This is a genomic window from Brachybacterium sp. NPDC056505 (assembly GCF_042794925.1).
In the GTDB taxonomy this organism is placed as follows: domain Bacteria; phylum Actinomycetota; class Actinomycetes; order Actinomycetales; family Dermabacteraceae; genus Brachybacterium; species Brachybacterium kimchii.
In genome coordinates, this window is record NZ_JBHTSV010000028.1 from 1 (window position 1) to 49,320 (window position 49,320).

A 49,320-nucleotide genomic window follows, 5' to 3' on the forward strand; every position below is an offset into this window, starting at 1 on the left:
GGACCATTCAGTGGTGTGAATGGTCCGCAGACCCGCCCAAATGCTCGAAGACGGGCGGCGCCAGCCTCGTCGGGCCGCGCCGCTGACGACATCGGGCGGCGCCGCCCCAGCGGGCAGCGCCGCCCTCATCGGACCCCCGCCCTCGGGCTCAGCCCTGCCGGGCCTTCAGGCGCGGGTTCCTCTTGTTGATCACGAAGGTGCGCCCGCGTCGGCGGACGACCTGCGATCCCGGCTGGCTCTTCAGCGCGCGCAGGGAGTTGCGGACCTTCATCGGGTGGCCTCCTGGGTGGATGCGCCGGCGCTCTGCGTGCCGGCGGTCTTCGTACCGTAGCGGCGACGGAACTTCTCGACGCGTCCGGCGGTGTCGACCACGCGGGCGCTGCCCGTGTAGAAGGGGTGCGAGGCGGACGAGATCTCCACGTCGATGACGGGGTACTCGCGGCCGTCGTCCCACAGCACGGTCCTGTCCGAGGTGACGGTCGAGCGGGTGAGGAACGAGTGCCCGGCGCCGGCGTCGCGGAACACGACGTGGTGGTAGTCGGGGTGGATGCCCTTCTTCATGAAGGCCTCCTTCGAGGTGTCGGGGGTGGGATGCTGTGCGGAGCCGATGGTCGTCGGCGGATCGGCCGACGACCTGGGCTCACCAGCTGGACTTGGTGATGCCGGGCAGCTCGCCGCGGTGCGCGGCGGCCCGGAAGCGGACGCGCGAGAGTCCGAAGCGGCGCAGATGGCCGCGCGGTCGCCCGTCGATCGCGTCGCGGTTGCGCAGGCGCGTCGGGCTTGCGTCGCGGGGGAGCGCCTGCAGGGCACGCTGGGCCTCGGCGCGCTCCGCGGGGGAGGCGGCCGAGTCCTTGAGCGCGCGCTTGAGAGCGGCCCGACGCTCGGCGTACTTCGCGACGACCGTGCGTCGGCGCTCGTCGGCCGCGATCTTCGAGGTCTTCGCCATCAGCGCTCCTCCCGGAACTCGACGACCTCGCGCACGCGCGGATCGAACTTGCGCATGCTGAGGCGATCGGGGGTGTTCCGCCTGTTCTTGGTGGTCATGTAGGTGAAACCTGTGCCGGCCGTGGAACGCATCTTCACGGTCTGGCGGACGTCGTTGCGACGACTCATGGGTGCCCTCCTGCGGGGTCGTGGTGGATGGATCGATGGGCGCAGGGCCGACGACGCTGCGCGGGATGGTGAGGACCGGTGATCGAGGAGCGGGGACGCGAGGGGTGCTGCGAGACGCGGCGCTCGACTCGGCGGAGGCAGGGCCGCCTGCATGAGATCGCGTGCCCCGGTTCCTTCCGTGCCCCGTACGACGCCTGGCCGCCCCGTCTCGATGTCAGAGGTGCTCGCACCTCACATCGACGACGGTGTGCCGCCCGTCGGCCGTCGGCTGTCGGCCCGTCGGCACGCCCGACCGCCCGACCGTCGAACGCAGATCCGCCGGCCCCTCGGCCCCTCGGCCTCAGACCTTCTCGCCCCGGGCGAGCAGCTCCTGGACCACCGCGTCGATGCCGCGCCGGTCGATGATCTTGATGCCCTTGGCCGAGAGCGTGAGGCGCACGGTGCGGCCGAGCGACGGGGCGAAGTACTTCTTGTGCTGGATGTTCGGGCTGAAGCGGCGAGGCGTGCGGCGGTGGGAGTGGGAGACGTTCCGTCCCATCCGCGGCTCGGCGCCGGTGACTTGACAACGCTGGGTCATGATGGAGGAGACTAACTACTGATAATCATTCTCGTCAAGAAGTGAGGTCGCGACGGATGTCCGCGAACGATGCCGCGAACGGCGGCCCCGATGCCCGAGGGCCGCTGCGCCCCCTGCCCGACGCCGGCTCCCTGCCCGTCAGCCTGATCTCCGCCATCGACCCGGTGCTGCGGGACGTGCTGGTCACGAGCCTGCTGCTCGAGCGCCCCGGCATGCTGGCCCTGCGCTACGAGGTCGACGCGGAGCACGGTGCGCTGCGCCGCGTGCTCGGTGACGCCGAGCGCGTGATCGACGATTCCCTCGTCGAGCTCGACCACCCGTGCGTCTCGTGCGCCATGCGCGAGGACGCGATCCCGCTGCTCGGGCGGCTGGCCGCCGAGAGCCGCTGGAACGGGCTGCTGCTCGCCCCGCCGATCAGCGCCGACCCCGAGGTCGTCGTGCGCACGATCCTGCCGGGGCGGCAGGGCTGGCACCTGGGGTCGTCGGCCGCCGTCGTCGACATGCGCACCGCCGTGCACGACCTCCTCGAGGACGACACCCTGGCCGAGCGCGGCCTGCAGTGGGCCGACGGCGACGAGCGCGCCGTGGGTGAGGCCCTCGCCGCCCAGATCGAGTACGCCGACCTGCTGGTCCTCGATGGAGCCGACGGCGCCGCCCGCGAGCTCATCGAGCACCTCCGGGCGCCCGAGCAGCAGGTCTCCGCCTCGATGCACACGCTCCACCCGAAGACCCTGCTGCTGGGCCGCCACTCCCGCGCCCGCGCCGAGGCGCGCCGCGATCCCCGCCGCGTCGAGCCCTACGGCGGTCCCACCACGCACGGCACCTGGACCCTGGACCTCAGATCCGAGCGGCCGTTCCACCCCGAGCGCCTGCTCGAGCACATCGAGGAGCTCGGCGCCGGCAGGCTCCGCGGCCGCGGCCGCTTCTGGGTCCCCGACCGCCCCGGCACCATCTGCCAGTGGGACGGCGCAGGCGGCCAGGTCTCCATCGGCGCGATCGCCGACGCCGGCCGCGAGCTGCCCACCACGCGGCTCGTCGTCACGGGCGTCGGGGCGGCCGACGCCGAGCGCGTGCGCCGCGCCTTCGGCCGCATCCTGCTGACCCCCGAGGAGTGGGCCGACGGGCTCGCCCCGTGGCTGGGTGCCGAGGACCGCCTCGCCCCGTGGCTCGGGGAGCGCGAGGCCGCGGCCTGAGGAGGGCAGGGCGGGGCGCGCGGGCCTCGCCCCGCGGGCGCCCGCACCATGGAACACTGGCATCTGTAGAACGGTTCACCGAGAGGACTCCCGACGATGCCTGCCCTGCTCGAACCCACACCCGACGGCTTCCTCCGAGGGGGCGAGCCGCACCAGATCGTCTCCGGCGCGATCCACTACTTCCGCGTGCATCCGGACCAGTGGCGCGACCGCCTGCGCCGCCTCGTCGCGATGGGCTGCGACACCGTGGAGACCTACGTGGCCTGGAACATCCACCAGCCCGCGCCCGAGACCGTCACCTTCGAGGGGATAGCCGACCTCGGCCGCTTCCTCGACACCGCCGCGGAGGAGGGGCTGGATGCGATCGTGCGCCCGGGCCCGTTCATCTGCGCCGAGTGGGAGAACGGCGGCTTCCCCGGCTGGGTGCTGCGCGAGCAGGGCGTGCGCCTGCGCACCCGCGAGGAGGCCTATCTGCGGCTGGTCGACGACTGGTTCGACCAGCTGATCCCCGTGATCGCGCAGCGCCAGGCGTGCCGCGGCGGCAACGTCGTCATGGTCCAGGTCGAGAACGAGTACGGCTCCTATGGCGACGACACCCTCTACCTCGCGCACCTGCGCGAAGGCCTCCGCGCCCGCGGTATCGAGGAGCTGCTGGTGACGTCCGACGGACCCGCGCGGATGTGGCTGACCGCCGGGACGATCGACGGCGCGCTGCCCACCGTCAACTTCGGCTCCCGCACGCGGGACGTCCTCGAGATGGCGGCGCGCGAGCTGCCGGCACAGCCCCTGATGTGCATGGAGTTCTGGAACGGCTGGTTCGACCACTGGGGCGAGGGGCACCACAGCAGGGACGCGGGCAGCGCCGCCGCAGAGCTCGAGGACATGCTCGCGGCCGGCATGAGCGTGAACTTCTACATGGCGCTGGGCGGCACGAACTTCGGGCTCACCGCGGGGGCGAACCACGACGGCGTCCTGCAGCCCACGACCACGAGCTACGACTACGACGCCCCGATCGCCGAGGACGGCCGTCTCACCGAGAAGTTCCACGCCTTCCGCGAGGTCATCGGCCGACACCGGGACCTGCCCCCGCTCACCGAACAGCTGGCCGAGCTGGGCCTCGACGCGGAGCCGGCCGCGCTGGGCGCTCGCGAGGCGCAGATCGAGCGCGTGGTGCCGCTGCGCGCCACCGAGCGCTTCACCCGCACCGCTCCCACCCACGTCGTGCCGCCCGCCTTCGAGGACCTCGGCCTCGAGCGCGGGATCCTCCGGTATTCACGGGACGTCGAGATCGAGGCCTCCGACCGCGCCGACGGCACCCGGACCCTTGCGCCCCTGAAGCTCTTCGGCCTCGCTGACCGCGCGTGGGTCTACGTCGACGGGATCGCCGTCGGCTCCGTGGGCATCGGCGCCCGGGGCGCGGTCGACGGGACCCTGGCCGGGGAGACCGATCCCGCCGTCGTCGAGCTCGCTCCCTTCATGGACCGTCTGCTGCCCGAGGGCGGGCATCGCACGGTGCGCGTGGAGATCCTCGTGGAGAACCTGGGGCGCGTGAACTTCGGCCCCTACCTGGGCGGACGCAAAGGCATCCTGCGCGGCGTCTGGGACCGCGTGCGCTTCCTGGGCGACTGGGAGGCCGACCCCTGGCCGCTCGTGGAGATGGGGGAGGAGCTCGCCGGCATCGTCGCGAAGGCGGAGCCCATTGCGCAGTCCGCCGCGCGACCTCCGTCGGACGCGCCCGCCGATGACCTGCCCGTCCTGGTCGCCGCCTCCTTCGAGGCCGAGCGCAGTGCCGACGCGCACCTGGACCTCTCCGCTGCCGGCCATGGCGTCGCCTACGTCAACGGGCACTGCGTGGGCCGGTACTGGAGCGTCGGACCCCAGCAGTCGCTGTACGTCCCCGCGCCCTGGGTGCGCAAGGGCCGCAACGAGGTGCTGCTGCTGGACCTCGACGCGATCCCCGCCCGGCTCGCCCTCGCCGATCGCCCGGTCTTCGACTGAGCGCACGTCCACCGGCCTACCCCGGCGCGCTCATCGCGCCGACATCACCGACGGAGGAACGGATGCCTGACACGAGCTCGACTGGCGGCGCCCCTGATCAGCGCCAGAACATCCTGCTGATCGTCTCGGACGACCACGGGTACGGCGATCTGGGTCTGCGCGGCAGCGACCCGGATGTCTCCACACCGCACCTCGACGCCCTCGCGGCCTCGGGGCGGCTGTACGACAACGCGTACGTCACCGCACCGATCTGCAGCCCGTCGCGCGCGGGCCTCATCGCCGGCCAGTACCAGGAGCGCTGGGGCGCGCACTGGTTCACGGACTCCGCGATGCCCCCGCAGGCCGTGCCGTCCCTCGCCGAGCTGCTGGGGGAGCGCGGGTACCGCACGGGCTACTTCGGCAAGATTCACTACGGCCAGGACAAGCCCGGCGATCGCGCCTGCCCGCCCCACCACGGCTTCGACACCTCCTTCTACGGCGTCGCCGCGCTCTCGATGGGCCGCCTGCACTACCTCCACCACTCGCGTGCGCACAAGGAGGGCTACGGCGAGGCCGCCAAGCGCCACGGGGTCTCCCCGATGTGGGTGGGCGAGGGCAAGGAGACCTGGGAGGTCGATTGCGAGCGCCACCTCACCGAGGAGTTCGTCCAGCGCGCGATCGACTTCGTGGGCCGCGGCAGTGCGGCCACGCCGAGGGCCGACGGTCGGACCGGGGCCTACAGTGCGACCGGGGCCGACGGCGGGGCCGGGGTCGACGATGCGACCTGGTCCGACGCGGGCGCGGGGCTGGACGATGCCTCCGCCGGCAGCCCCTTCTTCGCGATGGTCGCCTTCAACGCGGTCCACAACTTCACCTGGCAGCTGCCGCAGCACGAGCTCGACGCCCGCGGCCTGCCCTCCCATCCCGACTTCGACGCGGAGACCAACGACTACCTCGACTGGTACGACGGGGCGGTCGAGCCGAACCTCGAGAACGGCCGCGCCTACTACCTGGCCCAGCTCGAGATCATGGACCGTGAGATCGGGCGCCTGATGGCGCACCTCGAGGAGACCGGGCAGCGCGAGAACACCGTGGTGGTCTACATGACCGACAACGGCGGCTCGCACTGCAACTACGGGCGCAACACCCCGCTCGAGGGCAGCAAGTACACCCTCTACGAGGGCGGCGTGCGGACTCCGCTGATCATCTCCTGGCCCTGTGCGACCGAACCCGGTTCCGTGTCGAAGGCGCTGGTCAGCTCGCTCGACCTGATGCCGACGTTCATCGGCGCCAGCGGCGTCCCCCTGGGCGCCGAGGACGTGTGCGACGGGATCGACTTTCGCGACTCGATGCGCGACCCCGAGGCGCCGGTGCACGACGTCCTGCACTTCGACACCGGCTTCCAGTGGGCCGTGCGCACGCGCGACTGGAAGCTGCGGTTCGTGGACCCGGAGTCCCGGGCTCGGGCGAGCATCCTCCAGGTCGAGCACACGGACATCGGCAGCGGCATGCAGCTGAGCCCTGCGACCGACGACCTCGCGGGCCTCGACGAGACCCGGGACGTCTCGGCCGAGCACCCCGAGGCGCTCGGGCACCTGCAGCAGCTGCACGCGGCCTGGCGCGAGGAGATGGAGGCCTCGGCCGCCCACCTCGCCTGAGCGCGGAACGGCCGGTCCGTCGGACGAATGCATCGCCCGACGGCCCGGCCGTCGGCCTCAGCCGGTCACTTGGTCTTGGGGTCCTTGGTGACCGGGACGTCGGCGGGGAGGACCTCGGCGTACTCCTCGAGGATCTTCTTGCCGCCGCCCTCCTCCCAGGTCTTCAGGGCCTTCTTGAAGTCGTCGATGGTCTTGCGGCCCTGGATGACGTCGTCGCGCACGTCGGTCAGGCGCGTGGTGATCTCCGTGCCCTTGGACGATGCCGTGTCGGAGTACAGGCCCTTGATCGGGGACTGCGCAGCGTTCTCGAGCAGTTTCTTCTCCTGCTCGTAGATGTACTCGGAGTCGTCGGCGATGGGGTTGTAGATGACGCCCTCGCCCGAGGCCATGATCTGGATGGCGCTCTGCAGGCCCGGCACGTTGGTCTCGCCGTCGTCGGTGAGCACGTAGTTGCCGTCCTTGACCTCGTACTCCTCACCCTTGCGGCCCCAGTGCGTGACCATGTACTCCTCGGTGCCGAAGGGGGCGGAGAGGTAGTTGATGACGTCCAGCAGCTCGCGGATCTTCTTCTCGTCGTCGGTCTTCTTCAGCGGCGTGAATCCCACGGTCCCGTAGCCCATGTCGTAGACCGGGGTGCGGTCCTTGTCCGCGGCGAAGGGGATGAGGATGTCCGCCAGCAGGTCCTTGTTGTAGCTGCGGTACTCGGAGGCGCCGCGCGGTCCCACGGAGACGATCGCGCCGATGGTGCCGTTGGCGAAGTACTGGGAGGACTCGGCAAGGTTCAGGTCCGGGTATAAGACGCCTGCCTTGAAGACCTTCTGCGCGTACTCGAGGGTCTCGAGGTACTCGTCGGTCTGGTACTGCGCGGTGAGGGTGCGGTCCTTGTTCACGCGGTACCCGGTGGGCACGCCGAACCATTCGCCGAACATGTGGAAGGCGTTGGGCAGGAAGGGCTCGAGCGCCCAGCGCTTGCCCTTGATCGAGACGTCCTTGCACTTCTCGAGGAACTCGTCGGCGTCGTTGAACGAGAAGCCGTCGACGTCGTCCCACACGTCGGGGTTGCCGAGGTAGACCTGCCCGAAGGGGGTCGAGGGGATCGGGGCGCCCCAGATCTTGCCGTTGACCACGGCGGTGCGCCACGAGCTCGGCGTGAGCGCGGCGAGGTTGCCCCACTCGAGGACCTTGTCGCCCGAGAGGTACTCGGTGAGGTCGGTGAACTGCGACTCGAGCATCGGGCCGATGTTCGGGATGCCCTGGTTCGGCGGCACCCACATGAGATCGGGCAGGTCGCCGGAGGCGAGGATCGTCGCGAACTTGTCCGGGTAGGAGTCGATGACGACCTGCATGTCCAGGGTGCCGCCGAGCTGCGAGTTCAGGTTCTTCCAGAACGGGTTGGACTTCATCGGCGGCGGGGGCGTCTGGAAGGTCTGCGTGAGCGCCGTGATGGTGCCCGAGGTGATCGGCTTCTTGTCCGTGGTCTTCAGGAGCTTCTCGGGGGCCTTCAGGAAGACGTTGTGCAGGCCCTTCTCGTTGCCCTTCAGGTCCGGCGTGAGGCCGTCGAGGGTCTTGTAGGTCGGAAGCTCGACCTCGGCCGACTTCTTCGCACCGCCGGATCGGCTGGAGCTCGCGGTGCAGGCGCCCGCGCCGACGGCGACCGCAGCGGCGCCTCCGGCGGCGAGGAGCTGACGACGTCCGATCTCGAAGCTCATGGTGTGTCCTTTCATCAGGGCCGCAGCGAAGCCGCTGCGGAGCAGGAGGGGAGAGGGAGAGAGGCGCGGGTGCGCCGGCGTGAGCGCTGCTCAGCCCTTGATGGCGCCGGTGATGACGCCCTTGGAGAAGTACTTCTGGAGGAACGGGTACACGACCACGATCGGCGCGAGCGCCACGACGACGACGGCCATCTTGATCGACTGCGGGGGAGGGGCCTGCGAGACGCCGAGGGTGTCGGCGGTCATCGAGGAGCCCTGGATGACGTAGCTGCGCAGGATCATCTGGATCGGCCACAGCGACTGGTCGTTGATGTACAGCAGGGCGTTGAAGAACGAGTTCCAGAAGCCCACCGCGTAGAACAGGCCGATCACGGCGATCACGGCCTTGGACAGGGGCAGCACGATCCGCAGCAGGATGGTGAAGTCGCTCGCGCCGTCGATCTTCGCCGACTCCAGCAGCTCCTTGGGGATGCCCATGAAGAAGGAGCGCATGACGATGAAGTTGAAGCCCGCGAACAGCCCGGGCAGGATCAGCGACCAGATCGTGTTCAGCAGGTGCAGCTCCTTGACCATGAGGTACATCGGGATCAGGCCGGGGCTGAAGAACAGGGTCACGATGATCGCCATCAGCATCGGCTTGCCGAAGAGCACCGGGCGGCTGAGCGCGTAGGCCATCGTGATGGTCACGAACAGCGCGAGCAGGGTGCCCACCACGGTGATGAACGCGCTCACGCCGATCGCCCGGAAGACCAGCGGGCTCTTGAAGATCGTGCGGTAGGCCTCGAGGGTCGGATCGGTCGGGAACAGCACGTACCCGCCGGCGTCGCGGATCTGGTCGCTCGAGGCGAACGAGGTCGAGACGACCACGAGCATCGGCACCACAATCGAGATCGTCACGATCGCGATCAGCAGGCCCTTGAGAACGGTGAGCCCGGGGGTCGGCTTCTCCATCCAGGCGGCCCGCTCGCTGCGCCCGAAGGCGCGGGCCCAGATCCGCTCGTGCAGGGAGCGGTCGTCGGACGCGGCCCCGGCGGCGGATCGGTGGGCCGCGGAGCCGGCCGACGGGGCCGCGGCGTCGTTCTCGTCGACCTCGGGGGCCGGCATGGTCATGTGCTCGCTCATCGCGCGCTCCCTCGGTAGATGCCGTCCTCGCCGAGCATGTGGGCGAACTTGTTGGCCAGCAGGACGAGGATCGTGCCGACCACTCCCTTGGCGAGACCGGCGGCCGCACCCATCGACCAGTCGCCGCCGATCACGCCCGTGTAGTAGGCGTAGGTGTCCAGGACCTCCGAGGCATCGGCGCCCACGGCGTCGCGCTGGAGGATGAACTGCTCGAAGCCGACGGTGAGGATCGAGCCCAGGTTCAGGATCAGCAGCAGCACGATCACGGGGCGCATGCCCGGCAGCGTGATGTGCCAGGCGCGGCGGAAGCGCCCCGCGCCGTCGGCCGCGGCCGATTCGTAGAGCGAGGCGTCGATGCTCGCGAGCGCCGCGAGGAAGATGATCATGCCCCAGCCGGCGTCCTTCCAGATGTTCTCGAGAGCGATCAGCAGCGGGAACGTGCTGGGGTTGGTCATGAACGGGATCGCGTCCATGCCGTGGGTCAGCAGGAACTTGTTGATGAAGCCCGCACCGCCCAGCATCTGTTGGAAGAGGGCGATCACCAGCACCCACGAGAGGAAGTGGGGGAGGTAGACGATGGACTGGAACGCCTTGCGCAGGCGCGGGGTGACCATCGAGTCCACGACGAGCGCGAGCACGATCGGCACCGGGAAGAACAGCACCAGCTGGACGACCGCGAGGATCAGCGTGTTCTTCAGGGCGAGGAAGAAGCGGCTGTCGTCGAACAGGTCGATGAAGTTCTGCATCGCCATGTACGGCGCCTCGGTGATCTTGAGGTACGGCTGGTAGTCCTGGAAGGCGATCACGTTGCCGAGGATCGGGATGTAGAAGAACAGCAGCAGGCACAGTGCCCCGGGGACCATCAGGACGAGCATCTGCCAGTCGCGGCGCAGGCGCACCCCGAACGCGTCCTTGGGCTTCCGCGGAGTGCGCCCCCTCCTGCTGCGACGGCTCTTCTCACCGCTGCGGCTCGAGCTGCTCCCGCCCTGCGCCTGCAGGGCGATCGCCTCCTCCTCCGCGGCTGCGGCCGGCATCGTCTGGATCATGGATCTCCTCGCAGTTCATGCGGCGGCCGGTCGGCCTCCCTGCCAGGCCTCGCTGCTTGACAGGCTGTGCATGACCGTAAATGATCTTGGTCGCTGTGTAAATCCATTCACCGAATCGTGATCATCCGAGACGACTGAGGGATCCTTCCGCCTGCAAGAACGCCGCAGGCCATAGGGTCCTCGTGCGGTCCGATGACCGACAGGGGATGGGAGGACGCGCGAGCGTCGACCCCCGGACCGGGCGGCGACCCCCACCATCGCGAAGGAGAGTGGTCCCCATGGAGGACCTGCGGATCGGCATCATCGGCTTCGGGGCGCGCGGCGGCCTCTCGCGGCATGCGCACAGGCCGGGGGAGGGCTCGCGGGTCACGGTCGTCGCCGACCCCTCGGAGCGGGGCAGAGAGGACGCCCGCACTCGCTTCGGCGAGGAGGTCGCCTATGTTGCGTCGGTCGACGAGCTGCTGGCCGAGCACGAGGTCGACGCGGTGATGGTCCTGGCCCCCGACTTCGCCCATGCCGGGATCGCCCTGCAGACCCTCGGCGCCGGCATCCCCACCTTCACCGAGAAGCCGATGGCGATCCGCGTCGAGGACACCGACGCCATGCTGCGGCTCGCGATGGAGAAGCGCACCCGCCTGTTCGTCGGGCACAACATGCGCCACATGCCCGTGATCCGCCAGCTCAAGGCGATCGTCGACTCCGGGCGGATCGGGCGCGTGCGAGCCATCTGGTGCCGCCACTTCGTGGGCGCCGGCGGCGACTTCTACTTCAAGGACTGGCACGCCGAGCGGGAGCGGGCCACCAGCCTGCTGCTGCAGAAGGGCGCCCACGACATCGACGTCATCCACTGGCTCGCCGGCGGCTACACCCGTCGTGTCTCCGGCATCGGCGACCTCGCCGTCTACGGCGACATCAGCGACCGCCGCGACAACTCCGACCGGCGCATGTGGGACTGGTTCGACGCCGAGACCTGGCCGCCCACGGAGCAGAAGGACCTCAACCCCACGATCGACGTCGAGGACATCTCGATGCTCAACATGAGGCTCGACAACGGCGTGCTCGCCTCCTACGAGCAGTGCCACTTCACGCCCGACTACTGGCGGAACTACACGGTGATCGGCGACGCCGGCCGCATCGAGAACATGGGCGACGGCGGCGGCGACCAGATCCACATCTGGGAATCCCGCAAGGGCGGACCCGGCAGTCCCGACGACGTCGAGGTCATCGACCGCGGGGACGGCGGGCACGGCGGCGCCGACCCGAACCTCGTGGGCGAGTTCCTGCGCTTCGTGCGCGAGGGCGGCGCGACCGACGTCTCCGTGATCGCCGCGCGCGAGGCCGTCGCCACCGGCGTCTACGGCGCGGAGTCCATCCGCCACGGCGGGGTTCCGTACGACATCCCGGAGGTGCCCGCCGAGGTGCGCGAGTACTTCGACGGTGGCCAGGCCTGAGACCTGAAAGCTGACCTCTGGCCTCAGCCGACGACGCCGAGGGCGGTGAGGGCCTCGCGGACGTCGGCGTCCGCGCTCGCCGCGGCGTGCAGCGGCCAGGCGGCCGCGACGAACCCGTCGGGCCGCACCAGCAGCAGCCGGTCGGGTCGGGCGCTGCCCGTGGGATCGGCAGGGAGCGTGAAGGGACCCTCGATCCAGTCCGGCACGGCGGCCGGGCGCTCGGCGCGGGCGCCGTGGACGAGCAGCCGCCAGCTCATCGCGCGCAGGTGTTCGGCGTTGTGGGGCGTCGGGGGCAGGCGCAAGCCCACGATCCGGTCGCGCGCCCACCGCGGGAGGGTGCCGCCCTTGGTCGTCGCGTGGTACCGGATGCGGTACTGGCCGAGCCACCCCGCGATCCGCGGTCCCTGTGAGGAGGCGAGCAGGCGCGGCGCGAGCACACCGGCGAGGTCCCGCAGCCTGCGCCGCGCGAACGCGTGCACCGGGCCGGTGCGCGCGATGAGCCCGAAGGCGGTGTCCGTCGCGCGGATGAGGGTGAGCGCGACGGGTCGCCGCTCCGCCTCGTAGCGCTCGATCGCGTCCGACGCCAGATGCCCTTCGGTGATGTCCGCTAGCAGGTGGGCGAGGCCGTGGGCGTCCTGCAGTCCGGTGTTCATGCCCTGGCCGCCCACGGGCGAGTGCACGTGCGCGGCGTCCCCCGCCAGTAGCACGGGACCGACCCGGAAGCGCTCGGCCACGCGATGGTGCACGCGGTAGGAGGAGAACCAGTCCACGTGCGAATACGTGATGCCGAGGTCCTCCTGCGCCCCGGCCAGCGCATCCTGTGCGGAGGGGTGCGCCGCCCCGTGCAGCCAGATCAGACGGGCGTGGCCGCCGGGGCCCATGGGGAAGACGACCGCGAAATGGCGCTCGCCGAAGCGCGCCGAGAGCGCCGACTCGGGTACCCCCTCCACTCCGCGCAGGTCCGCGACGCAGAAGGTCGCGTCGTCCGTGACGCCCTCAAAGGCGAGGCCCAGCTGATGGCGCACGGGCGAGCTCGCCCCGTCGGCCCCGATCAGCCAGCGCGCACGGATCCGATGCGGCCCTGTCGGCCCGTCCACGATCGCCTCGACGCCGTCGGGTGCGTCGGCACCGCCGACGAGGAACGAGCGCAGTTCGTGCCCGTACCGGACCGGGCACCCCTCCTCCTCGAGCGCCGCGGAGAGGAGGTGCTCGGTGCGGGACTGCTCGTAGACATGGACACCGGGGAACGGCGTCCGCCCCTCCTGGAGAGGCGCGACGTCGATGCGCACGGGTGAGGCCGCATCGCCGATCCGGATCCCGGTGGCGAGGGTGTCGGCGGAGAGCACGGGCTCGGAGAGTCCGAGCTGGTCGAGGATCTCGAGGCTGCGCGCCTGCACGACGAGTGCCCGCGACTCCCGCGTGGGCCCGTCCTTCGCGTCGACGACGAGGGTGCGCAGTCCGCGGCGGTGGGCGACGAGACCCGCCATCAGGCCGGTCGGGCCGGCGCCGACGACGAGGACGTCGTACGGGCTGGTGTGGGTCTGCGGTGACATGGCGGGCGCCTCCTCGAGCCGGACCCGGGTCCGAGCACCAGCCTAGTTCCGCCCGTGCACGGGCTGCCGCCCGGCGATCACCTCGAGCAGGCGCGCGGCCTCGTCGCGACCGGCGTCGCGACCGGGCCCGAACCACCTGCGGGTGTCGGCCGGCGGCTCCTCGCCCGTGAGGATCTCGCGGACGGCACCGGTGGTGACCTTGTTCAGGTGCGTGGACACGTTGATCTTCGTCATCCCGGCGGCGACGGCGTCGCGGATCCCCTGATCGCTCACGCCCGAGGAGCCGTGCAGCACGAGCGGCGCCTCGACCCGCTCGGCGATCGCCGTGATCAGGTCGAGGTCCAGGGCCGCGTCGCGCGTGGTCATGGCGTGCGAGGAGCCGACGGCCACCGCGAGCAGGTCCACGCCCGTGTCCGCGACGAACTGCGCGGCGTCGCCCGGGTCCGTGCGGGCCGACGGGTCGTGCACGCCGTCCTTGCCGCCCACCTCACCGAGCTCGGCTTCGACGCTCACCCCGCGCGCGTGCGCCTTCCGGGCGACCTCCTGGGTGCGCGCGCGGTTCTCGGCGTCCGGCAGCTTCGAGCCGTCGTACATGATCGAGGTGAAGCCCAGCGCGAGCGCCTCGTCCACGAGGTCGAGGTCGTCGGCGTGGTCGAGGTGGACGACGACGTCCTGGGCGCAGCGCCGGCCGATCTCGAGGGTCGCGAGCGCGATCGGGGCGAGCGCGCCGTGGTACGTCGCGGCGTTCTGACTGATCTGCATGACGATCGGCAGGCCGGTCCGCTCCGCCGCGGCGGAGAACGCCTCGGCGTTCTCGATGTGGACGACGTTGAAGGCGGCGAGGCCGCGGTGCGCGGCGCGGGCGTGCTCGGCCAGGGGCGCGAGGGCGCTGAGTGTCATGGCTGCTCCAGGGGGTGAGAGGGAGGCGTGGGAGCCGTGGAGGCCGTGGGCGCCGTGGGGCCCGGGACGGCCGGAACGGTCGATGCGGAGGGGACCTGTTCGACGGCGATCGCGCCGCGCAGCTCCTGCGCGAGTGCCCGGTCGATCTCACCGGCGACGGGCCGCGTCACGGCGCTCGCGCTGACGGCGACGGCGCTGCGCAGCAGGTCGGGGAGCGCATCACCACGGGAAAGGGCGCGGGAGGCGGCGGCGACGGAGGCGTCACCCGCGCCCGTGGGATTGCCGCTGAGTGGACGCGGCGGTGTCGCGCGAAGGGCCGCATCGGCCGTGACGGCGAGCATGCCCTCGGGCCCCAGCGAGCACAGCACTGCGCCCGCGCCCCGCGCGATGAGCGAGCGGCAGGCGTCGATCGGTTCGTCGATCCCGGTGGCCGCGCGCACTTCGCCGAGATTCGGCTTGAGCACCGAGGCGCCCGCGCGGGCGGCATCCAGCAGGGCCGGTCCCGAGGTGTCGACGACGACCGGCAGGCCCGCCCCGCGCAGCTCGGCGACCAGGGTGTTCACGTCCTCGCCGGTCATGCCCGGAGCGAGGGACCCGCTGATCACGACGACGTCGGCGCTCTGCGCGCGTTCGCGGACGCCCGCGAGGACGCGGTCGCGCTCGTCGGGGGAGAGCAGCGGGCCGGGCTCGTAGAAGCCGGTCGCTCCCTCGGGGTCGACGACGGTCACGGTCCGGCGGGTCGCCCCCGCGACGCGCGTCCATGCCTGCTCGACGACGCCGTGCTGGGCGGCGCCGTGGCCGTCGAGCAGCCCCACGAGTTCCTCGCCGGAGGCCCCGCCGACAGGGCCGACGAGCACCGAGCTCTCGCCGAGCGCGGCGAGCACGCGGGCGACGTTCACGCCCTTCCCTCCGGCGACGGTCCGCACCCGTTGCACGCGCTGCTCGCCGTGCACGGGGAGGGGGCCGGCGACCTCGTAGGTGACGTCGAGCGCGGGGTTCGGGGTGAGGACCAGGATCATGACGCGCGCACCATCCCCGCCAGCCCGGCGCCCTGGCAGCCGGCCCACATGCCCAGCGACGAGGGGAGCACCGGGGGAGTGGGCACGACGCCCAGGCGTCCGGAGATCGACGCCTCGAGGGTGTCCAGCACGATCGGTCCCCCTTCGGCCAGACCGCCGCCGATGACGACGGGCAGCGTGCCCACGCTCGAGATGATCGTCGCGAGCGCCTGGCCCAGGGTGTCGAGGGCGCTGAACAGGATCTTCTCGGCGTCCGCATCGCCCGCGCGGGCGCGATCCACGACGGCGCGGGCGGCGGGGCGCCCGCCGTCGGTGGTGACGAGGGAGTGGGCGTCGGGGTCGAGCTGCTCGGCGAAGCGGCGGCCGATGGCGGAGGCCGAGGCGACCTCCTCGAGGCGCATCATCCGCCCCGTGAACGGCTCCTCGACGCGCACCTGTCCGATCTCGCCGGTGAAGCGGTCGCCGAAGACGGCGCCGTCGTGCACGACGGCCGCGGCGATCCCGGTGCCGATCGGGACGAAGATGAGGTCGGCGAGCGGCGGGGCTCCCGCGCCGCCGGCGGCGGGGCGCTGGGTGAACAGGCGTCCCGCGCCCCAGGCCGCCTCGGCCATCCCGCCGGCGCGCACGTCGTGCGCGAGGGCGAGCGGGGCGTCGAGGTGCTCGCGCAGCAGCTGCCCGAGCGCGAGCTCCTTCCATCCCAGGTTGACGGCGAGCTCGACGACCTCGCGCTCCTCGTCGATGATCCCCGGCACCGCGACGCCCACGGGGGTGTCGGCATCGAGGTGGGCCAGCCCGCGCAGCCGCGCCGTCTGCTCGGCGATCATCGCGGCCAGCTCGGCCGGCTCGTGCGGCGTGGGCAGCGAGTAGGGGACGCTGAGGGCGCCGTCGGCCGCGACGGCGCCGATCTTCGTGCGGGTGCCGCCGACGTCGACCCCGATCGCGGGGCGCGCCGGGGCAGAGGGCATCGTGCTCGTCATCGGTGCTCTCAGCCCAGGTGGACGGCGCGGGTGAGGTGGCGCGGGGCGTCGGGGTCCAGGCCCTTCGCCTCGGCGCGGCGCACGGCCCACAGGTGGACGGCGACGAGCTGGGCCAGCGGATCCAGGTCGGAGGCGACGAAGGCGGATCCGGCCTGCTCGGTCTGCGCCGCCAGCCCCTCCGGCGCGGGCCCGAACTGGTAGGTGATGCGGCCGGGCTGGGCGATCGCGATCGGCCCGTGCCGGTACTCCATCGCGTAGTAGGACTCGGTCCAGGACTGCGAGGCCTCGCGCATCTTCAGGCCGGCCTCGTCCGCGAGGCCCTTGGTCCAACCGGTGCCCAGGAAGGTGATCTGGTCGGCCTCGATCCAGGACGGCTCGATCTCGCGTCCCAGCACGGTCCCCGCGTCGGCGATCGCGCCGCGGAGGTCCTCGCCCAGGGAGGCGCGCAGCAGGGCGAGGGCACTGGTGGCGAAGCGCGTCTGGACCACGGACGTCTCGTCGGCGAAGTCGAGGACGATCTCGGCGTCGGAGTGCTCGCTCGCGGGGCCCTCCGCGACCGCCGTGAGGAGGACGCTCGGGGTGCCCGAGACGTTCTTCAGCACGTCGATGATCTCGGTGGTGGTGCCGCTGCGGGAGAGCGCGATGACGCGGTCGTAGCTGCGGGCGGGGGAGACCTCGGTCGGGGTGATGGCGTCGGTGACGCCCTGGCCTGCGGCCTCGCGGAGCTTCGCATAGGCGATCGCCATGAACCACGAGGTCCCGGCGCCCACGATGAGCACGCGCTCGCCGGGCGTCGGCAGCAGGTCGCGCACCTCGGGCAGCAGGTCGATCGCCTGCTGCCAGGACTCGGGCTGGGTGCGGAGCTCGTTCTCGGTCGCGCTGGTCATCGCGTCTCCTTCGTGCGGGGCGGGTGCTCGTCAGGTCGGTGTGCTCTGGGCGGACGCGATGGTGGGCGACGAATGCCATGCATCGCTGAATGATTGTTTGTGAGCATATCGAATCAGAACGCTCAATGTCACGCAGAGTGTGGAGCGAGGTGCAGGACGGCCGCCGGGCCGCACTCGCGCCGTCACACCCCACTCAGCACACCCTTCCGGCGGACTCGCCCCCGATCGCCCGCCCGGGTCGCTTACCCTCGATGGAGCGATCCCAGACCGCACACCCACCGCAGAACGCAGCACGAGGAGGCGCCCGGTGCCCAGCGACGCAGTGCCGAGCACCCCCGCGGGGGGCGGCTCCGAGGCTTCCGCCGATACCTCCTCGACGACCCCCGCCCGCGGCCGGCGCCAGCGCCTGGACCGCATCCTCGACCTGGTCATCGAACGCGGGCACGTGCGCGTGGACGAGCTCGCGAGCGATCTCGGCACCTCGCCCGCGACCGTGCGCCGCGACCTCGACAGCCTCGCCGAGCAGCAGCTGGTGATCCGCAGCCATGGCGGGGCCTCCGCGCATCCCGACGCGAGCGCCCTGCCCATGCGCTACCGCTCCACCCGTCACGCCGATGCGAAGGACGCGATCGCCCGCGCCGCCGTGGACATGCTGGTCCCCGGCACCGTGGTGGGCCTGAACGGCGGCACCACCACGACCGCCCTCGCGCACGAGCTCGCCTCGCGCGACGCCATCCGCGAAGCCTCCCGCCCCACGACCCTGGTCACGAACGCCCTGAACATCGCCCAGGAGCTCGCGGTGCGCCGGCACCTGCAGCTCGTGGTCACCGGCGGCATCGTGCGCGGCGGGAGCTTCGAGCTGGTGGGCGGCTGGGCGGAGCACATGCTCGAGCAGATCCGCATCGACCTGCTGTTCCTCGGCGTCGACGGGATCAGCGCGCGCGACGGCGCCCGCACCCATGACGAGGCCGAGGCGCTGATCTCCGCGCGGCTCGCCGAGCGCGCGGAGAAGGTCGTCGTCCTCGCCGATTCCTCGAAGATCGGGGCCGGCGCCTTCGCCCGGATCCGCGCCACGGAGGGTCTCGACGCCGTCGTGACCGACCCGGACGCCGATGCCGATGCCGTCGCAGCCCTGCGCGAAGCGGGCGTCGAGGTCGTGCTCGCTGGGGGGAGCGGCCGATGAGCGCCGCCGGCCGCCCTGTGACGCTCGCCGACGTCGCGAAGAAGGCAGGAGTGTCCGTCGCGACCGCGTCGTTCGTGCTCTCGGGGCGCGGGGGCGCGCGTTCCTCCGGGTCCCCGGAGACCAAGGCGAAGGTGCGGGGTGCGGCCGAGGAGCTCGGCTACGTCCCCAACCGCAATGCCCGTTCCCTGCGCACCGGCCGCAGCGGAGGCATCGTCCTGGCCCTGGGCACTGTCGAGGATCCGTGGGGTCTGAGCCTCGCCGGCGCGGTGCGCGACCGCGCCCTGCCCGAGGATCTCTCGACCCTGATCCTGGGCGATGAGCGCTGGTTCGAGTTCCTCTCCGGCTCTGCTTTCGACTGCTCCTTCGTCACCAGCATCGACTTCACGCCCGAAGGTCCGGAGCAGGTGCGACACCTCGCGCGCGGGCAGGGTGGGATCGTCGCCTTCAGCGAGCGCATCCAGCCCGAGCGCTTCGATGTCATCTCCTCCTCGGCCCAGCCGGCGGTGCACGCCGCCTACCGGCGGCTGCGCGCACGGCACGACGCCGTCCTCTTCATGAGCGGGAGGGCGATCGACCCCGAGCGACGGCCGTACTTCCCCTCGCGCGCGCACGCCTTCCTCGACGCCGCGGTCGAGGCCGGCGACGGGCCCGGCCTCGACCTCGTGCACGCCAGCGGCGTCGATCGACAGCAGAGCTTCGAGTACTCCCAGCGGTGGCTCGAGGGGCCGGCCCGGCCGACGGCCGTCATCTGCTCGACGGGCTACCAGGCGATGGCGCTGCAGGTCGCCGCCATGCACGCGGGCATCTCGGTCCCCGACGACCTCGAGATCATCTCCATCGGCGACGTCCCCGCCGACGCCCAGATGCTGGGCCCGATCAGCTACTACGGCGTCCAGGACGTGTTCGCGCGCATGGCCGACATCATCGTCGGGCGCGCGCTCGACCGCGAGGGCGCCCCTGGACAGCTGCACCGGTTCGACTGGGAGTTCTTCCCGGGCGGCACCACGGTCGACGGGACCGACGGCGCGGCCGGCAGTCGGGCGGGTGGCGCGACCGGCGGCGGCGCCGGCAACGAGGCTGACGGCGCCTGACCCCTGGGACGGGGCTGCTGCCGAACTCCCGTGCGAAGGGTCCGCCGGCCACACCTGCGGCCTCTACGCTGGACGTCATGCCCACCACCTCCGGCTCCACGACGTCGTCGGCCCTCGCCTCCCAGCTCTCCCCTTCCCTCAGCACCTGGTCCCTGCCGGGGCTCGCGCTCACCGACGTGCGGGTGCTCGCGCCCTTGGACCACACGGACCCGTCGGGCCCGCGCATCGAGGTCTTCGCGCGAGTCGCCACCGCCCCCGGCGGCGAGGACCGTCCCCTGCTCGTCTACCTGCAGGGAGGCCCCGGTTCCGAGGCACCGCGCCCCAGCGCGCATCCGGGCAACCCGCCGTGGCTCTCCCGCGCGCTCCAGGACTATCGCGTGGTCATGCTCGACCAGCGCGGCACCGGTCGCTCGACCCCCGTCGGCCTCGACACCGCGCTGCCGGAAGGCGCGATCGACGTCGTCGCGCCCCCGGGAGCGGACCACCCGGCCCTTGCGACCCTGCGCGAGGCGAGCCCCACCCAGCAGGCCGACTACCTCTCCCACTTCCGGGCCGACGCGATCGCCCGCGACGCGGAGCTGGTCCGCGAGGCCCTCGGTGCCAGCACGTGGAGCCTGCTCGGCCAGTCCTTCGGCGGGTTCACGGCCCTGCGCTACCTCAGTGCGCACGCGTCGTCGCTGGATGCGGTGATGTTCACCGGGGGCCTTCCCAAGATCGGCCCAGATCTGGACGTGGTCTACGAGACCACCTGGCAGGGCATGATCCGCCGCAGCGAGGCCCACTACGCACGCTTCCCGGGCGACCGCGACCGCATGCGCCGCCTCGCCGAGCTGGCCGCTGCAGGCCGGCTTGTCCTCGGCGATGGCGAGCTGGTGGGTATGGAGCGGCTGCGGCGCCTCGGCCACCTGCTCGGCGCCTCGGGCGGCTCCGAGAAGCTGCACTACCTGCTCGAGAATGAGCCCGACAGCCCCGTGCTGCGCCACGACCTCGCCGCCGCGCTGCCGTTCAGCGGCCGCAACCCGATCTACGCGGTCCTCCACGAGTCCTGCTGGGCCGACGGCGTGGCCATGGACTGGGCGGCCGAGCGCACCATGCCCGAGGTGGTGCGCGCCGACGCGACCCTGCTCGCGGGCGAGCACATGCACCGCGAGGCGATCAGCGAGGATCCCGAGCTGGCTCCCTGGGCGCAGGCCGCCGACCTGCTGGCCGCGCGCGAGTGGCCCTCCCTCTACGACCCCGAGGCGCTGCGCGCGGCCGACGTGCCCGTCGCCGCGGCCGTCTACTACGACGACGCCTACGTCCCCCGGGAGTTCTCCCTCGCCACGGCCTCTCTGCTGCCGGATGCGACCTGCTGGGTCACCAGCGAGTACCAGCACAACGGCCTGCGGGCGAGCGGCGAGGGCGTGCTCGATCACCTGATCGGGATCGTGCAGGGCACTCGCGTGGCGTGATGCCGGCGGGGTGCGCCTGCTCCGCGCGTGCCCGTCAGCCGCCCATCACCGGCAGCAGCAGGTGCGAGGGATGCTCGCCGCCGGTGTGGATGACGTGGCGGCCCTGGTTCGCCCCGACGTACTCGCGGATGCCCGGCATCATCGTGCCCAGCAGGTTCCGGGAGCTGATCACGAGGCGCAGCTGCTGGCCTGTGCGGAAGGACAGCCCGATGGGCAGCAGGTCGATGGCGACCTCGACCACCTCGCCCGCCGCGAGGTGCTGCGGGCGATCGAAGGTGTGGACGGGGTTCTCCGGGTTCGACAGCGCGTCGTCCTCGTGGCGCAGGGACACGCGAAGGCGTCCGTCGGACCCGCGGTAGCGCAGGATGCTCGCGCCGCGCTCGGTGACGTCCTGGGCGATGGCCGAATGGTTCGGCACGGTGAACTCCGCCAGCGGCGTCCCCTGCGCGTCGAGCTTCTGGACCAGCACGAACAGGTCCATGTCCTGGGCGCCGTCGGTCTCGACGAACAGATGGGCCGAAGGGTGCCCGACGAGCTCGGTGTCCTGCTCGAAGGGCAGCAGGAAGGAGACCTGGTCGGGGTTCGCGTCCACGGCGTAGGAGGCGCTCGCCTCCTCTGCGGGGGTCTCGGGCGTCAGCCGGCGGGTGCGGGCGTCGAGGTAGAACGGGGTCGAGGCGCTGCCGACGGGCGGGAAGGACTCGGCGGGGATGCCGGTGCGGTCACCGCCCTCGAGGTCGAGCACCGAGTACCGCACCCTGGGCGTCGACTCCCAGTCGTTGTCCTCGCCGCGCAGGAAACGGTCGAAGAAGCGGCGCAGGTCCTCGACGTTCTCGCGCGCGTAGTAGTCGGGCCACTCCTGGGAGGCGTGGATCCGCAGCCACTTCTGCGTCGAGGCCATGCGGTGCCAGGCGCGGAAGGTGCCGGCGGTGTGCAGGGTGTTCGAGTAGCTCGCGACGACGTACGCGGGCACCTCGATCCGCGAGAAGTCGGGGATCTTCTCCTCCCACAGCGCGTCCATGAGGGGGTGCGCCTCCGCCTCGGCCAGCACGTCCTCCTTGCGGCCGCGACCGAAGAAGCTGCCGTGCTGCAGCTGGCCGGCGAAGCCGGTGTCGGGCATGCCGCCGCGCAGGACCAGATCCCGGTAGACGTCGCTCACGCCCTCCCAGGGGTTGATCGCGGCCAGGTGCGGGGGCTGCTCGGCGGCGGTGAACCACTGCGAGACGGCGAGGTAGGAGGTGCCGCTCATGCCGACCTTGCCGGTGCACCAGGGCTGCTCGGCGAGCCATTCGATCACGTCGTAGCAGTCGCGACCCTCCTGGCGGTCCCACAGCACGCTGTCGCCCTCGGAGTCGATGACGCCGCGCGGATCCGGATGGCAGATCGCGTAGCCGCGCGCGCACCAGTACGCCGGATCGGGGCCCTCGAACTTCTCCAGTCCCGAGACGATGCCGTCGTCCAGGCCGACCATCGCGAACACGCCGCGCACGCTGTCGGAGGTGCCCTGGCCCTTGCCGTACGGGCTCCAAGCCACGATCACCGGCACCTGCTCCGCACCGGTCGGGCGGAACACGTCCACGTGGATCACGGTGCCGTCGCGCAGAGTGACGGGGGTGTCCTTCTCGAGGACCACGTCCACCGGCAGTTCGGCGAACCCGGGCGCGGCGCGGTGGCCGGCCGGGAGCGTGCGGGTGCCCGGATCGAACGGGGTGAGCACGCCGGTCCTGCCCTCCGGCAGCGCGGACGAGGGGGTGAAGATCTTCTGGACGTCGCTCATGGCGGCTCCTCTCGACGGGTCCTCGGCTCCGGTGCGAGGACGCGGCGAGCGTATGCCCGTCCCGCCAATAACTCAACAGGCGTTGAGAAGGGTGTGTCGCCCGCGATAGGTTCGAGGCATGACGACGGGGAACGACACGGAGCGGCCCCCGGGCGCGGACCGGCCGACGGGAAGGGCCGGACGTCGGCCGGGCGCGGCGAGCACGCGCGGGCTGGTGCTCGAGGCCGCCCGCGCCCGCTTCGCGGCCGATGGCTTCGCGTCCACCACGATCCGCGGGGTCGCGGGCGATGCCGGAGTGGACCCCTCGCAGGTCATGCAGTTCTTCGGGTCGAAGGAAGGGCTGTTCGCGGCGGTCATGGAGCTCCCGGACTCCGCGCTCGCGCAGTTCTCGACCGCCTTCGAGGGGCCGGATGCGGGGCTCGGGGAGCGAGTGGTGCGCGCCTTCCTCGCCGCCTGGGAGGGATCCGCGCAGGTCTCCGAGCCGCTGATGGCGATGCTGCGCGGTGCGATCGCCCATGAGGGCGCGCGCGCACAGCTGAGGGACTTCATCCAGGCCCGGCTGCTCGAGGGGGTGCGCGGACGCGCGAAGGGGGAGGGGTCCGACCTCGCGGTGCGCGCGGGTCTGGTCTCCGCGATGCTCGTGGGAGTGGTGATGGGACGGCGCGTGATCGGAGTGCCCGCGCTCGCCGAGGCCGACACGGAGCAGGTCGTCGAGGTGCTCGCCCCCGCGGTGCAGGAGATCCTCGCGGGGACGTAGCGCCGACGCGGCGTCGACGCCCCGTCGCGCTCAGCTCTCCGCGCGGATGCCCTTGGCCAGGCCCTGCACCCTGAATTGCTGCACGTGATACGGCCAGTCCGGTCCCGTGCGCCACTGCGAGACGGTGAGGTGGAGGTCGTCGAGGGTCGAGCCGGGCACGATGTACCCGCCGTAGAGCTGCGCCACGCGCTCATCGTCCTCGTGTCCCCAGTTGCAGCCCCACAGCAGGGTCTCCGAGAACGGTTCTTCGCGCAGACCGGTCACGGATGTCGCGGCGAGGAGGTCGATCCGGTAGAGCCCTGCGTTGAAGAAGGTGAGCACGAAGCGGTCCTCGACCGTGCGCAGGCACATCTCGCCCACGGAGCCGCCGACCACGGGCTCCGGGTCCGCGCCCCACTCCCAGGTCGTCTTCGCCTCGTCGGTCGGCCCGAAGGTCTCGTACGCCGAGGCGTCGAGGATCTTCGCGTCCTTCACCCGCTGCAGGATCGCGCCCTTGTCGCGCTGGAAGCCCGTGGTCAGCAGGTACACCCAGTCGCTGGACGGGTCCTTGCACCAGGTCGCCTGCTGGGAGAGGCCTCCCAGGTGGTCGCCGGGGAACATCTCCGCGCCGCGCTCCCAGGTCTCCCCGGAGTCCTGGGAGGACCAGATCTCCGTGCGCACCACGTTCCCGAAACCGGCGTTGGCCAGCACCCACAGGTGCATGGTGTCGCCCAGGGTGATCACGTCCCCGGGCAGGTACGTGCTGATCTCGCCGCCGTGGTCGTAGTCGATGAGCTGCTCGGCGCGCTCCCCACCCACCGCGCCCGTCCAGTGCAGGCCGCCCACGGCGGGTCGGCGCCGGTCCTTCGCGTACAGGGCGACGGGTGAGGTCCAGCGGCCCGAGCCCACCTTCGCGCCCTCGAAGGTGTCGCCGAAGACCACGAGGAGGCGACCGTCCGGTGTGCGGCAGGGGACGCCCAGGTCTGTCGCCTCGAAGCCGTACTCCGTGGTGATGCCGGGGCCGGTGAGGGTCGCCGTGCGGGTCACGCGCGGGCGACGGTATCTCGGGTTCGGGAGCGGCCTGGGGGCGGCGTCGGCGGCGGGCGCGCTCGCCGTCTGCGCGAGCGCCGCAGCGCCGAGGGTGCCGGCGCCGATCGCGAGGGCCCCGCCGCGCAGCACGGAGGAGCGGGGGATCGAGGCGTCGTCGGGAGAGTTCCGGTCGTCGGGTGCGTGGTGCACGGTGGACCCCTTCGTCGGTGCGCATGCGCCGTCGCATGCGCCCCGCACTGTACCGAGAGCAGCGCACCCTGGCAATCGTTTACTCGCGACAAGGACTGGACGAGAAGTCCCCATCGGCGACACGCAAGCGCGTCACTGAGCGCGAGTATCCTGCGTCGACCGCCCGGCCGACGTTTACTTCCCGCACGGGCACCTCTAGAGTGGCCGGAATCCGCGAAAACGTTTAGCGACCCGCGAGGCCGCGCTCCAGCGTCGGAGCGCGCGCCTGCGGAGAACGGGCTGCCGATGCACGCGACCCCACCGCCGCACTCCGGACCCCCGCCACAGGGACCGCCGGCCCCCGATCTCACGGTGCTCTCCGAGGCGCGCACCTTCTCGATCAGCGCCGAGAACCCCACCGGTGAGCCCGGGCAGGGCGGACGCGCCGAGCACGGCGAGCACGAGACCGCCTGGGCGTCGCGCGAGCTGCCCATCGGCTGGAAGAAGTCCCCGTGCATCGACCTGCCCGGGCGCAGCACGCGCGCCTTCGTCGACGTCGAGGGCCCCGGGATCATCCAGCACATGTGGATCACCGTGCTGCCCGAGCACCTGCGGTCCCTCGTGCTGCGCGTGTTCTGGGACGACGAGGACGAGCCGTCGATCGAGGTGCCGCTGGGCGACTTCTTCTGCCAGGGCTGGGCCCGGTTTGCGCCCGTGACCTCGCAGATGGTGACCGTCGCCCCCGCCGGAGGGCTGAACTGCTACTGGCCGATGCCGTTCTCGCGCCGTGCGCGCATGGAGATCGAGAACCTCTCCACCGAGCCGATCGAGGGCTTCTTCTACCAGGTCACCGGCTCCTTCGAGGACGTCACCGGGCGCGACCTGCGCCTGCACGCGCAGTGGCGGCGCTCCGACCCCGTGGACGCCCAGTCACCGCACGTCGTCCTCGACGGCGTGCGGGGCGCCGGGCACTACGTCGGCACCTACCTCGCGTGGGAGTCCCACCGCACCGCCTGGTGGGGCGAGGGCGAGGTGAAGGTCTACATCGACGACGACCTCGAGGGGGCGCGCCACGGTGAGGGCGGCGAGGGCCTCGAGGCGCCGAGCATCTTCCCTACGATCTGCGGGACCGGCACCGAGGACTACGTGGGCGGCGCCTGGGCCTTCGAGCACCCCGCCGGCGCCTACGCCGAGTACTCGACGCCGTACCTCGGGATGCCGCAGGTGATCCGCCCCGACGGCTTCGGCGACTCCCTCACCCGCTTCGGCATGTACCGCTGGCACGTGCCCGATCCGATCCGCTTCCGCGAGCGGCTCCGCGTCACCGTCCAGGCCCTCGGCTTCGCCCGGCCCGTCGACGGCAAGGTGCGCTACCGCCCGCTGCGCGAGGACGTCGCGACCACCGCCTTCTGGTACCAGACGGAGCCGCACGCCCCCTTCGCCGAGGACCCGCACTGGCAGACCCCGACCTGGGACGGCATGGATGTCACCTGAGCCCCGAGCCGAGGGGAGCCGCGCCCCGCTCGAGGGCCCGGCCGATTCCCCGCCCGTCGTCCTGCGCCCCGGCCGCAAGCGCCATCTGCTCGACGCCTCCCCGTCGCCGGGTACGCCCTGGTACATCAACGACCACACGCTCGTGCGCGACGCGCACGGCATCTGGCACGTCTTCGGCATCTGGCATCCTGAGCCCGCCGCCCCGCTGGACGAGACGTTCTTCCTGCACGCCTCGACGCCCTCGCTCGAGGCGCCGGAGTGGAGCATCCACGACCCCGTGATGCACGCCCGCACGGACCTGGGGGAGACCCATGTCTGGGCGCCGCACGTGATCCGTCACGACGGCCGCTTCTGGATGTTCTACTGCGGCGGCACCGCGGACCACACGCGATACCGGATCGAGCTCGCCACCAGCACCGACCTGTTCGCCTGGGAGCACCACGCGGGCGGGCCGCTCTGCGAGGACGGCTTCGACGCCCGCGACCCGATGGTGCTGCGCCAGGGCGGGCGCTGGCTCATGTACTGCACGCGCACCTCGCGGCCGGACGGCGGCTTCCACGAGGTCTCGGTGCGAGAGAGCAGCGATCTCGTCACCTGGTCGGCGCCGCGCGTGGCCTACCGGTCCGCGCAGAGCGGGACCGTCGGCGGCCCCACCGAATCCCCGTTCGTGGTGCCGGTGCTCCCGGACGGTTCGATCGGGCTCGTCGGGAGCGGCGCGGCCGACGGGGCCGGTGGGCCCGACGGTGCAGACGGGGTCGGAGGGGTGATCGGTTCGAGCGAGGCCGACGAGCCGCTCGGCTGGATCCTGTTCGTCTGCGAGTCCGGTCAGTACGACCGGACCCTCGCCTATTTCTCGCGCGACCCCGAGCGCTTCGAGGACGCGGGAGCCCTGGACGTCGACCTCGACGAGCACTGCGCGGAGATCGTCGTCGATCCCGAGGACCCCTCGCGTCTGTGGGTCACCGGCGGGGGCTGGGGGAGGGGCGGGCTCAGCATCCGCCCGCTGACGATCACTTCAGCCCGGCCATCTTGATGTTCGCGATGATCTGGCGCTGGAAGATCAGGAACAGGATGATGATCGGCGCGGCCGCGAGCGCGGAGCCCGCCATGAGCAGGCCGAGCTCGCTCGAGCGCTCCCCGCGGAAGTTCGCGAGGTATTGCTGGACCTGGAACAGGTCGGGGTTCGTGATGGTGAGGACCGGCCAGACGAAGCTGTTCCAGTAGGCCATGAACGAGCCGATGCCCACCACCACGAACGGCGCCTTGGACAGCGGCAGGAACACGCGGAAGTACACGCCCCAGCGTCCGCAGCCGTCCACGCGCGCCGCCTCCTCGAGGCTCGAGGGGATGTTCAGGTAGAACTGGCGCACGAAGAACACGTGTGCCGCGGAGGCCAGCCCCGGCAGGATCAGCACCGCGAGGGTGTCGAGCATGTACAGCTTGGTGACCACGATGAAGCTCGTGAGCAGGATCGTCATGCCGGGGATGAACATGGTCATCAGCACCAGCGGCCAGACGATCCGCTTGCCCACGAACTCCAGCCGCGCGAACGCGTAGGCGGCCATGGAGTTGATGAGGATGGAGCCGGTCGTGAAGATGACCGCGCCGAGCCCTGTGATCGCCAGCGTGCGCACGAACGACGGATCGCTGAGGATCTGGACGTAGTTCTGCACCTCCCAGACGTCCGGGAAGAACTGGAAGGGCGTGCGCACCACCTCGGTGCGCAGCTTGAACCCGGAGATCACCATCCAGGCCAGCGGGAACAGGGCGAGACCCACGATGATCGCGCCCGCGACGAACTTCAGGGCGAGGATCGCGGCGCGGGCGGGGGTGAGCCTGCGGCGATGCCTGCTTCGCGTCGGGATCCGGGTCTCTGCGGCGGGCTCGATGGCGGGGATGGTCGGTGCGATCGCCATGTCAGTCCACCAGCTTCTCGGAGTTCACGATCCGGAAGATGATCGAGGAGATCGACCCGAGCACCACGAACAGCAGCAGCGCCGCCGCGATCGAGTAGCCGACGTACGTGTCCTGCCGGAAGTGGTTGAAGATGAAGAGGTTCGGGAGCTCGGTGGCGTGCTGGGGTCCGCCCGCCGTCATCACCAGCGGCAGCTCGTACTGCTGGATCGAGCCCACGAATCCCGTGACCAGCAGGAACAGCAGCACGTTCTTGATCTGCGGGAGCGTGATAAACCGGGTGCGCTGCCACCACGAGGCGCCCTCGAGCCCCGCCGCCTCGTAGAAGCTCTGCGGGACGTCGAGCAGTGCCGCGATCATGATCAGGGTGGAGATGCCCAGGCCAAGCCAGACGGCGGGCAGGGCGATCGCCCCGAGCGCCCAGCGCGGGTCGCCCAGCCATGCCTGGTTGGGCAGGCCCACGATGTTGATGAGCGCGTTGAGGATGCCCCCGGAGTAGTCGTAGATCATCACGAAGGTGATCGAGGCGATCACGCCGGAGATCACCGAGGGGATGTAGACGCTGATCTTCAGGAGGGTGGACACCTTCTGGGAGACCGAGACGGCGAGCGAGGCGATGAGGAACGAGAGCACGAGCGAGACGGGAACCGTCATCAGCACGAACTCGAGACCCCGCAGGATCGCCTGCCAGAACCTGTCGTCGCCGAGCACGTTCGCGTAGTTCTTCCACGCCACGAACTGGGACGACGTGTAGAAGCTCCAGTCGAAGAAGCTCAGGTAGACGGCCTGGACCGCGGGCCACAGCACGAAGATCGACAGCAGCACCAGCACCGGCGCCAGCATGATGTAGGCCATCAGCGAGTCCCTGCGCGGGGGCGTGGACCGCAGACGCTCCGACGGCGGGGTCGCCGGGGCCCGCGGGGTCGGCGGGGTCGGACGGGCCGGCGCCGACGTCTCGTCGGCGACGCTCACTTCTTGTCCATCTCCTTGCGCACCTTCGCGAGGTCCTCGCGGTCGATGACCTTCTGGATCTCGGTGTTCGCCTTCTTCAGGGCGTCCTTCGCCGAGGACTCACCGGTCATGCCCGCCTGGATCGCGTCGCCCATGGCCTCGTTGATGTCGACGGGGTACTGCGACTCCGGGACGCAGTGGGGAACGATGTCCTCGAAGACCACCGTGGACCACGGCGCGTCCTTCGACTTCGGGTCCGCGTCGACCGCGTCGGCCACCTTCTGCCGGGCGGGCGCCTTGGTGAACTGGGTGTCCACGAAGAAGGGCTTGAGGACCTCGGGGTCCCCGCCGAGCGCCCAGGTGAAGAACGTCGCCGTGGCCTCGGGCTCCTTCGCCTTCGCGTCGATCAGCCACTTCATGTTGCCGATCGTGGAGATGGACTTCTCCAGGTCGCCGTCGTTCTGGACCCAGGGCGCCATCCCCGTCTTCTCGACCATGTCGGGATAGTCGGCGGCGATCTCCGACATCGCCCACGAGCCCTGGGAGAGCATCGCGACCTTGGCCTCGCCGAAGGGCTGCGCGGAGTTGCCCGCGCCCAGGGGCTGGCGCGGCATCCACTTGTTCTCCTGCAGGGTCTTGTAGAAGCCGATGAGGTCCTCGTACTTGGGGTCCTCCGCGTCGGCCTTCGACCAGTCGTCGGAGATCGGCAGGTGCCCGGCGACGTGCTCCTGCGAGGCGACCGTGGTCCAGCCGAAGGTGCCCGGGTCCGCGGCCGTGCCCACGCAGAACTGCCCGTTCTTCATGAGCGGCGCGATCTTCTCGCACGCGTCGTACATCTCGTCCCAGGTCGTCGGCGGCTTCTCCGGGTCCAGGCCGGCCTTCTCGAAGAGGTCCTTGTTCCACAGCAGCGTCATCTGCGGCTCGAGCAGCAGCGGGAAGCCGTACCACTGGCCCTGGTACTGGGAGATCTCCTTGGCCTGGTCGGTGATCTCGTCGAAGACGGAGGCGTCGATGAGGTCGTCCAGGGGGTGGAGGAGCCCGGTGCGGGCACCGGTGTCCAGGCGGCCCGCCTGGATGTACATGTCCGGGGCGTTGCCGGCGGCCTGCGCGGCCTTGAGCTTCTGGTCCCAGGCGTCCGCGGGGATCACCTGGTAGTTGACGAACACGTCCTCCTGCGCGTCGTTGAAGTCCTCGACGACCTTCTTGTACCAGGCGTTCTCGGGGGTCGTGAACACCGAGCCCCAGAACTCGACGTTCGTGCGGTTCTTCGCCCTCGAGTCCTTGGCCTTCTCGCCGGGCGCGCCGCTGCCGCACGCCGCCAGGGAGACGGCTGCCGCGCCGGCCGCCGCGGTGGTGAGGAGTGTCCTTCTGCGCATCGGATGCCTCTCTCCCGGTGCGTCGCTGCACCGTTCTTCCGGTGCGTCCTTGCACCGTGTGCCCGAATCCGCCGTGCCCGTCATGTCGGATCCCTCCATCGGGTCCGACGGACATCCGCGGCGCTCTCCCGGACGGGAGAAATCGTTTACGCCGAGTGTAGAGAGGGGTGGGTGCCCGGTCAACAGTCGCGGGCGGCGCCGTGCGGTGCGAATCCGTTCCCATGGTGCGCAACGGATCGGCGACCTGCTCGTTCGATGCCGCCCCGCACAGGACGATCAGATGGTAATCGTTTCCTCATCGTGACCCGGCGGGTGGGTGCATCGCCCGGCCCATGGCGACGCACCCGCCCGGACCCTCACTTCAGCCCGGAGGTCTTGATGGAGGCGACGATCTGCTTCTGGAAGACGAAGAAGATCCCCAGGGTGGGCAGGGCCGCGACGGTGGCGGCGGCCAGGATGTAGTTCCAGTCGGCCGCGTACTGCTGCTGGAAGCTCTGGATCCCCAGCTGGACCACGCGCAGGTGCGGATCCGAGGTCACGGTCATCGGCCACACGAACGAGTTCCAGTTCGCGAGGAAGAAGAAGACCGCGAGGGCCGCGAGGATGGGACGGGAGAGCGGCAGCACGATCGACCAGTAGATCTTCCAGTAGCTCGCGCCGTCGACCAGTGCGGCCTCCTCGAGCTCGTCGGGCAGGGAGACGTAGAACTGGCGCAGCAGGAAGATGCCGAAGGCGTTGAAGATCGCGGGGACGATGAGGCCCGCGTAGCTGTCCACCATGCCCAGCGTGCGCACGATGATGAAGGTCGGGATGATGGTGACCGGGGCGCTCACCAGCATCGTCGCGAAGATCCCCAGGAAGATCTTCTCGCGTCCGGGGAAGCGCAGGCGGGCCAGCGCGTACGCCGCCATCGAGTGGAACCAGAGTGCGATCACCGTGACCGCCGCGGAGACGAAGAAGCTGTTGAAGAGGTAGCGCGCGAACGGCACCTGCGAGAACACGTAGACGTAGTTGTCCAGGGTGAAGGTGCTCGGGATCAGCTGCGGGGAGTTGACCTCCTCGGCGGTCTTGAAGGATCCCAGCACCATCCACAGCAGCGGGAACACGGTCGCGAGCGCGAGGACGAGGCCGATCGCGAAGAGCAGCCAGCGCAGGCGGCTGCTCCGGGAGCCGCGGCGCGGTCCCGGACGCGGTCCCTGAGGGGCGACGGGGGCGGCCTGGGTGCGGGTGTCAGTCGTCATGGGAGAACCGGCCTCCTCGGGTCAGCAGGAACATCGCGCCGGAGAACAGCAGCAGGAACGCGACGAGGACCGAGCCGACGGCCGCCGCGTACCCCAGGTCCCCGAAGAGGAACGCCTGCTGGTAGATATAGAAGATGAGCAGGGAGGTCGAGTTCGCGGGGCCGCCGCTGGTGAGCACGAAGATCATGTCGAGCCCGCCCGTGACGACCGCGACCATCGAGGTCAGCAGCACGAAGAAGCTCGTGGGGGCGAGCAGCGGCAGGGTGATGCGCCGGAGGCGCTGCCAGGCGCTCGCGCCGTCGATGCGCGCGGCCTCGTAGAGCTCGCCGGGGATGTCCTGGAGTCCGGCCAGGAAGATGATCATGTAGTAGCCCATCTGCAGCCACACGGTCACCGCGATCACCGTTCCCAGGGCGAACTTCGGGTCGCCCAGGAACGAGATCCCGTCGAGGCCGACGACCGAGAGCAGCGAGGCGATCACGCCGGTGCGGTCGGTGAGCATGAACTGCCAGACCATCGCGACCACGACGATGCTGATCACGTACGGCAGGAACAGCGCGGAGCGGATGACGCCGACCGCCGGGAACTTCTGCTGGACCAGCAGTGCGAGCCCCAGACCGACGACGTAGATCAGCGGCACGAGCACCACCAGGTACAGCAGCGTCACGCGGGCGCTGTTCCAGAACTGCGGGTCCTTGACCATGCGGACGTAGTTGTCGATCCCGATGAACTCGAAGTTCCCGAACCCGTCGATCCAGAAGAAGCCCAGCACCACCGAGAGCGCCATCGGGATCGCGACGAACACGAGCAGGCCGACGGCGTCGGGGGCGAGGAAGAAGAGGGCGGCGCGGGTCTCCCGCTGTGCGCGGCTGGGGGCGCGGCCACGGCGTCGTCGACCGCTGCCGCCGACTCCCGTGCCCGGCGCGGCGGAGGCGGAGGAGTCGGCGCCCGCGCCGGCGGCTGCGTTCACGTCTGCGGCGGCACTCATACGAGGCTGCCTCCTTCATAGGTCTCGAGGTAGCTCTCGATGGTCTGTTGGGCGCGGTCGGACTCCTCGCCGGGGTCCCCGCCTCCCAGCTCGACGGACTGCAGGGCGTCGGAGACGGCCTTGTAGACGACGGGCGGGAAGCGCGGCTCGCCGCGTCCGGTCGGCAGGATCTCGTCGTGGAAGATCTTCTGGTGCTCCTCCGCGTAGGCGTCGTCGGCCTGCAGCTTCGCGTCGACCGAGCGCCGTGCGGGCATGTTGCCCTTGGCGGGGCCGTTCCAGGTGGCGATGTGGTCGATGGACTGCTCGTCCATGGATCCCAGGGTCTGCACGACGAAGCGGGCGGCGGCCTCCGGGTCGGCGCCGCGCGCGTTCACGCACCAGGCCCAGCCGCCCAGGATCGTGCTCGACTCCTTGCCCGGTGGCGGCGGCAGCGGCAGGACTCCGAACCTCTTGTCCGGTGCGTTCTGGGTCAGGTTCATGACCTCCCAGACGCCCGACTCCCAGAACGCCGCGAAGCCGGAGGTGAAGGCCGAGACGATGTCGCCGTTGGCGGGGCGGGTGCGGGGCGTGGCGCCGGTGGAGACGGCGCGGCCCCAGAGCTCGAGCGCGGCGCGGGGACCGTCGGCGTCGAAGACCGGACTCTGCGTCTTCGGGTCGATGACGTCCCCGCCGGTCTGCCACACCCACGGGTAGAAGGTGAAGTTCTGGTAGTAGCCGGGGTCGACGTCGAGCACCAGACCGGTCGTGGAGCCCGTGCTGAGGGACGCGGCGAGCTCGAGCAGCTCGTCCCAGTCCTTCGGCAGGTCGCCCTCGGAGATCCCGTTCTTCTCGAGCAGGTCCGGGTCGTAGAAGAGGGCCAGCGGCTCCTGCTCCATGGGTAGTCCGAAGATCCTGTCCCCGTCGCGCCGCGTGGTGAGCGCCTCGGGGAAGTAGTCCGCGATCGCCTCCTCCTCCATGTACGGGGCGAGGTCCACGAGCACCCCGCCGTTGGCGTAGCGGAGATAGTCGCCGGGGGAGATGAGGAAGATGTCCGGACCGTCGCCCGAGGCGAAGGCGACCGGCATCCGCTGGTTCATCTGGTCGCTCGTCATGTACACGGAGGTGATCTCGTGCTCGCCCGCGTCGTTCCAGCGGTCGATCGCCTTCTGGAACCAGTCCGACTGCGCGACGAGGTTCGGATCCTGCTGGGGCGCCGGGCTGTAGAAGTTCCAGAAGGTCAGCGGTCGGTCCGCGTCGGCGCGGCCGCACGCGCCGAGCAGCGGCACGCTCGCCGCCGCGGCGGCGCCTCCCGCCAGCAGGGAGCGCCGGGGAATCCGCCCGGCCGATCGCTGCGGGCGTCCGGTGGGCGGCGCCTCGGGCCGACGGCGGGGCGAAGGTCGGCGGTGGGGAAGGGCAGGTGGCACGGGGTTCCTCCTCGAACCGCGTCGATGGTGCGGCGGGGACGGGTCCGCCGACGTGTGCTCCTCGGAGCGCCGGCGGGGGCCGGCACCGGTGATGCGCGGGCACCTGCGTGCTCCTGGTGCGCCGCGCGAGGGGCCGTGAGGCGTCTGGCGCCGACGGACCGACTTCCCGAGGAAACGATTACCGGACACCGTACGAATGTGCCCGGGTCCCGTCAATCGTCCTTTCGTCCCGGGTGCGCCGCGCACGCCGCGCGCCGTCGTTCTCCTGCGGATCCTCTGCGGATTCGGATCGCGTCGGCGCCTTGACCTGCCGGACGCACCTCCGTACAGTCCGAGTAAACGTTTTTCGTCCGACGACCCGAGGTGTCGGCCCGCGCCGTCCGCACCGCCGTGCGGTCACGCGGGGCCCGAGCGCTCGCGAGTCCGTCGGCCCCCGGCTCACGAAGGAGTGACCCCGTGTCCGACCCTGCTGGTGCTTCCCCCGCTGCGCCTCCCACGAACCCCGCCGCGCCCGCCGCCCCCGCATCCTCGGGGCTCGCACGCCTGCGTCCCGTGCTCACCCGCTCCATCAGCCCGGAGAACTTCGACGGGGCCCCCGGCGGCGGCGCCCGCGCGACCGAGGGGACCGGGGCGGCGAACGCCCGCGACCTCGGCGTGGGCTGGAAGATCTCGCCGAGCGTCGACGTGAGGGCGGGGGAGACCTTCGACCTCGCGGACATCGACGGCGCCGGCGTCATCACCCACATCTGGATCACCACGCACACGGACAACTGGCGCACCCTCGTGCTGCGGGCTTATTGGGACGGGGCCGAGGAGCCCGCCGTCGAGGTCCCCTACGGCGACTTCTTCTGCAGCGGCTGGAGCAGCTTCGCGCAGGTCGACTCCCAGATGATCGCCGCGAACCCCCACGGCGGCTTCAACTCCTACTGGCCGATGCCCTTCCGGGACGGCGCGCGCCTGACCATCGAGAACACCTCCGGGGTCGACGCCCGCGTCTACTACCAGGTGACCTATGAGGTGGGCGGCGACCACAGCCGGGACGGGTACTTCCACGCCCAGTGGCGGCGCTCGAACCCGCTGCCGGACCGCACCCCGCACGTGCTCCTCGAGGGCATCGAGGGGCAGGGGCAGTACGTGGGCACCTACCTCGCCTGGGGCGTGAACTCCAACGGCTGGTGGGGCGAGGGCGAGATCAAGTTCTTCATGGACGACGACACCGAGCACCCCACCATCTGCGGCACCGGCACCGAGGACTACTTCGGCGGTGCTTGGAACTTCGACGTCCCCGGCCGCGGGTACACGGAGTTCTCGACCCCATACCTGGGCATGCCCCAGGTCATCCGGCCCGACGGCCTTTACTCCTCCCAGCAGCGCTTCGGGATGTACCGCTGGCACGTGGCCGACCCGATCCACTTCGCGACGGGCCTGCCCAAGGTCGACATCCAGGCGCTCGGCTGGCGCTCCGGCTGGCGCTACCTGCCGCTGCGCGACGACATCGCCTCCACCGCCCTGTTCTACCTGGATCGGCCGACGACGCACCGCCCGCCGGCCCCCGATTTCGACGCCATGGAGGTGCACCTGGCCTCCGGCCCCGTGCCCGACATCGGCGCCACCCCTCCCCGCGACCCGCAGGACTGAGCGCGCCGTCACCGCCCCGCACGCACCCCGCACCCTGCCCCGAACGCACCCCGGCACCCTCCACTTCCGAAGGAGTCCTCAGATGACTGCCACCGCAGACGCCACCGAGTCCCGCACCTACACCCTGCCCGAGCGCGCGCAGCGCCCGTCGGCCGCCGAGGGGGAGGTGTGGCTGATCCCGAGCGGTGACCTGCGCGAGAGCGCGAACACCGAGTCGTGGGGCGCGCAGCAGGAGCTCGAACGGCAGGTGACCGAGGCCTTCGAGGCCGCGGGCGTGAGGGTGCGTCGCGCGTTCGAGGCGGATCCGGCCTTCGGTCACGGGTTCATCCGCTCGCAGCGCATGGGCATGGAGGTGTTCCGGTCGATCCCGGTCGATGCGCCGCTGGTGGTGGCGACGGCGAACTGGCAGTACAGCCATCACGTCCTGGCGGGCCTGCGCACGCACCTCGGGCCGATCCTCACGGTCGCGAACTTCGCGCCCGAATGGCCCGGCCTGGTGGGGCTGCTGAACCTCAACGGTGGGCTGACGAAGATGGGGCGGGAGTACTCGAGCATCTGGACCGTCGACGGGACCGACGACTGGTTCCGCGAGGGCATCGCGACGTGGGCGCGCACGGGCACGCTCGAGCACGACGCCTCGCACGTGAAGGACCTGCCCGCCCTCGCGGACACCCCGGAGTCGCAGCTCGGGGCGGCGCTCGCGGAGCAGCTGCTCGAGGACAAGGCCATCATCGGGATCTTCGACGAGGGCTGCATGGGGATGTACAACGCGATCATCGACGACGAGCTGCTGAATCCGCTCGGCATCTACAAGGAGCGTCTGTCCCAGTCGGCGCTGTGGGCGGAGATGCAGACCGTCTCCGACGAGGAGGCCGATGCGGTGGGGCGCTGGCTCACCGAGGCGGGGATGACCTTCCGCCTGGGCACGGACGAGGCGACGGAGCTGACCGAGAACCAGCTGCGCTGGCAGTACAAGATGTACATCGCTGCCCTGCGCATCAGCGACGACTTCGGGCTGGACGCGGTGGGCATCCAGTACCAGCAGGGGCTGAAGGACGTGTGCCCGGCCTCGGACCTGGTCGAGGGCCTGCTGAACAACCTCGAGCGCCCCGAGGTCACCAGCCGCGACGGGAAGCGGGTGCTGTGGGAGGGCAAGGCCCTGCCGAACTTCAACGAGGTCGACGAGGGCGTCGCGGTCGACGCGCTCATCACCAACCGGGTGTGGTCGGCGATGGGCATGGACCCGGCGACCACCCTGCACGACGTGCGCTGGGGCGAGGACTTCGAGGGCGAGTACGTGTGGGTCTACGAGATCTCCGGGTCCGTGCCGCCCAGTCATCTGCCCGGCGGCTATGCGGGCGCGGAGGGCTGGCGGCAGGGGCCGACGTTCTTCCCCGCCGGTGGGTCCACGATCAACGGGGTCTCGCGGCCCGGGGAGATCGTGTGGTCCCGTGTGTACATCGAGGGCGGGGCGCTGCACGCGGACGTGGGCCGCGGCCGGGTCGTGGAGCTCCCGGAGGCCGAGGTGACGCGCCGCAAGGAGTCCACGAACCCGGAGTGGCCGATCGCGAGCGTGGTCCTGGACGGCGTCTCCCGCGACCAGTTCATGGCACGCCACAAGGCCAATCACGCCCAGCTGGTCTACGCTGACAGCGCCGCTGCGGCGGACCGGGCGCTGACCGCGAAGGCCGCCATGTTCGACCGCCTCGGCGTGCAGGTCCACCTCTGCGGCGACGCCACCGTCCTCCAGAGCTGACCCGCCCCGCCACCTGCCGGACCGAACCGAGATGAGCCCCGCGATGAACGTGCGCCGACCGACGATCCTCGACGTCGCGAGCGCGGCCGGGGTCTCGACGGCCACCGTCTCGCGCGTCGTCAACGGCGCGCAGAACGTCGACAAGGAGCTCTCGCGGCGCGTGCGCTCGGCCGTGCGCTCCACCGGGTACGTGCCCAACGCCGCGGGCCGCTCCCTGCGCAGCGGCGCCTCCGCCCAGGTCGCCGTCGTCACGCCCGACGCCGAGAACCCCTACTTCACGCGGGTGATCAGCGAGGTCGAGAGGATGGCGCGCGGCCAGGGCTACTCGGTGATGGTCGCCCACACCGAGGACGACCTGGAGCGCGAGCGCGAGGTGTTCCCGCAGCTGGTCAGCCGCCAGATCGCCGGGGTCATCCTCACCGTGGTCGACGAGAACCTCTCGGACGTGACGCCGCTGCTCGCGGCCGGGACGCCGCTGGTACTCGTGGACCGCCGCGTCCACGGGGCCGACGTCGACCTCGTGGTCACCGACAACCTCGATGCCGGTCGCCGCGGCGCCCAGCACCTCGCCGAGCAGGGATTCCGCCGGCCTGTCGTCCTCACCGGGCCCGAGGGGCTGACCTCGACGGAGGACCGCGTGCGCGGCTTCCTCGCCGAGTGGTCGCGGGTCGGGACGAGGGGCGACGATGCGCTCGGGGCTGCGGCCGACGACGCGCCCGAGGCGAAGGGGGCTGGTGCGCTCGAGGCGCCGCGCGTGATCCGCGGCGACCTGCACCTCGACTCCGGGCGCGAGGCCACCCAGGCCGTCCTCGCCGAGGGCTGGGCCGACGTCGTCTACGCGACGAACAACCGGATGTCGGCCGGGGCCTTCGAGGCGATGCGCGGGCTCGATCGCGCGGGCGCGGCGGACGGGGCAGACGGGCCTGGGATCCCGGGTCTGCTCGCGACCGACGACGACCTCTGGACCCGACTGGTCACGCCCTCGGTCTCGGTGGTCCAGCAGCCCATCCGCGCGACCGGCCGCACGGCCGCGCGACTGCTCGGCCAGCGCATGCAGGAGCCGGGGGAGGACCCCTCGACGATCCTGCTGCACCCGCGCATCCTCGAACGGGAGTCCACGCGCCGCCGCGAGGGCTGAGGGGTTCCTGTGTCGCGGTCAACGGTGCCCTGATCGGTGGTGCCGAGGTCTGAGGTGCCGTGATCTGCGTGGTGCGGCGATCCCCGGAAGACGGAACGCGCCGCCGATCGGAACTTGTTCGCCCCATGTTCCGATCAGCGGCGCGTGAAGGTCGCGACTGCTGGCGGGTTCCCACCGCGTCAGCGACATCCGTGGCACCTGGGGAGCGACTGCGACACGCTCCGTTCGGTGCGAGCACCACGTTATCCGGGCCGTCTCGGGTTTCGCAAGCCCTGTGTTGCGAAAAGTTCTGCGAGGTGGTCGGAGTTCGCCTGGTGGACGCGCCGACTGTGCTCTCACCTGCGGCGTTACCATAGGGGTATGACTGCGATCACGCGACGCATCGGCTCCCTGTCCGTCTCGGCCATCGGCTACGGGGCGATGCCCCTGTCCTACGGCCGCCAGAACCCGCCCTCGCGCGACGAAGCGATCGCGACGATCCATGCGGCGCTCGACGCGGGCATCACGCTGATCGACACCGCCGACATGTACGCCCCCAGCTGGGACACGATGGGCCACAACGAGGAGCTCGTCGCCGAGGGCGTGCGCACCTGGTCCGGCGATGCGCAGAAGATCGTCATCGCCTCCAAGGGCGGCATCGTGCGCGGCCCCGGGAAGGACGGCGAGGAGGAGTCCAAGGGGCGCGACGGCTCGCTCGCCTACCTGCGCTCGGCGCTCGAGAAGAGTCTCGCGAACCTCGGTCAGGATTCCGTGGACCTCTACTACTGGCACCGTCCCGATCGCTCCATCCGCTATGCGGAGGGCGTCGAGGCCCTCGCGACGCTGCAGCAGGAGGGGCTGATCACGGAGGTCGGCATCTCCAACGCCAACGTCGAGGAGATCGACGTGGCCCTCGACGTGCTGGGCGAGGGGAACCTCGCGGCGGTGCAGAACCAGTTCAGCCCGACGTTCTTCCACACGAGCCTCGGCGAGCTGCGCCGCTGCCGGGAGATCGGCGCCGCGTTCGTGCCCTGGGGCCCGCTGGGAGGCGCGGGCGGAGGCGCGGCGGCCGTGGGCGAGAAGTTCCCGCAGATCGCCCGCGTCGCCGCGGCCCATGACGTGAGCCCGCAGCGCGTGGTGCTCGCCTGGGAGCTCAGCCTGGGCCCGCACGTGGTGCCGATCCCCGGTGCGGCGCGCCCCGCCTCCGTCATCGACTCGGCGCAGGCGCCGTCGCTGAAGCTGACCACGGCGGAGGTCGAGGACCTGAACTCGATCCTGGGCTGAGCACGGGGCCGTCTCGCGGGCTCGGGTCGGGGCCCGCCCCTGCGGCGACGGCGGACGCGTCAGCTCACGCGGATCACGAGGTCGGCGCGCGGCCGCGTCCCGGCGACCAGTCGCGCGTTGGCCTCGTCGGGCCCCAGCGACCAGGCCCGCGCGGCGTCGGGCGACTTCCCGAAGGTCTCGTGACGGGCGATGAGTCGCTCGTGGCGCACGTCCTCGTCGGTCTCGACGAACCAGCGGGCGTCGAGCATCGCGCCCACCGGGGCGAAGGGGCCGTCGGCCATCAGCAGGTAGTTGCCCTCGGTGATCACGAGCGGGATCTCGCCGGGAACCTCTATCGCACCCGCGAGCGGCTGCTCGAGGTCGCGCTCGAACATCGGCGCCCACACGGGCGGATCCTCGGGGCGGGCGGCGCGCAGCCGCTGCAGCAGGGCGACGTACCCGGTGGCGTCGAAGGTGTCCGGCGCGCCCTTGCGATCCAGCCTTCCCAGGCGCTGCAGGGCCGCGTCGGCCAGGTGGAAGCCGTCCATCGGGACCACGACGCAGCTGCCGGCGGGCAGCTCCTCGGCGAGCAGCGCGGTGAGCGTGCTCTTGCCGGCACCGGGCGCGCCGGCGATGCCGAGGAGGCGGCGCCCGCCGCTGCGTCGCGCCTCGTCGAGCAGCACGCGTGCGGCCTGCACCGCCTGCGCCTCGGGGACCGGTGCCGCGTGGGCACCGGGTGACGCGTGGGCAGGTGCCGTGCGCTCAGGCATGCGTCCCGCTCTGCCCGGGGCCGGGGCCGGTGGCCGCTGCCGGCTCCGGTGCCCGTGCCGACCCCGTCGCCGGCTCCGACCCCGGCTCGCGCAGCGTCACCTCGAGGACCTCCCCGCGCAGGGGCAGGTGGATGAGGATGCGGGCCGGGGCGCCGCCCGTGGCCTCGAGCGCGGCCGCGTACGTCGCCATCTGGCCCAGGTAGTGCTCGCGCACGTGGCCCACGGGGTCGGAGCCGGGGTAGGACTTGTGGTCCACGAGCACGCGCGAGCCGTCGGGCAGCGCCAGGAGGGCGTCGATCCAGCCCTCCATCACCTGCTCCTCCTCGTTCCACCAGGCGATCGGCTGCTCGGTGAGTACGCGGGCGCCGGGGAACTCGGCGGCGAGGAATTCCTGCCAGGCGCGGCCAGCGGCCAGCAGGGTCTCGGCGCCCACGGCCCGCGAGACCGCCCAGCGCTCGACCAGTCGCAGCGCCGCCTGCTCCTGCAGGGCGGGCGTGAGCTGCGCGAGCGGGAGGGCGAGGAAGGCGTGGACGGCCTCGCCCACGCGGTTCCAGTCGCGCCCCCCGCCGCTGACCAGCGCGGTGCCGATGCTCCGCGGCGGGTGCACAGTGCCCAGCGCCTCGTCGGAGGTGACCCCCGAGGCCTGGAAGCGGGCGGGCGTGCCCGCGTGCCGACCGTCGTCCCCGATGCGCGGGCCGAGGGGCAGGTCGGTCGCGGCGAGCGGACTGCGCGGACTGGTGCGGGAGGGGGTGCCGTCGGTCTCGGTGGCTCCGTCGATCGCGGTGGCGCGCACGCGCGCGGGCAGGTCGCCGTGGCCGGAGACGTGGACCGTGTCGGTCCCGGCCTCCCAGGTGAGCAGAGGGGCGCCGCCGTCGACGAGGGCGTCGAGAGCGGAGCCGGTGCCGTCGCCGCTGAGCACGGTGACGTCGGCCGCGCGGGTGAGGGCCACGTACTGCAGGCGACCGGCCTCCTCGCGCTCCTTGCGGGCCGCGCGCCGAGGGTGCTCGGCCGCGGCGAGCTGCTCCTGCAGGGGTGCGTAGCCGTCGAGCACACGCGGCCAGTAGCGCAGGGAGCGGCCGTCGAGGGGGCGCAGCGCGTCGAGGTCCGCAGCGGGGACCACGAACACTCCGCCGGTGTGGGCGCGCTCGGTCGCCTTCGCCGGGAGCATCACGACCACGCGCGACCACTCGAGTCCCTTCGCGCCGTGGATGGTGCCCACCCACACGGTGTCGGGGATGCCGGTGAGGTCGGGGCCGGCCTCGGACTCGTCGAGCACGGCCCGCAGACCGGTGAGGGTGATGGGCACGGAGGCCGATCGCGCCTGGTCCGCGTAGTCGGAGGCGAGGCGGCGCAGCGCGTCCAGGGTGCGCAGGCGCTGCTCGGGAAGGGGCCAGGACCGCAGTCGCTCCGGCAGGTCGAGGGCGTCGATGACCGCGGCGATCATCTCCACGGGGCTGAGCGCGATGCAGTCCTCGCGCAGTGCGCGGAGCCCGGCGAGGACATCGGCCTCCCACCAGGACTGCAGCACGGCGCGGCGGCCCTCGCGGTCCTTCGGGGCCGTGAGGTCGCCGAACCAGCTGCGGTGCGCCGGATGGTCGGGCAGCAGGTCCACGAGCTCGGTGAGCGCGAGGGAGTCGGAGACGTCGAGGGTGACCGCGAGCGCTGCCCGCACCAGTCGTCCCTCGCGGGTGCCGAGGATCCGGCCGCCCTGCCCGGAGGCGGGGACGCCCCGCGCCTGCAGGGCGGAGACCACCTGGGCGGCCTGCGCGTTGCTGCGCACGAGCACCGCCATGTCGCCGGGTCCGGCCTCGTCCTCGGCGAGCATGCGCACCACGCCGTCGGCGATCGCGGCAGCGTGCTCGGGGGCGCTCTTGTGCCGGCTGCTGAACGCGGGGATCCAGGCCTCGATCCGGCCGTCGGTGCGACCCGCGGAGGCCCGGCGGGCCGCCGCCTCGGGGGCGGCCGTGAGGACCACGCGCTCGCGCGGCAGGTCGGGGAAGACCTGCGGGAAGACGGCGCTGACGAGATCGAGGACCTGCTCCTGGGAGCGCCATGAGTGCTCGAGATCGCGGATGGTCCCCTCCCCGAGCTCGGTGCCGCCCTCGCTCACCGCCTCGAGCACGCCGCGCATGAGGTCGGGGTCGGCGTCGCGGAAGCCGTAGATGGCCTGCTTGGGGTCGCCGACCCAGATCAGGTCCTCGATCTGGCGGCCGAGCTCGAGGAACAGGGCGAGCTGGATGGGGGAGGTGTCCTGGAACTCGTCGACCGCGAGCAGGCGGAAGCGGGCGCCGATCGCGTAGCGGGCGCGCTCGCTCGTGCGCAGGAGGTGCAGGGCGAGCACCTCCTGGTCGATGAAGTCCATGAGGGCGAGCTCGTTCTTGTACTGCGCGTAGGCCTCGAGGGAGTCCGCGGCGGTGGTGACGACCAGCTCGATGAGCCCGCGGATGTCGCGCTGCATCACGGGGTTCGCGGGCAGCTCCTCGGCGATCTCGACGGCGAGGCCGATCAGGGCCGTGTCCACGTCCTTGCTGTAGACGTACTTGCCGCCACCCTCGGGATCTGCGGCCTTGCCGGCGGCGACGCGGGCGAGCTTCGCCCAGGCCGACCAGGGGGTGCGCGCGCCCTGCCCGAGGGTACGGCGCAGCTGGCGCAGGGTCTCGAGCCTCTTGGCGATGACGCCGGCGCTCTTCTGCTCCTGCGGGGTCCCGCCTGCGGCGCCGTCGACCTCCGCCTGGAGTCCGTCGAGCACGGTGTCGAGGCGGCCGAGCCAGGCGCGGCGGCGGTCCTCGGTGCCGGGCTCGGGCAGCGCCGCGGCGCGGAAGTCGTCCCAGGAGGCGTCGGCGCTTCGGCGCAGCTGGTCGGCGCCCACGTCGTTGGTGCGCGCGCGGGAGGCGAGATCCTGGACGTGGTCGCGCCAGAACGAGGAGGGGGCGAAGGGGTTGGCGGCGCTCTTCTCGCCGTCGTGCTCCGTGCGCGCGAGCAGGTCGCTCGCACGGTCGCCCGCGCGGGCGACGGCCTCGTCGATCGCGGCGTCGAAGGCCGCGGAGGCTCGGTCCTGGTCGAGGACCTGCACGTCGGGCGAGATCCCGGCATCGAGCGCGAACTCGCGCACGAGCTCGCCCGCCACGGCGTTGACGGTGCCGATCAGGGCGCTGTCGATGCCGCGGGCGGCCTCGGTCTGCCCGCGCTCGAGGAGCGTGCGGCGCACACGATCGGAGAGCTCGTCGGCCGCCTTGACGGTGAAGGTGGTCGCGATGAGCTGGGAGGGCTCGAGGCCCGCGCTCATCCGGTCCGCGATCTCCTGGGTGAGCGTGTGGGTCTTCCCGGAGCCCGCGGAGGCGTTGATCAGGGTGAAGCTCATCAGTTCCCTCCCGTGAGCAGGCAGAGCTGGGCGTAGTCCCCGCGGGCGCAGTGGTCCTCGACGAGGATTCCGCCCTCGGCCCGCGCGAGGTCGCGCTGGGTGGCCACGGCCTTCTGCCGCGCCCTGTACTCGGCGTCGGCGGGGATGTCTGCGGCTTCGAGCAGCTGCCGGCAGCCCAGGGCGACCGTGCCGCCGGCGATCTCGTCGAGCCGCATCTGCACGCCCTCGACGAGCCGGCGCCAGGCGTCGGGCACGTCCATCGGGGCGCGGCGGTGGGTGTCGAGGGACGGGTTCGCGCTGACGAACTCACCGCTGCGCAGCAGGAAGTAGCCGACGTCGGCCGGGTGATCTGCGCCGGCGGGCGAGTCCGGGTCCTCGGCGAGCGACCAGGCGTAGGAGGCGAGCTGGATGGCCTCGCCGGTGTCGAAGAGGTCCCCGTAGCGGGTGCGGGAGAAGGACCACTTGAGGTCGATGACGGTGGGGTGGCCGTCCGCGTCCTGCGCGTCGAGGTCGCGGCTGCCGCCGAACACCACCTCGCGGGGTCCGCCGGCCAGCTGGAGCGTCAGCGGCCGGGAGAAACCGGACTCGGTGCCCGTGACCCGGAGGCCGGCGTCGGCGAGCCCGGCGAAGAGCTCGCGCAGGCTGCGCACGGCCCGATCGCGGACCTCGGTGCGCTCGAAGGCGCGTCCGGGAAGGTCGAGCTCGGAGGCGAGCTGCGGGACCAGGGCGTCGAACACCTCGCCGATGCGCCGTGGGTCGGGCGGTTCGAGGGACGTGCCGCCGAGCCCGGGGTCCATGCGCTCGTCCACCAGGGTCTCGACGACCGCGTGGACGAGGGTGCCGATCATCCGGGGACCGGTGGGCAGGGAGGCGACCTGCGCGGGGCGGATCCCCAGGGCGTACTCGAGCACCCATCGGTGCGGGCACTCCAGGAGCGCCTGGGCCTGGGTGTAGGACATGCGCTCCGGCAGGAGGTGGTCCAGGCGGTGCCCGGCGCTGCGGGACGTGAGCTGCTGCGTGGTCAGCTCCTGCAGCTCGGGTGTGCGCACGGGCAGGCTGCGACCGGCGAGGGACCAGGTGGCCCCGTCGACGAGCTGCGCGGGGGAGAGACGATCCTTCGCCGACCGCCCGGCCGCGGACTCGAGATGGGTGAGCAGACCGCTGGGGGACGGCGCCGTCTCGAGACGGCGCCCGGGGAGCACGGCGATCAGGCGGCTCGCTCCGCGCAGCGCCCGCAGTGCGGCGCCGACGTGCAGCGCGGACTCCTGCGCGGGCGGCAGCAGGCGGGCGCCGAACTCCTCGAGCGTCTGCACCTCGTCGGGGTCCCAGAGCATCGGGGAGGGCAGGGCGTCCTCGGCAGGGCCCCACCACAGCACGGTGCCGCCCTCTGCGTGCAGCTGTGCGGGCCGGGTCGTGACCGCCCACGGGGCGACCTCGGCGCGGGCGAGCGGGGAGCGGCCCGCGCCGCCGCAGGCGTCGATGACCTGCTGCAGGGTGCGGCGGGTGAGCGGGACGCCCGGCTCGAGCATCCCGAGGACCTCGCGCAGCGCCGTGACCTGCCCGAGGCTCGTGAGCAGGTCCCCTTCGCCGCGGGCGACGGCGCGCAGGCGCTCGGTGAGCAGCCCGAGGCGATCGGCGACCGCGCCGGGGAGCAGACCGTCGGCGGGCAGCGGCTCGCTCACCAGGCGGTCGATCCCGCGCGCGGCCTCGAGCGCCCGGCGCTCCCGGTCGCGGGTCTCCGCGGGGGCCGACGCCGCCTTCTCCTCGAGACGCGCGAGGGCGTCCCTCCACGCCGGCCCGATGCCGGGCTCGCGGGTGAGGGCGCGCAGCAGCTCCCGACGGACGGAGGCGGGGACGAGGCCGATCGGCTCGTCGTCCCGGTGCATGCCCGGAAGCACCCGCAGGTCCAGCAGCGCCGCGAGCTGATGGACGTCGACAGGTGCGGTCGCGACGTCGAGGAAAAGCCCGAGCACCTGGTGGTGGGCGCGGTCGGTCGACGGGTCGACGGCGCCGAGCGCGGGCATGCCCCGGCGGTGCAGTGCCCGGTCCAGCACGGTGGTGTCGGTCGTCGCGAGGACGCTGAGCGGGACCTGGTCGGACTCGGTCGGATCGGGGCTCGCGGAGGCGGAGAGGAAGCGGGCGGCGACGTCCGCCGCGCTCCACTCGTCCAGGCACTGGACGACCTCGAGGTCAGGAGCCTGCTGCGGGCCCGTGCCCGCGTGGCGCAGGCACACCCCGGCGGCGTCGAGCAGCTCGAACAGCCGCGGCCACAGCCCGGGCAGCGCGGTCGGGTACTCCGCGAGCGTGATGGTGTCGATCCCGAGCGGCCACGAGGCGCCCAGGGAGTCGAGCTCGGTGAGGGTGATGATGACGTCCCGCAGATCGTCGGCCGGTCCGGGGGAGAGGGATGCCGGGCGGCCGCCGTCGCCGCTGGTGCCGGGCATGCCGACCACTGCACGGTGCTCGAGGTCCCGCACCGCGGCGAGCCGTGCGGGCAGTCGGTGGACGGGATCCGGCGCTCCCCACCCGGCCTCGATGCTCGCGTCGCGCAGCCGCAGGAGATGGGCGGCGGTGCTCCAGGGGTCGACGGCGAAGGAGCGCTCCGGCCAGAACTCCTCGGTGTCATCTCGGGTGGCGCTGCGCTGGTCTCCGCCAGCGCCTGCGCCCTTCCGCTCGGCGATGATCTCGCCGACCAGGCGCATGGTCTGCGCGATGCGCACGGCCTGTTCGACGGGCGGGTGCGTGAGCGCGAGGCGACCCTGCAGCAGGGCGACGAGCCCGCGCGGACCCAGCCGCGCGTCCGGTGCGCCGTCGTCCTCACCCGCCGGGCCGTCGGTCGACGTGCTCCGTGCGCGTTGCGCGGATGCGCTCGCCCAGTCCGCGCCGTCGGCCGTCCATCCGAACTCGATCTCCATGTGCGCCCCCTTCCGCTCACACAGTAGGGGAGCAGGACGACATCCCGCGCCGCGATGTGCACGGACGGGACGTGGGGAGGACCAGTGAACCGTCCTGCGGGCTCCGCGACCGCTTCCGGGCCCTCACAGCCGCGCGAACTCCCGCACCCAGCTCGCCTCGGACCGCGGGGTGCGCCCGGGCACCAGGCGGCCATCCTCGACGTACCCCTCCTCGCGGCCCGTGAGTGCCGTGACCAGCAGTTCCCGATGCCGGGACAGCTCGTCTCCGCGGGCGGGATCGGGCGCGAGGTCGGCGAGCTCGTGCGGGTCCGCCTCGAGGTCGAAGAGCTGCTCGTGGCCGTCGCCGGAGAACCAGATGTACTTGAACCTCGGGGTGCGGATCCACTGCATGGAGTGGTGGCCGAGGGAGCCGATCACGTGCTCGCCGTGCAGGTGATCGCGCACGGTCTCGCCGGTCTCGCCGGTGTCCGCATCGGAATCGGAGTCGGCATCGGTCGTGCCCCGCAGCGCCGGCAGCAGGCTCTCCCCGTCGACGCCCTCGGGGATCGCGACGCCGGCGAGGTCGAGCAGCGTGGGCATGAGATCCCTCAGCTCGACGATCTCGTCGACCTCGCGCGGCGCAGCCCCGTCCTCGCGCAGGGCGGCGGGCACGTGCAGCAGGAAGGGGATGTGCGCGGATCCCTCGTAGGCGACGGACTTGCGGTACATGTCGTGGTCGCCGAGCATCTCGCCGTGGTCGGAGACGAAGGCGATCGCCGTGGTCTCCAGCAGGCCCAGATCGTTGAGGTTCTCCATGAGCCTGTTGATCTGCAGGTCGATGAACTCGATGCTCCCGTAGTAGCCGGCGCGCACGTCCTGGTGCACCGACTCCTTGCGCGCGCCGAACTCGGCCTCCACCTCGTGGTCGCGGCGGAAGCGGTCGAAGCGGGAGACCCATGTGCCCATCGGTCGGCGCGCCTGCGGGCGCGAGCGGTACTTCTCCCACAGCCAGCCGGGCGGGTCGAAGGGCGCGTGCGGCCGATGGAACCCCATGTAGAGGAAGAACGGACGCGTCGGATCGCGGCGCCGGAGGAAGCGGAAGGACTCGTCGGCCACCCACCGGGTGGGGTGCAGCCGCTCCTCGCGCTCCCACGGGCGCGCGGTCATCGCGTTGCAGCCGATCCCCGTGTCCTGATAGTCGGCGCGAGGATCGCCGGTCTCCCGACGCAGCCAGTCGACGTAGTCGTCGATCGCGCCCGACGGGCCGGACGAGAGCCTCCGCGAGGTGTGCAGGAAGCCGTCGTGCAGGAGGACGTCGTCGAAGCCACAGCGCGCCCGGTCGGGGAAGACGTGCATCTTGCCCACGCCGAAGGTCTGGTAGCCCGCGTCGCGCAGGGTGGAGGGGAGGGTCGTGGGATAGGCGGCCGGGAAGTCGATCCCCTCGCGGTACCCGTAACGGCCGTGCGCCTCCTGGCTCTTGCCCGTCAGCAGGGCGACCCGCGCGGGAACGCACGTGGGGGTCGCCGAGTACGCCTTGGTGAAGCGGAAGCCTCCGCGCGCGAGCTGATCGAGGTACGGGGTGTCGATGTGCTCGTTCCCGGCGATCCCCAGCGCGTCGGCGCGCATCTGGTCGACGCACACCAGGATGAGGTTCGGGCGGGACGGTGATGCGGGCGGCTCGGGGGACGACGGTGTCATGGAGCCATTGTGTCGCGCACCAGGCGGGTCATGGTCGTCGTCCCGCCGGCGAAGGGCGCCTCGTGGACGACCTCGTATCCGAGTCGGCGGTAGAAGGGGAGGTTGCGCGGAGAAGTGGTCTCCACCCAGGTGGGGCCCGTAATCGCCCGGTGCCCGGCCTCGACGAGTCGCGTGCCGACCTCGTGCCCTCGATACTCCTCCAGGACGCCGAGGGTCGCGAGATACGTGCCCGCGACCGATGGCGCTCCGTCCCGGGCCGCCGTGAACTCGTCGATGAGGTCCCGGTTCCGGGTCTCGCCCAGGAGAATCCCCATGATGTCGCGGGGGCGAGGGAGCGAGTCGAGGCGGGGCGTGCCCTCGGGGATCCACAGCGCCGCGCCCACGATCTCACCCTCGACCATCGCGCTGTGGACGAGCCCGTGGCCCACGAGCCGCTCGACCTGGCCGGAGAAGAAGAACGCGATGCGGCTGAGCCGGAGAGCATCGCGCTGCGGGAACATCCATGTGAGCATCGGGTCCTCGCTCAGGGAATGGGCGAGAACGGTGCGGATCGCGGGGGCTTCGGCCATCGTCGCGGGAGCGATGGAGACGGGCTGCTGCGGTGCCATGGGAGCGAGCGTAGCGAGGGCCGCGGCAGGACTCAGGGGATCCGCTCGGGCGGACACTCCCGGTGGGGTGTGCGCTTCACGCAGCAGGAGGTCGGGTCGACAACCTCTTCCGTATCGTCGCCGACCTCACCGCCGACGGCGTCGCCGTCGTCTACATCTCCCACCGCCTGGAGGAGATCCGCCGCATCGGCGACCGCGTCACCGTCCTCAAGG

At 71.6% G+C, this 49,320-nt stretch carries 40 protein-coding genes; 14 read left to right on the top strand and 26 right to left on the bottom strand.

The window, feature by feature from the left end:
- Positions 1-148 precede the first annotated feature (148 nt).
- The 5 genes from ykgO to rpmB all read right to left on the bottom strand — a co-directional run bounded on the left by ykgO (position 149) and on the right by rpmB (position 1,690).
- Positions 149-271: a type B 50S ribosomal protein L36 gene (gene ykgO / locus ACFQ53_RS13010; protein ID WP_152351368.1), complete on the bottom strand. Its 123-nt coding sequence runs from the start codon at positions 269-271 to the stop codon at positions 149-151.
- Entirely contained in the window at positions 268-561 is a 294-nt protein-coding gene (locus ACFQ53_RS13015) for a type B 50S ribosomal protein L31 (RefSeq protein ID WP_377860323.1), read from the bottom strand. The genes ykgO and ACFQ53_RS13015 overlap by 4 nt, the downstream gene beginning before the upstream one ends.
- A 79-nt stretch (positions 562-640) precedes the next feature.
- Positions 641-946 (bottom strand): 30S ribosomal protein S14, encoded by a 306-nt coding sequence (rpsN, locus tag ACFQ53_RS13020; protein ID WP_377860326.1) that lies wholly within the window; start codon positions 944-946, stop codon positions 641-643.
- Complete coding sequence (gene rpmG, locus ACFQ53_RS13025; RefSeq protein ID WP_152351371.1) at positions 946-1,113, bottom strand: 50S ribosomal protein L33; 168 nt, start codon at positions 1,111-1,113, stop codon at positions 946-948. Before rpmG ends, rpsN begins: the two co-directional genes overlap by 1 nt.
- Positions 1,114-1,453: 340 nt before the next feature.
- Positions 1,454-1,690, bottom strand: a complete 237-nt coding sequence (gene rpmB / locus ACFQ53_RS13030) for a 50S ribosomal protein L28 (RefSeq protein WP_377860328.1) — start codon at positions 1,688-1,690, stop codon at positions 1,454-1,456.
- 56 nt (positions 1,691-1,746) lie between these two features.
- Here rpmB and ACFQ53_RS13035 point away from each other — a divergent pair, with 56 nt between their 5' ends.
- From ACFQ53_RS13035 to ACFQ53_RS13045, 3 genes are all read left to right on the top strand, one after another.
- A complete protein-coding gene (locus ACFQ53_RS13035) occupies positions 1,747-2,883 on the top strand; it encodes a CobW family GTP-binding protein (RefSeq protein WP_377860330.1) in 1,137 nt (378 codons plus the stop codon).
- A gap of 96 nt (positions 2,884-2,979) precedes the next feature.
- A complete protein-coding gene (locus ACFQ53_RS13040) occupies positions 2,980-4,881 on the top strand; it encodes a beta-galactosidase family protein (RefSeq protein WP_377860332.1) in 1,902 nt (633 codons plus the stop codon).
- Positions 4,882-4,943: 62 nt separating this feature from the next.
- A complete protein-coding gene (locus ACFQ53_RS13045) occupies positions 4,944-6,518 on the top strand; it encodes a sulfatase (RefSeq protein ID WP_377860334.1) in 1,575 nt (524 codons plus the stop codon).
- A 65-nt stretch (positions 6,519-6,583) separates the two neighbouring features.
- Here the strand turns inward: ACFQ53_RS13045 and ACFQ53_RS13050 are convergent, their stop codons facing one another.
- The 3 genes from ACFQ53_RS13050 to ACFQ53_RS13060 all read right to left on the bottom strand — a co-directional run bounded on the left by ACFQ53_RS13050 (position 6,584) and on the right by ACFQ53_RS13060 (position 10,395).
- Complete coding sequence (locus ACFQ53_RS13050; protein ID WP_377860336.1) at positions 6,584-8,227, bottom strand: sugar ABC transporter substrate-binding protein; 1,644 nt, start codon at positions 8,225-8,227, stop codon at positions 6,584-6,586.
- Between the two features lie 90 nt (positions 8,228-8,317).
- On the bottom strand, positions 8,318-9,178 hold the full coding sequence (locus ACFQ53_RS13055) for a carbohydrate ABC transporter permease (RefSeq protein WP_377860398.1): 861 nt from the start codon (positions 9,176-9,178) through the stop codon (positions 8,318-8,320).
- Between the two features lie 167 nt (positions 9,179-9,345).
- On the bottom strand, positions 9,346-10,395 hold the full coding sequence (locus tag ACFQ53_RS13060) for an ABC transporter permease (protein WP_377860338.1): 1,050 nt from the start codon (positions 10,393-10,395) through the stop codon (positions 9,346-9,348).
- Positions 10,396-10,673: 278 nt separating this feature from the next.
- On the opposite strand from ACFQ53_RS13060, the gene ACFQ53_RS13065 reads away from it, so the two are divergent.
- Positions 10,674-11,846, top strand: a complete 1,173-nt coding sequence (locus tag ACFQ53_RS13065; RefSeq protein WP_377860340.1) for a Gfo/Idh/MocA family protein — start codon at positions 10,674-10,676, stop codon at positions 11,844-11,846.
- 23 nt (positions 11,847-11,869) lie between these two features.
- Here ACFQ53_RS13065 and ACFQ53_RS13070 read toward each other — a convergent pair whose 3' ends face one another.
- Genes ACFQ53_RS13070 through ACFQ53_RS13090 form a run of 5 tightly spaced genes read right to left on the bottom strand, consistent with a single transcriptional unit; the run spans position 11,870 to position 17,182 of the window.
- On the bottom strand, positions 11,870-13,399 hold the full coding sequence (locus ACFQ53_RS13070; RefSeq protein WP_377860342.1) for an FAD-dependent monooxygenase: 1,530 nt from the start codon (positions 13,397-13,399) through the stop codon (positions 11,870-11,872).
- A gap of 42 nt (positions 13,400-13,441) precedes the next feature.
- Positions 13,442-14,299, bottom strand: a complete 858-nt coding sequence (locus ACFQ53_RS13075) for a class II fructose-bisphosphate aldolase (protein WP_377860344.1) — start codon at positions 14,297-14,299, stop codon at positions 13,442-13,444.
- Positions 14,296-15,318, bottom strand: coding sequence for a 1-phosphofructokinase family hexose kinase (locus tag ACFQ53_RS13080; RefSeq protein WP_377860346.1), 1,023 nt, complete (start codon positions 15,316-15,318; stop codon positions 14,296-14,298). Before ACFQ53_RS13080 ends, ACFQ53_RS13075 begins: the two co-directional genes overlap by 4 nt.
- On the bottom strand, positions 15,315-16,283 hold the full coding sequence (locus tag ACFQ53_RS13085; protein ID WP_377860348.1) for an ROK family protein: 969 nt from the start codon (positions 16,281-16,283) through the stop codon (positions 15,315-15,317). The genes ACFQ53_RS13080 and ACFQ53_RS13085 overlap by 4 nt, the downstream gene beginning before the upstream one ends.
- Positions 16,284-16,303: 20 nt before the next feature.
- Complete coding sequence (locus ACFQ53_RS13090) at positions 16,304-17,182, bottom strand: SIS domain-containing protein (RefSeq protein WP_377860350.1); 879 nt, start codon at positions 17,180-17,182, stop codon at positions 16,304-16,306.
- A 307-nt stretch (positions 17,183-17,489) separates the two neighbouring features.
- Between ACFQ53_RS13090 and ACFQ53_RS13095 the strand changes: the two genes are divergently transcribed.
- From ACFQ53_RS13095 to ACFQ53_RS13105, 3 genes are all read left to right on the top strand, one after another.
- Positions 17,490-18,365, top strand: coding sequence for a DeoR/GlpR family DNA-binding transcription regulator (locus ACFQ53_RS13095; protein WP_377860352.1), 876 nt, complete (start codon positions 17,490-17,492; stop codon positions 18,363-18,365).
- Complete coding sequence (locus ACFQ53_RS13100; RefSeq protein ID WP_377860355.1) at positions 18,362-19,456, top strand: LacI family DNA-binding transcriptional regulator; 1,095 nt, start codon at positions 18,362-18,364, stop codon at positions 19,454-19,456. Before ACFQ53_RS13095 ends, ACFQ53_RS13100 begins: the two co-directional genes overlap by 4 nt.
- 77 nt (positions 19,457-19,533) lie before the next feature.
- Complete coding sequence (locus ACFQ53_RS13105) at positions 19,534-20,907, top strand: alpha/beta fold hydrolase (protein WP_377860357.1); 1,374 nt, start codon at positions 19,534-19,536, stop codon at positions 20,905-20,907.
- Positions 20,908-20,941: 34 nt separating this feature from the next.
- Here ACFQ53_RS13105 and ACFQ53_RS13110 read toward each other — a convergent pair whose 3' ends face one another.
- Positions 20,942-22,681, bottom strand: a complete 1,740-nt coding sequence (locus tag ACFQ53_RS13110; RefSeq protein ID WP_377860359.1) for a CocE/NonD family hydrolase — start codon at positions 22,679-22,681, stop codon at positions 20,942-20,944.
- Positions 22,682-22,799: 118 nt separating this feature from the next.
- On the opposite strand from ACFQ53_RS13110, the gene ACFQ53_RS13115 reads away from it, so the two are divergent.
- Positions 22,800-23,438, top strand: coding sequence for a TetR family transcriptional regulator (locus tag ACFQ53_RS13115; RefSeq protein WP_377860360.1), 639 nt, complete (start codon positions 22,800-22,802; stop codon positions 23,436-23,438).
- A 30-nt stretch (positions 23,439-23,468) separates the two neighbouring features.
- On the opposite strand, the gene ACFQ53_RS13120 is transcribed toward ACFQ53_RS13115, so the two are convergent.
- On the bottom strand, positions 23,469-24,656 hold the full coding sequence (locus ACFQ53_RS13120; protein ID WP_377860362.1) for a DUF4185 domain-containing protein: 1,188 nt from the start codon (positions 24,654-24,656) through the stop codon (positions 23,469-23,471).
- A gap of 351 nt (positions 24,657-25,007) precedes the next feature.
- On the opposite strand from ACFQ53_RS13120, the gene ACFQ53_RS13125 reads away from it, so the two are divergent.
- Positions 25,008-26,129, top strand: coding sequence for a glycoside hydrolase family 172 protein (locus ACFQ53_RS13125; RefSeq protein ID WP_377860364.1), 1,122 nt, complete (start codon positions 25,008-25,010; stop codon positions 26,127-26,129).
- A complete protein-coding gene (locus tag ACFQ53_RS13130; RefSeq protein WP_377860366.1) occupies positions 26,119-27,162 on the top strand; it encodes a glycosyl hydrolase family 32 in 1,044 nt (347 codons plus the stop codon). The genes ACFQ53_RS13125 and ACFQ53_RS13130 overlap by 11 nt, the downstream gene beginning before the upstream one ends.
- Here ACFQ53_RS13130 and ACFQ53_RS13135 read toward each other — a convergent pair.
- From ACFQ53_RS13135 to ACFQ53_RS13160, 6 genes are all read right to left on the bottom strand, one after another.
- Positions 27,140-28,045, bottom strand: coding sequence for a carbohydrate ABC transporter permease (locus ACFQ53_RS13135; protein ID WP_377860368.1), 906 nt, complete (start codon positions 28,043-28,045; stop codon positions 27,140-27,142). The two genes, ACFQ53_RS13130 and ACFQ53_RS13135, sit on opposite strands and share 23 nt — an antisense overlap.
- Position 28,046: 1 nt before the next feature.
- Positions 28,047-29,015 carry a carbohydrate ABC transporter permease gene (locus tag ACFQ53_RS13140; RefSeq protein ID WP_377860370.1) on the bottom strand — a complete coding sequence of 323 codons (969 nt, stop codon included), beginning with the start codon at positions 29,013-29,015 and terminating at the stop codon, positions 28,047-28,049.
- On the bottom strand, positions 29,012-30,370 hold the full coding sequence (locus tag ACFQ53_RS13145; RefSeq protein ID WP_377860372.1) for an extracellular solute-binding protein: 1,359 nt from the start codon (positions 30,368-30,370) through the stop codon (positions 29,012-29,014). Before ACFQ53_RS13145 ends, ACFQ53_RS13140 begins: the two co-directional genes overlap by 4 nt.
- Positions 30,371-30,726: 356 nt before the next feature.
- The gene (locus tag ACFQ53_RS13150) at positions 30,727-31,611 is read right to left on the bottom strand and encodes a carbohydrate ABC transporter permease (RefSeq protein ID WP_377860374.1); all 885 of its coding nucleotides are present in this window, start codon (positions 31,609-31,611) and stop codon (positions 30,727-30,729) included.
- Positions 31,601-32,599, bottom strand: coding sequence for a carbohydrate ABC transporter permease (locus ACFQ53_RS13155; RefSeq protein ID WP_377860376.1), 999 nt, complete (start codon positions 32,597-32,599; stop codon positions 31,601-31,603). The genes ACFQ53_RS13150 and ACFQ53_RS13155 overlap by 11 nt, the downstream gene beginning before the upstream one ends.
- Positions 32,596-34,002: an ABC transporter substrate-binding protein gene (locus ACFQ53_RS13160; protein WP_377860378.1), complete on the bottom strand. Its 1,407-nt coding sequence runs from the start codon at positions 34,000-34,002 to the stop codon at positions 32,596-32,598. The genes ACFQ53_RS13155 and ACFQ53_RS13160 overlap by 4 nt, the downstream gene beginning before the upstream one ends.
- 456 nt (positions 34,003-34,458) lie before the next feature.
- Here ACFQ53_RS13160 and ACFQ53_RS13165 point away from each other — a divergent pair, with 456 nt between their 5' ends.
- The 4 genes from ACFQ53_RS13165 to ACFQ53_RS13180 all read left to right on the top strand — a co-directional run bounded on the left by ACFQ53_RS13165 (position 34,459) and on the right by ACFQ53_RS13180 (position 39,797).
- Positions 34,459-35,640 (top strand): glycoside hydrolase family 172 protein, encoded by a 1,182-nt coding sequence (locus ACFQ53_RS13165; protein ID WP_377860380.1) that lies wholly within the window; start codon positions 34,459-34,461, stop codon positions 35,638-35,640.
- An 82-nt stretch (positions 35,641-35,722) separates the two neighbouring features.
- Positions 35,723-37,396, top strand: a complete 1,674-nt coding sequence (locus ACFQ53_RS13170; RefSeq protein WP_377860382.1) for a fucose isomerase — start codon at positions 35,723-35,725, stop codon at positions 37,394-37,396.
- A gap of 43 nt (positions 37,397-37,439) precedes the next feature.
- Entirely contained in the window at positions 37,440-38,534 is a 1,095-nt protein-coding gene (locus ACFQ53_RS13175; RefSeq protein ID WP_377860384.1) for a LacI family DNA-binding transcriptional regulator, read from the top strand.
- Between the two features lie 360 nt (positions 38,535-38,894).
- Positions 38,895-39,797 carry an aldo/keto reductase gene (locus ACFQ53_RS13180; protein ID WP_377860386.1) on the top strand — a complete coding sequence of 301 codons (903 nt, stop codon included), beginning with the start codon at positions 38,895-38,897 and terminating at the stop codon, positions 39,795-39,797.
- A gap of 59 nt (positions 39,798-39,856) precedes the next feature.
- Here the strand turns inward: ACFQ53_RS13180 and ACFQ53_RS13185 are convergent, their stop codons facing one another.
- From ACFQ53_RS13185 to ACFQ53_RS13205, 5 genes are all read right to left on the bottom strand, one after another.
- The gene (locus ACFQ53_RS13185; RefSeq protein WP_377860388.1) at positions 39,857-40,546 is read right to left on the bottom strand and encodes a nucleoside/nucleotide kinase family protein; all 690 of its coding nucleotides are present in this window, start codon (positions 40,544-40,546) and stop codon (positions 39,857-39,859) included.
- Positions 40,539-43,907, bottom strand: coding sequence for a UvrD-helicase domain-containing protein (locus ACFQ53_RS13190; RefSeq protein WP_377860390.1), 3,369 nt, complete (start codon positions 43,905-43,907; stop codon positions 40,539-40,541). The genes ACFQ53_RS13185 and ACFQ53_RS13190 overlap by 8 nt, the downstream gene beginning before the upstream one ends.
- Positions 43,907-46,822: a PD-(D/E)XK nuclease family protein gene (locus tag ACFQ53_RS13195; RefSeq protein ID WP_377860392.1), complete on the bottom strand. Its 2,916-nt coding sequence runs from the start codon at positions 46,820-46,822 to the stop codon at positions 43,907-43,909. Before ACFQ53_RS13195 ends, ACFQ53_RS13190 begins: the two co-directional genes overlap by 1 nt.
- Positions 46,823-46,945: 123 nt before the next feature.
- The gene (locus ACFQ53_RS13200) at positions 46,946-48,499 is read right to left on the bottom strand and encodes an arylsulfatase (protein WP_377860394.1); all 1,554 of its coding nucleotides are present in this window, start codon (positions 48,497-48,499) and stop codon (positions 46,946-46,948) included.
- Positions 48,496-49,107 carry a GNAT family N-acetyltransferase gene (locus ACFQ53_RS13205; protein WP_377860396.1) on the bottom strand — a complete coding sequence of 204 codons (612 nt, stop codon included), beginning with the start codon at positions 49,105-49,107 and terminating at the stop codon, positions 48,496-48,498. The genes ACFQ53_RS13200 and ACFQ53_RS13205 overlap by 4 nt, the downstream gene beginning before the upstream one ends.
- Positions 49,108-49,320: the final 213 nt, after the last annotated feature.

Bases quoted from the DNA above. Each gene is read 5' to 3' on its own strand.
- ACFQ53_RS13190 (WP_377860390.1), bottom strand. From the start codon at position 43,907: ATGAGCTTCACCCTGATCAACGCCTCCGCGGGCTCCGGGAAGACCCAC.
- ACFQ53_RS13085 (WP_377860348.1), bottom strand. From the start codon at position 16,283: ATGCCCTCTGCCCCGGCGCGCCCCGCGATCGGGGTCGACGTCGGCGGC.
- ACFQ53_RS13035 (WP_377860330.1), top strand. From the start codon at position 1,747: ATGTCCGCGAACGATGCCGCGAACGGCGGCCCCGATGCCCGAGGGCCG.
- ACFQ53_RS13205 (WP_377860396.1), bottom strand. From the start codon at position 49,107: ATGGCACCGCAGCAGCCCGTCTCCATCGCTCCCGCGACGATGGCCGAA.
- ACFQ53_RS13200 (WP_377860394.1), bottom strand. From the start codon at position 48,499: ATGACACCGTCGTCCCCCGAGCCGCCCGCATCACCGTCCCGCCCGAAC.
- ACFQ53_RS13065 (WP_377860340.1), top strand. From the start codon at position 10,674: ATGGAGGACCTGCGGATCGGCATCATCGGCTTCGGGGCGCGCGGCGGC.
- ACFQ53_RS13045 (WP_377860334.1), top strand. From the start codon at position 4,944: ATGCCTGACACGAGCTCGACTGGCGGCGCCCCTGATCAGCGCCAGAAC.
- ACFQ53_RS13180 (WP_377860386.1), top strand. From the start codon at position 38,895: ATGACTGCGATCACGCGACGCATCGGCTCCCTGTCCGTCTCGGCCATC.
- ACFQ53_RS13060 (WP_377860338.1), bottom strand. From the start codon at position 10,395: ATGATCCAGACGATGCCGGCCGCAGCCGCGGAGGAGGAGGCGATCGCC.
- ACFQ53_RS13175 (WP_377860384.1), top strand. From the start codon at position 37,440: ATGAACGTGCGCCGACCGACGATCCTCGACGTCGCGAGCGCGGCCGGG.
- ACFQ53_RS13115 (WP_377860360.1), top strand. From the start codon at position 22,800: ATGACGACGGGGAACGACACGGAGCGGCCCCCGGGCGCGGACCGGCCG.
- ACFQ53_RS13055 (WP_377860398.1), bottom strand. From the start codon at position 9,178: ATGGAGAAGCCGACCCCCGGGCTCACCGTTCTCAAGGGCCTGCTGATC.
- rpmB (WP_377860328.1), bottom strand. From the start codon at position 1,690: ATGACCCAGCGTTGTCAAGTCACCGGCGCCGAGCCGCGGATGGGACGG.
- ACFQ53_RS13145 (WP_377860372.1), bottom strand. From the start codon at position 30,370: ATGCGCAGAAGGACACTCCTCACCACCGCGGCGGCCGGCGCGGCAGCC.
- ACFQ53_RS13135 (WP_377860368.1), bottom strand. From the start codon at position 28,045: ATGGCGATCGCACCGACCATCCCCGCCATCGAGCCCGCCGCAGAGACC.
- ACFQ53_RS13100 (WP_377860355.1), top strand. From the start codon at position 18,362: ATGAGCGCCGCCGGCCGCCCTGTGACGCTCGCCGACGTCGCGAAGAAG.
- ACFQ53_RS13110 (WP_377860359.1), bottom strand. From the start codon at position 22,681: ATGAGCGACGTCCAGAAGATCTTCACCCCCTCGTCCGCGCTGCCGGAG.
- ACFQ53_RS13080 (WP_377860346.1), bottom strand. From the start codon at position 15,318: ATGATCCTGGTCCTCACCCCGAACCCCGCGCTCGACGTCACCTACGAG.
- rpmG (WP_152351371.1), bottom strand. From the start codon at position 1,113: ATGAGTCGTCGCAACGACGTCCGCCAGACCGTGAAGATGCGTTCCACG.
- ACFQ53_RS13130 (WP_377860366.1), top strand. From the start codon at position 26,119: ATGTCACCTGAGCCCCGAGCCGAGGGGAGCCGCGCCCCGCTCGAGGGC.
- ACFQ53_RS13070 (WP_377860342.1), bottom strand. From the start codon at position 13,399: ATGTCACCGCAGACCCACACCAGCCCGTACGACGTCCTCGTCGTCGGC.
- ACFQ53_RS13040 (WP_377860332.1), top strand. From the start codon at position 2,980: ATGCCTGCCCTGCTCGAACCCACACCCGACGGCTTCCTCCGAGGGGGC.
- ACFQ53_RS13170 (WP_377860382.1), top strand. From the start codon at position 35,723: ATGACTGCCACCGCAGACGCCACCGAGTCCCGCACCTACACCCTGCCC.
- ACFQ53_RS13050 (WP_377860336.1), bottom strand. From the start codon at position 8,227: ATGAGCTTCGAGATCGGACGTCGTCAGCTCCTCGCCGCCGGAGGCGCC.
- ACFQ53_RS13105 (WP_377860357.1), top strand. From the start codon at position 19,534: ATGCCCACCACCTCCGGCTCCACGACGTCGTCGGCCCTCGCCTCCCAG.
- ACFQ53_RS13185 (WP_377860388.1), bottom strand. From the start codon at position 40,546: ATGCCTGAGCGCACGGCACCTGCCCACGCGTCACCCGGTGCCCACGCG.
- ACFQ53_RS13075 (WP_377860344.1), bottom strand. From the start codon at position 14,299: ATGACACTCAGCGCCCTCGCGCCCCTGGCCGAGCACGCCCGCGCCGCG.
- ACFQ53_RS13155 (WP_377860376.1), bottom strand. From the start codon at position 32,599: ATGAGTGCCGCCGCAGACGTGAACGCAGCCGCCGGCGCGGGCGCCGAC.
- ACFQ53_RS13195 (WP_377860392.1), bottom strand. From the start codon at position 46,822: ATGGAGATCGAGTTCGGATGGACGGCCGACGGCGCGGACTGGGCGAGC.
- ACFQ53_RS13090 (WP_377860350.1), bottom strand. From the start codon at position 17,182: ATGACCAGCGCGACCGAGAACGAGCTCCGCACCCAGCCCGAGTCCTGG.
- ykgO (WP_152351368.1), bottom strand. From the start codon at position 271: ATGAAGGTCCGCAACTCCCTGCGCGCGCTGAAGAGCCAGCCGGGATCG.
- ACFQ53_RS13150 (WP_377860374.1), bottom strand. From the start codon at position 31,611: ATGACGACTGACACCCGCACCCAGGCCGCCCCCGTCGCCCCTCAGGGA.
- rpsN (WP_377860326.1), bottom strand. From the start codon at position 946: ATGGCGAAGACCTCGAAGATCGCGGCCGACGAGCGCCGACGCACGGTC.
- ACFQ53_RS13015 (WP_377860323.1), bottom strand. From the start codon at position 561: ATGAAGAAGGGCATCCACCCCGACTACCACCACGTCGTGTTCCGCGAC.